Raw genomic sequence first — 43,505 nt, forward strand, 5'->3', positions numbered from 1 at the left:
CCCAAGGATAACCGCGAAATTCCGCCGCTTGATTACCCGCTTGTGCTGGCGATGAAAGCCGCATTTCCGCAGATGCATATATCGATCAATGGTGGTGTGACATCGCTTGCGCAGGCAGCGGGATTGCTGGACCAGGGACTGGATGGGGTGATGATCGGGCGGGCTGCCTATCAGCGTCCCGCCGATATTCTGCAAGACGCTGATCGCATTGTGTTCGGCGACATGTCAGGGGGGCGTGACCCGTTCGAGGCAGTTCAGGCCATGCGCCCCTATATCCTGCGCGAACTTTCCGAAGGTGTGCGGCTGGCCAGCATAACGCGCCACATGCTGGGGCTGTTCGCGGGCAAGCCGGGTGCGCGTGTCTGGCGCAGAATCCTGTCGGAAAATGCGCATCGTGCAGGGGCCGGCACCGAGGTTCTGGACATGGCGCTTGATGCGGTGAACGCAGCCGCTGTTCCCGAACCGCAGCAACAAAGCTGACGGGCAGGAAGCCGCGCTGTGGCCTCTGTTCGGGCTGGTCTGTATCTGCCCTTATGAAACGCATATGTCGTGCATTGAAAACGCGGTCCTGGAGCGCGTCGCGTTCATTCGTATTCACGCGACACGCTCTAACTTATTGGCTTTGCATATTCGAGAAGCTCAAAACCGGTTCCCACTTTTGAGCAACATGCTGTAAGCCGTGCCATGCGGGATTCGGTCATCAGGGCTGCCATAACCAGAACATGATCTGCCGCGCGCCAGCTTGCCTCGTGCCTGCGCCGGGCCTGATCCATCAGCGCCTCGATCAAGGTCAGGCGTTGCAAGGCGTCGTCAAGCGCGGGCAGGGCTGCCGCCGATGGCAGGCCAAGCAGTTTGGGAAGCATGGTGCCGCGATCATAATCGCCCATGGCATACCGCGCCGCCACAACCAAAAGGCGAGGTCGGATTGTCGTTTCCAGACTGCTGCGCAATGATTTCATTTTAAAACTCCCTTGGCTTCAATGCTGCCATATTGGCACGAAAACCAAGGGTGTTGCGCCAGTGTATTTGGCAGCGTTCGATGCGTTCAGCGGGATTTATTGTTTCAGCGGCATGATCAGGGGCACCCCGATTGTTTAGGAATCGGTAACCAATGCAATCTTAGGTGGTAAGGTGAAAAGGAGCCTGATCCTGATGAGAGCAACGCCTTGCCAGCCTGCACCAGATACTGCGCCAGACCCTGATATGCTGCCCGACTGGGTTCCCGAGGGGGCCAGAGTATACCTGTCGCACACTGCGGGGGGCATGTCCTTGCGTGCCCTTGCACGCAGACGGGGGTGTCATGCGTCCACAATCATGCGGCAGGTGCGCAGGTTTGAAAACCGCCGCGATGATCCGCTTGTCGATGAAGCCCTTAGCCGTCTGGATGCTGTCATGCGCCGCCAGATGCCCAGTATATATCGAAGGGACCCTGTTATGAAGCCTGCCCAACCCCGCCTGAATGCTGTCACCGTGTCCGATTGCGGGGACAATTCTGAAGCGATCGCAGTGCTGCATCATCTGAAAACACCGGGTGCTGTGCTGGTGGTTGCGCCGGATATGCCCAAGGCCGTGGTCATGCTGGAAACTGCCGGTGTTGGCACGACCCGTATTGCCGTGCTTGACAGGGACGTGGCCGAAGTCATGGCGCTGCGCGACTGGATCAGTTGCTCGCGCGCGGGGCGGGTGTCGTGCTACAGCATCACCCCCACCGGCGAGGCGGCCTTGCGCGCGCTGGGGGCAAATGAACCCTATGCCCCCACCAGTGACGACAGCAATGCCGGACGGCGCGTACGCTACGGGCAGGCCGAAAGCCCCATCAGCATTCTTGCACGCCGCCGTGAAAAAAACGGGCAGCTGTTCCTGTCGCCAGAGCTGGTTTGCGCCGCAGAACGGCTGCGAGAGGATTTTGTCATGGCGCAGCTGGATCTGATGCCATTGGAACCGGCAGACAAATTTGTCCTATCGCTTGAGGGGCGCAGGCTGCGCAGCGCGAATATTGCCAAACCCGGAACCCGCGCCGCGCGTCTGCGTGTTCTGGACGTGTTGCGGGATCTGGGGCCGGGATTGGGGGATATCGCCTTGCGGTGCTGCTGCTATCTTGAAGGGGTGGAATCTGCGGAAAACGCGCTGGGATGGTCGGCGCGTTCCGGCAAGATTGTTCTGCGCATCGCGTTGCAGCGGATGCAGCGCCGCTATGACGAAATAGGCAAAGACAATATGATGATTGGCTAAACCGAATGCGGGGCACCGGCATTTTCGGGGCGCGCGGCCCCACACCCGTCATGCGTTCTGTGCCCCGTCCAGCGCTTCCTGTGCTGCCACCCACATGGTTTCAGCGCGGTCCAGCGCGTCCATCACTTCGGCATATTTGCGTTGCCATACACCCAGATCGCCTTCGCGGCCCTGTTCATACAATTCCGTGTCAGCCAGTTTCGTGGCCAGCTTGCTGCGCATGTCTTCCAGCTTCTCGATACGGGCCTCGGCCTTGCGCAATTCGCTGCGCAGGTTTGAAATATCCTCGCGGCTGGCGCGTTTGGGCTTGGGCGCGCTGGGCTTTTCGCGTGCGGGTTTGTCGTCATTGGACAACAGGAAACCGCGATATGTTTCCAGATCCCCCTCATAGGGGGTGACCTTGCCGCCCGATACCAGCCACAGCCGGTCGGCCACCAAGGACAGCAGATGCATGTCATGGCTGACCAGAACAACCGCGCCGGTATAGTGGGTCAGCGCCTCGACCAGGGCCTCGCGCGATTCGATATCAAGGTGGTTCGTGGGTTCGTCCAGAATCAGCATATGCGGCGCATCCAGCGTGGCCAGCAGCAGCGACAGCCGCGCCTTCTGCCCGCCGGACAGCCGCGCAACCACTGTTTCAGCCTGTTCCGCCATCAGCCCGAAACCTGCCAGCCGCGCGCGCAGGCGCGGCGGCGCCTCCGCAGGGCGCATGCGTTGCAGGTGTTGCAGCGGCGTTTCATTCAATTCCAACTCGTCAACCTGATGCTGGGCAAAATAGCCCACGCGCAGCTTGTTGGCGCGTGTCACCTGCCCATTTCCATCCAGCTTGCCCGCCAGCAGTTTCGACAGGGTTGATTTGCCTTCGCCATTGCGCCCCAGCAGGGCAATGCGATCATCCTGATCAATGCGCAGTTCCAGCCCCCGCAGCACAGGCGGGCCACCATAACCCACCGCGACCCCGTCCAGCCGCAAAATGGGCGGCGACAATTCTTCGGGTGCGGGAAAGGTAAAGACATGGCGCGCGGCCTCGGAAGGCGGGGTAATCGGCGTCAGCTTTTCCAGCATTTTCAGCCGCGACTGCGCTTGTTTCGCTTTTGACGCCTTCGCGCGGAAGCGGTCCACGAATTTCTGCATATGCTCGCGCTTGAGCGAGACTTTCTGCGCCTCGGCGGCCAGAACAGCGCGCTGTTCGGCGCGGGTGCGCGCGAATGTGTCGTAACTGCCTGCATAAAGCGTCAGCTTGCGGTCTTCGAGGTGCAGAATATGGCTGACCGCACGGTTCAGCAAACCCCGATCATGGCTGATGATGATGACGGTGTGCGGATATTTCGCCAGATAGCTTTCCAGCCAAAGCGCGCCTTCAAGATCCAGATAGTTGGTCGGTTCATCCAGCAGCAACAGATCGGGTTGCGCAAACAGCACGCCTGCCAGCGCAACGCGCATGCGCCAGCCGCCGGAAAAATCCGAACAGGGGCGCGCTTGGGCTTCTGTGTCGAACCCCAGGCCCTTCAGGATGGAACTTGCACGCCCTTCGGCGGACCATGCGTCAATATCGGCAAGGCGGGTTTGCACGGCGGCAATGCGGGCGGGGTCGGTGGTGGTTTCGGCCTCGGCCATCAGGGCCGCGCGTTCGGTGTCGGCTTGCAGCACTGTTTCCAGCAGCGATGTCGAGGATGACGGCACTTCCTGTGCGACACCCCCGATACGCGCGCGCGATGGCAGCGTGATCGCGCCCCCTTCCAGCGGCAGATCACCACGGATCATGCGAAACAGCGTGGTCTTGCCCGTGCCGTTGCGCCCGACCAGCCCCACCTTGTGGCCTGTGGGAATATTGGCCGAAGCCCCTTCAAACAGGGGCCGACCGTCGATGGAGAATGAAATGTCGTCTATGTGCAGCATGGGCGCGAAGTGCCTGCAAAACAGCGGGGCGTCAAGGTGGACCGTGGTCCTGCCGCGCATGTGGCACGAAAAACCCCCGGCACCATACTGGTCCGGGGGCCTGTTCAGCACAATATCGGCACGGCCCTAGTCGCGCAGATTGTCCGCAACCAGCGCAAGTGTGTCCGCAGGAACAAACCCGCGCAAAAACTCGGTCTCCATAATGAAGCTGGGCGTGCCGCTGATTTGCAGCCGCTGTGCCAGCGCGCGGTTCTCGCTCAGGATCGTAGTGATGGCGTCATCATTCAGCATGGCAAGAACGTCATCCCCGTCAAGGCCCAGATCTTCGGCCAGATCGGTCAGCATTTCGGGGGTATAGCGCCCTTCATACTGGATCAGCGCGGAATGCGCCGCGCCGTAAGCGTCGTCACCCGCCATTTGCTTGACTGCGATGGCAAAACGCGATGCCAGTTCGGAGTCCGGCCCCAGGATCGGGAATTCCTTGACGATCAGGCGCACATTGCCGTCCTGTTCCAGAAAACTGGTCACTTCGGGATAGGCGCGTTTGCAGAACCCGCATTGGTAATCGATGAATTCCACAAGGGTCAGGTCGCCATCGGGGTTGCCGCCGACCCATGAATGACCGTCATTGAAGATTTCGTCATAATTGGCATCAATCAGCGCAAGGTCCATATCGGCCTGCGATGCGGTATTGCGCATCTCGTACTCGGCGACGGCTTCAAAAATGACTTCGGGATTTTGCAGCAGGTAGCTGCGGACCATTTCACCGAATTCCGCATCGACTGCGACTGTATCGGGCACGGGTTGCGCGCCCAGTTGCGACAGTGCCGCATCTGCGGTGTCGGGTTGTGCGGCAACGCTTGTTTGCTGGTCTTCGGGTGTCTGTGAAGGGGCGGACCCGCCGGCACTGGACAATACCAGAACCCCAAGGGCCGCTGCCGCCATGCAGGTTCCAATCAGGGCGGTGTCGGTCACGGGAAGGGTCATGCGCTACTCCTTGTAAATCTGGTCCTGCCGCCTTGCGGGCACGGACCCCAATAATTGAACTTGGCTATCTTAAACCTTGTGAAACCGCCAGAATCAACCCAAAGGGCATGGACAAATCGCCGCTTTCGCAGAATTGATCACGGCAGGGCCGATTGTGCGGTGCCCTTGCAGGGCAGGGCATTTGCGAAAGGCAGCGTTCGGTATAGGGTTATGGTGAAGTCAGGCAACAATACGGGCGCGGCAGTGTATACAGGCAACAGCAGAATTTCGCGATGCCGGCTTGCAGCTTTAGCGGTGTGCCTGCTTGCGGGGCTTATGTTGGCCGCCGCGCCGGTGCAGGCGCAAAACAGGTTGCTTGCCCAAGCGCGTATCCTGCCCGAAGGGTCCGCGCTTCAGGCCAGTATGAACACGATCACGCTGGAACTGGCGCTTACGCAGGCCGTGCCGTATCAGGTGCGCATGCTGATGATGCCGCCGCGTCTGGTTCTGGATCTGGGCACGGTGGACTGGGCGCAGGCTGGTCCGTTGTTTGATCACACTGGCGATGCGCTGCGTGACATTCGCACGGGACCGTTGGAAAACGGCTGGGCGCGTCTGGTGATGGACCTGACAGGCCCGTATCTGCCGCAGCAGGTGGAACAGCGCATTGACCCCGACACCGGACAGGCGCGCATCCATCTGGAATTGTCGCGCGTCCCGCTGGAGGCGTTCGAGCAGCGCGCCACGGATGAACAGGTCTTTGTCGCGCGCAACCCCGCCGGATTGCTGCACGCGCAGGCCCCCAATGACGCAAACGCGGTTCCGGATACGCGCCGCAAACCGGTTGTCATGCTGGACCCCGGCCATGGCGGTATCGATCCGGGCGCACAGCGCGATGGCATTCGCGAGGCAGACCTTGTGCTGACCTTCGCGCGTATCCTGCGCGAGGAATTGCTGCGCCGTGGTCAGGTGGATGTCGCGATGACACGCGATGACGATATATTCGTGTCGCTGGACGGGCGGATCAGGGCGGCACGGGCGGCGGGGGCAGACCTGTTTATTTCCCTGCATGCCGATGCGCTTCCGGAAGGTCTGGCCACGGGTACAGTCGTCTATCTGCTGGGCGAGGATGAGGGGGATGCCGCCGCGTCCTATCTTGCCGAACGCCATGACCGTGCCGATTTGCTGGCCGGTGTGGACCTTGCGCGCAATACCGATGAAATCGCGCGTGTGCTGATGTCGGTTGCATGGCAGGACACAGCGCCGCGTTCGCGGACATTGGCGGATGCTCTGGTCAGCCGGATTTCGGATGCGGGCTTGCGGCTGCACCGCCGCCCCGTTCAGGCCGGTGCGTTCAGCGTATTGCGCGCGCCGGATATGCCGTCGGTTCTGATGGAACTGGGGTTCATGTCCAGCCCGCGCGATCTGGCCAACCTGCGCGACCCTGAATGGACGTCGCGCATGGCCGGTGCCATCGCGGATGCCATCGAGATGTGGTTGCTTGAGGATCAGGCGCAAGGCGTTTTGCGCCGCCAGTAGCGGTGCAGGACACGCCCTGTCCGCACCGTCGCGGAAACCCGAAAACGTGAAGCGCCGGTTTTTGACCTGCCGCAGGAATGCGCGTATAAGCCCAACATCTGTTGCAAGGGGTTACGCGTGCTGCGAGCGATTCTTTCATTTTTCGGCGGTTTGTTCAGCTTTATCATTACCGCTGTCTTCTTTGTTGCGCTTGCCATCGGCGGTGTGTTCTGGATGTATGGGCAGGACCTGCCCAGTCATGAACAGCTGGCAAATTACAGCCCGCCGACGATCAGCCGCATCTATTCCGGTGAGGGGCGCCTGATTGACGAATTCGCGATTGAACGGCGGCTTTTTACCCCTGTGGCGGATATTCCCGAACTGGTGAAAAATGCCTTCATCAGCGCAGAGGACCGGAACTTTTATGTGCATGCGGGTTTTGATCCGCGCGCGATCGCGGTCGCTGGCTATGAGGCCGTCGCCTCTCGGGGGCAGAATGTGCGCGGGGCGTCCACGATCACGCAGCAGGTGATGAAGAATTTCCTGTTGTCGGGCGACCGCACGGGCGAACGCAAGATCAAGGAACTGATCCTTGCATCGCGTGTGGAAGGCACGCTGACCAAGGACCAGATTCTGGAGCTTTACCTGAATGAAATTTTTCTGGGCCAGAATTCCTATGGTGTGACAGCCGCCGCGCAGACCTATTTCAACAAGACGCTGGACGAATTGGAACTGCACGAAGCGGCATTTCTGGCGGCCCTGCCGCAAGCCCCGTCGAATTACCACCCCGTGCGCAACCGTGACCGCGTGACCGCGCGCCGGAATTATGTGTTGGGGGAAATGTTGCGCAATGGCTATATTTCGCGCGAACAGCATGACCAAGCGCGCGATTTGCCACTGTTGACCGTGCAATCAGGTGATTTTTCCAGCCCGCGCGAAAGCATCCCGCCGCGCGACTATTTCACCGACGAAGTGCGCCGCCAGCTTTCGGGTACCTTTGGCGAGGAAGAATTTTTTACCGGTGGCTTGAGCATTCGCGCCACGATTGACCCCGAAATGCAGACCCATGCCGCCCATGCGCTGCAACGGGCGCTGGAAAACTACGACCGCAACCGCGGCCAGCTGCGCCCCAGCGGTGAACGGCTGGAGGCTGAAGATCTGGCGAATGAGGAAACATGGCGCGCAGCACTGGCGCGGGTCGAGATTGCGCGCGACATTACCCTTGGCGGGCGTTGGTATCCTGCTGTCGTGCTCGAAGCCTCGCCCGATCAGGTGCGGCTTGGTATCGAGGATGTGCCCGCCGATCAGGATGCGCCGCATGTCGTGGATCGTCCTGACATAAATTGGGCGCGCGGGTCCCTGTCGGACAACCTGTCGGTCGGCGATGTGGTGCATGTGCGCCGCGTGCGCGACAATTCGGGCGCGTTCCAGCGCTGGTCCCTGCGGCAAGTGCCGGAAGTGCAGGGCGGGTTGATGGCGATGGACGTCAACACAGGCCGCGTCATTGCCATGCAGGGCGGCTTCTCCTACGAGGATTCAGTGTTCAACCGTGCCACGCAGGCGCAGCGCCAGCCCGGTTCGGCGTTCAAGCCGTTCGTCTATGCCGCAGCGCTGGACAGCGGGTTCACGCCCGCCACAATCGTCATCGATGCACCGATCGAGGTGGAGACCGTGCAAGGCATCTGGCGGCCCACCAATGCCAGCAACCAGTTCTATGGCCCGACACCTGTGCGCACAGGCATTGAAATGTCGCGCAACCTGATGACGGTGCGTCTGGCGCAGGAAATCGGTATGGATGTGGTGGGCGGGTATTCCGAACGCTTCGGGGTTTATGACCGGTCGCAGCAATATCTGGCGGCGGCCTTGGGCAGTCAGGAAACCACCTTGTTCCGGATGGTGGCTGCCTATGCGATGTTTGCCAATGGTGGCGAACGGGTGGAACCCACCCTTGTGGACCGTGTGCAGGACCGTTGGGGGCAGACCATCTACCGCCATGACCAGCGCACCTGTGTTGATTGCAGCGAAGCGAACCTGCCCGAAGGGCGCGGTCCGTGGATCACATCGCAGCGTCAACGTGTGATGGACGCGGTAACCGCATATCAGCTGACCTCGATGATGGAAGGGGTCGTGCAGCGCGGCACCGCAGCGCGCACCGTGAACCTGCCGGTGCCCACCGCCGGCAAAACCGGCACCACCAACGAGGCGCGCGACGTCTGGTTCGTGGGCTACACGTCCAATATCGTTGCAGGGTGCTATATCGGTTATGACCAGCCGCGCCCGCTGGGTCGTGGGGCAGGGGGCGGCACCATGTGTGGCCCTGTGTTCAACGAATTCATGCAAGAAGCCGTCAAGAAATATGGTGGCAGCCGGTTCCGTGTGCCATCGGGCGGGTATTTCATCAATATCGACCGCCATTCCGGCGCACGACTGCCCGAAGGGGCCAGCGGCGCAAATGTGATTGCAGAATTTTTCCGCGAAGGCGTGGAGCCGATTTTCGGGCTTGCTGCCATGATCGATGGTGGTTTCGCGCTGGGTGGCGACTTGCCCATGTTTGAACCCGGCGAATCCTATCAGGAACTCCAGAGAGAGGATTCAGGTCGCGGCCAGTTGCCCGATGATCGCACAAGCGACGGCGGCGGGGGCAGCAGCGCGCCCGCAGCAAGTTTCGGCACAGTCTCGACAGGGGGGCTGTATTAAAGGCTGGTTTTGCGGGGAGCCTGAAGGGCCGGAACTGGGCTGACGCTACCCTTCAATTCAGCACCAAGCCCGCCGATGGTGCGGCGGCCTTCGGCCTTTGTTCCGCACCTTGGGCTACTGCGTCAGGCCAGAAACCACCGCAACCGCTGGCGTTGCACGAACGCACATCCCGCTTGTGAACATGATGACAGGTCGGGTGGCTTGCCCCTGATGCGTCGTCGCGCTATGGACAGGCCCAGCCTTCAGCTTCAGGAATGGACGATACCCATGCGCGCAGAGACGCTTAGCACCATTGACGCGATCCGCAAATCACTGGCCTTGCTTGGTCAACGGATGGATATCGAAACCGCACCGCACCGGCTGGAAGAATTCGATGCGATGACCGAGAATCCCGACCTGTGGAACGATCCGGCCCGCGCGCAGGCCCTGATGCGCGACCGCCGCCTGCTGGCCGATGCGCTGGGCACATATCGCAGCATTGCACAGGAGCTGGAGGACCAGATCGGCCTGATCGAGCTGGGCGAGGCCGAAGGCGATACCGAAGTCGTGGCCGAAGCCGAAGAAGAACTGCGCAAACTTGCCAAATCCGCCGCCGCCAAGGAACTGGAAGCGCTGCTGAACGGCGAGGCCGACAGCAACGACACATTCCTTGAAATCAACGCCGGCGCAGGCGGCACCGAAAGCTGTGACTGGGCGTCCATGCTGGCGCGCATGTATGTGCGCTGGGCCGAGAAGAAGGGCTATACCGTTGAACTGATGTCCGAAAGCGCGGGCGAGGAAGCGGGCATCCGGTCTGTCGCCTACAAGATTTCGGGCCATAATGCCTATGGCTGGCTGAAATCGGAATCCGGTGTGCACCGGCTGGTGCGCATCTCGCCCTTTGACGGCTCGGCGCGGCGGCATACGTCCTTCAGTTCGGTCTGGGTTTATCCGGTGGTGGACGAGAATATCGAGATCGACATCAACCCGTCTGACATCCGGATTGACACCTACCGGTCATCTGGTGCGGGTGGCCAGCACGTCAACACCACCGACTCGGCGGTGCGGATCACCCATATCCCGACGGGCATTGTCACCACATCCAGCCAGAAATCGCAGCACCAGAACCGCGAGATTGCCATGAACGCGCTGAAATCGCGGCTGTATGAAATGGAGTTGCGCAAGCGCACCGAAGCGATTGAGGCGGCGCATGATGCCAAAGGGGATGCGGGCTGGGGCAACCAGATCCGGTCCTATGTGCTGCACCCCTACCAGATGGTGAAGGATTTGCGCACATCGCATGAAACATCCGACACACAGGGTGTTCTGGATGGCGCGCTTGACGGGTTTATGGCGGCCACACTTGCGCTGGATGTGTCGGGCAAATCGCGCGCCGAGGCGAATGCAACGGATTGATTTCTGCGGCTTGCGTGCCAGACTGGCGGTCGGGCGAAAACGCCAGTGCGGCAAGTTGAATTTGCTTGCATGACATAATGTCGCAGTCTTATCCTTTCCCGCAGGGAACGGAGGATATTATGATCGACAATTCCAGCCAAAGCACGCATTTGCCACCATCCAGCATACCCGCACCGGGGACTATTAGCACCGCTGATCTGGGCGCGTCCTTGCGGGCGGGCTGGTCGGATTTCACGCAGGCCCCCCTTTTCGGGCTGGCCTTTTCGCTGGTCTATGTGCTGGGGGGGCTGGTGCTCTATGCGGTCTTTCTGGCGTCTGGTCAAAGCTGGTGGTTCATTCCCATTGCCGTTGGGTTCCCGCTGATTGCGCCTTTTGCGGCAACGGGTCTGTATGAGGTCAGCCGCCGGATCGAGCAGGGCAAGGATTTGAACTGGGGCGCCGTGGCAGGATGCGTATTCGCGCAGCGCGACCGTCAGGTGCCGTCCATGGCCATGGTCATCATGCTGGCCTTCATGTTCTGGGTTTTTGTCGCGCATACGATTTTCGCGCTGTTCTTCGGCCTGCGCCCGATTACCAGTTCCACATTCGACATGCTGATGTCGGGACCGGGGCTTATGATGCTGCTGGTGGGCGGGGCCATCGGGGGCAGCATGGCGGCCGTGTTGTTCGCCTTGTCGGTCATCAGCCTGCCATTGCTGCTGGACAAGGAAGTTGATTTCATCACCGCAATGATAACGTCCTTTCAGGCGGTCATGCAAAACCTGTGGGTAATGGCGGTATGGGCGGCAATTATTGCCGCGTTGTTGTTTGCGGCAATGCTGCCAATGTTCTTGGGGCTATTCGTTGTATTGCCGGTGTTGGGCCATGCATCATGGCATCTGTATCGGCGCATTATTGTCTGAACACGTGATCGGCGGCGTCGCAAACACGCCGCCTGTTGCTGTCGTGCTATGGTGTGACATCAGGCTGAACAAGGCTGATTCCACCTTTGGACAGCCGGAAGCCGGTATAAGTGGTTTCGGCAGAACCCGAATATGCGCGGTGCAGCGTTTTGCATTTCGCAACAATCGCCATTTTTGCGATCTTTTGTCGACGCAATAGGTCTTATCCTATTGATTTTAGATTTGTATCACCAATTATTGCCGCTATATTGCCATAATATGGGTGTAGGGCTGAAACTTAACGGGTAGTATGCACGTTAGCCTTTTGTCGTTGCGTTAATATTTGTTTCATCCAACTTTGGCATGAAACAGCGTTCGGACAATGATGGCAATGTGCGGTATGAGGGTGAGAAACAATGTCGGTGACAATCAATGACCTGATCAGGCTGGGTGGGTCCGGCGTCGACGCGGACAGCCTTGGCACGGTATTCAATTTTGATCCCGATCTGGCGCAATCGGACCTGCAAGAAGTTCTTGACGGCGTCGAATTCGAACGGCCTGAAGGCACGGTTGACCAGTCTATCCCTGTCGGCTCGACAACGGTGATTGATGGTGTCGAGTATCAGATCGGCGATATCTATAATTTCTGGGGGGGCTTCACGAAAATAGACCCCGACACCGGCGAGTCGTTCACCCAATTCGGCCAGACAATCGGTTTTACCCTGACCGCAGAAGATGGTTCACAACTGTTCTTCGTGTCGCCAAGTGACCGGTTCAACGCAGATGAAGAATGGTTGCCCGGTGACATCCAGTCCATCGAGGTTGCATCCGTACCGACGGTTGAAACGGCGATTACCGAAGGCACCGACGGCGAAAACAAACTGGGCGATGATGACGATGTCACAATCCCCTGTTTCGTTGCAGGCACACTGATTGACACCGCCGAGGGGCGCAAGCCGGTAGAACAGATCAAGGCGGGCGATCTGGTGATGACGCGTGACAACGGGTATATGCCTGTCGTCTGGTCAGGCACGCGCGCCCTAAGCGAAGATGAACTGGCGGAAAACCCCGATTATAATGCGGTGATCATTCGCGCCGGTGCACTTGGCAATGGTATGCCGCAGCGTGATCTGCGTGTGTCGCCATGGCACCGCGTGTTGATTACCGGACATCATGCGGAATTGCTGTTTGGCGAGCATGAAGTCCTTGTTCCTGCAATCCATCTGGTCGGTCAGCGGGGGATCGAGCGGGACACGATTGCCGTGACCTATGTGCATGTCATGTTCAACAGCCATCAGATTATTCGTGGCGAAGGCGCGTGGAGTGAAAGTTTCCAGCCCGGCCAGAAAACACTGGGTGGTATGGATGACATGCAGCGCGCCGAATTGCTGGCCCTGTTTCCCGAATTGTCCAGCATCTCGGGGCAGGATGCCTATGTCGCTGCGCGTATGACATTGAAGGAAAACGAGGTGCGGGCCCTTCTGGCGGCCTGAACACCGACGGAATATGTGTGAAATTATGCCCTGCTGACATTCTCGCAGGGCATTTTTCTTGGCATACTCGCGACAGGCTGTCGCCGGTGCGAAGGGCGAAGCCGCAAGGCCGGTTCACATTTCCGGATCGCTGCCTTTTCCTGTAGGGTCTGCCTTTCTGGCAGGTGACAGCAGGTCTGCTGCCTGCGATATTTATATAGGCGGGGGCCTGTGCCCTTCGCCCTTGGGGGTGGACACCGACTGCGTCCCAAGGCAATCTGCACCAAATAGTTGCAGGAGTGTATTATGGCGGAAAAACGGGCGCGGGGTGTTTTGGTAACGGTGTTCGGTGTCGTCGGGACGGCCTGTTTTGCATTGCTGGCATTGGAATATGTGGTCGCGCGCTATGACGGGCTGGGTGCATTGGTTGTATTGCCTGCATCAATGGGTCTGGGGGAGTTTCTGACAGCATTGCCGGACTGGTCGTCCTTCGCTGTGACCTTGGGGATCTGGCTGGGATTGCTGGGCGCGGTGTTGCTGCTGTTGGGGGACCGTGCGTCGGTATTGGTGCTGGCCCTGTCCTTTCTGGCTAGTCTGGTCGCATTTGCATGGGCCGTTCTGGCACTTGTGCAAGGTGACCTGCAAGCAATGACCATCAGCCCGCTTGAATATATCGCATCACTTTTGCTTGGTAGTTTCGGCCTATGGCTTTACGCCCGAACCGCAAAGCGTTACGGGCGGATTTGACAGCGTCGCGCTGTAGTTTGGCCAAGGGCCGGATACTGCGCCGCGCATTGGCGTCCACCGCCCTGAATTCTGGAGAACCTTGATGAAGCGCCACGCAAACCTCGCAGAGGCTATTGGAAACACGCCGTTGATCCGGCTGAATAAAGCCAGTGATGCGACAGGATGTGAAATCCTTGGAAAGGCGGAATTTCTGAACCCCGGCCAGTCGGTCAAGGATCGCGCAGCGCTGTATATCATCCGTGATGCAGTTGCACGCGGGGCGCTGAAACCGGGCGGCACGATTGTCGAAGGCACGGCAGGAAACACCGGCATCGGGCTGGCGCTTGTGGGGGCGTCGATGGGGTTCCGCACGGTGATTGTCATTCCTGAAACGCAAAGTCAGGAAAAGAAGGACATGCTGCGTCTGGCGGGTGCCGAACTGGTCGAGGTTCCGGCAGCCCCCTATCGCAACCCCAATAATTATGTGCGCTATTCCGGTCGTCTGGCCGAAGCGCTTGCCAAAACCGAACCGAATGGCGCGATCTGGGCCAACCAGTTCGACAATATAGCCAATCGTCAGGCCCATGTCGAAACCACCGCGCCGGAAATCTGGGCGCAGACCGACGGGCGCGTGGACGGGTTTATTTGCGCCGTAGGGTCTGGTGGAACACTGGCCGGTGTTGCGCAGGCGTTGCAGCCCAAAGGCGTGAAAATCGGCCTTGCGGACCCTATGGGGGCGGCGTTGTACAGTTTCTACACCAGCGGCGAATTCAAATCCGAAGGCGGGTCCATTACCGAAGGGATCGGGCAGGGGCGCATCACCGCGAATCTGGACGGTTTCACCCCCGATTTCTGCGCGCAGATCCCTGATGAGGAAGCGCTGCCTTATGTCTTTGACCTGCTGGCAGAAGAAGGGCTGTGTCTGGGGGGATCGTCGGGTGTGAATGTGGCCGGTGCGGTGCGCATGGCCCGCGATATGGGGCCGGGGCATGTGATTGTGACGATCCTGTGTGATTATGGCACACGCTACCAGTCCAAACTGTTCAACCCCGATTTCCTGCGCAGCAAGGCGCTTCCGGTTCCTGACTGGCTGGACCGTGCGCCGCGCGCACTTCCTTCTGTGTTTGATGCCTGATCGCGATCCGATATGCAGCTGATCAGGCTTTGTATTCTGGCGCTGTTTTGCGCCATGGCCAGTGTCGCAGCCCCGAATGCGGCACTGGCACAATCCACCGAGCAATCCACAGCCACAGCGCCCGATTATGATGCATGGCGCAGTTTCGCCAGCCAGGCGGAGCGTGTCATTGACGCAGGCGTGGCATCGGATGAGACGCTGAATGATTTACGTCAGGAGCTTGTCGCCTTCCGGTCGCGTTTTCTGGCCGCACAGGATGCGAACCAGTCCCGTATCGCGAATCTGAGAGAGCAGATTTCCGCGCTTGGCCCTGTCCCCGAGGAGGGCGCGAGTGAAGCGCCGGAAATCGCCTCTCGCCGTGCGGAGTTGAGCGAGCAGTTGACCGCGCTGCAAGCCCCCGGAATCGCCGCACAAGAGGCGTTTCGCCGTGCCGACGGGTTGATACGCCAGATTGATGTCATCTTGCGTGAACGTCAGGCCGAGGCGCTGCTGGAACTGTGGCCATCCCCCTTGAACCCTGTGAACTGGATCGCGGCCGCAGACGCCATATGGGGGCGCAGTTTCACCTTCTACACGCAGGTCGTCGGTGCGCTGGAAGACCCCGCTGCCCAACGGGAATTCCGGTCCAACCTGCCGATTGTACTGCTGCTGTTCGGTTTCGCAGGGTTTGTGTTGTTGCGGGGGCGGCGCTGGATTGAACGTGCGGTGGCCAGACTGCTGCACGAAGGCAGCGCGCGCAAAAGCAAGCGGGTCTTTGCAGAAGTCGCATCGCTGGCGCAGATTATTGTGCCTGTGACTGCGGTTCTGGCGGTCGCTGTTGCATTGGACCTGACGGGGTTGATTGGCGATATTGGCAGTGATCTGACGACTGCGCTGATTGGTTTCGGGATCATCTATTTTTCGGCACGTTGGGCCGGAGGAGAGATGTTTCCGGCTGTCGACACGCCGCAGATGCCCCTGAAACTGCCCGAGGCCCGCCGCCGCGAAGGCCGTTTCCTGTCGCATCTGATCGGGCTTGTGCTTGGTCTGTCCTTGGTTGTGCTTGCGTATATCAACCCTGATGTGCAGACCGACGCGGCCAATTCCGTGATCCTGTTTCCCATTCTTGTTCTGGCTGGAATCATCTTAACCCGCTTCGGGTCCTTGATGACACTGCACGCGAAACTCTGTGCCGAACAGGGCGAGGATCGGCGCTTTTATGACAGGATGATCAATATCCTTGGGCGCGGTGCCATTGTCATTGGCGCCGGTGCGCCCGTATTCGCCGCGATCGGGTATGTTCAGGCCGCCGAAGCCGTGTTGTTTCCGGCAGTCATTTCGCTGTGGATGGTGGCCTTTCTGATCTTCATCTCGCAAACGGTGTCAGATGTTCATGATATGGTGACAGGGCGCAAACCGGATGATCCGGATGCGCTTGTTCCCGCGCTTGTCAGTTTTGCGCTGGTTCTGTTGTCGCTGCCGGTCTTTGCGTTGGTCTGGGGGGTGCGGCTGACCGAATTGCTGGAATTGTGGCAGGTGCTGCGCGAAGGGTTCCGAATTGGTGAAACGCGGATTTCGCCGACCAATATCCTGAGTTTCGTGATCGTCTTTTCAATCGGTTATATGCTGACGCGCATGGTGCAAGGTGCGCTAGGCTCGACCGTGCTGCCCAAAACCAAGATCGACAAGGGTGGCCAGAAGGCGGTGATCTCGGGGACGGGCTATGTCGGGATTTTCATTGCCGCGCTGGTCGCCATTTCGACCGCCGGCATTGACCTGTCGGGGCTTGCGATTGTTGCGGGTGCCTTGTCCGTGGGTATCGGGTTCGGTCTGCAAAACATTGTATCGAACTTTATTTCGGGCCTGATCTTGCTGATTGAACGCCCTGTGGCCGAAGGGGACTGGATTGAAGTTGGCACCACAATGGGCACAGTGCGTTCGATTTCGGTGCGTTCAACTGTGATCGAGACGTTTGACCGGACGGATGTGATTGTACCCAATGCCGACCTGATTTCGGGGACAGTCACGAACTGGACGCGCTTCAGCCAGATCGGGCGTGTCATTGTGCCGGTTGGTGTGGCCTATGGGTCCGATACCCGCAAGGTGGAACGTGTCCTGAAAGAGATTGGTGATGCGCAGCCACTGGCCCTTCTGGACCCCGCACCGGCCGTGCATTTCACCAATTTTGGCGCGGATGCGCTGGAATTCGAGTTGCGGATCGTCATCAGTGATGTGGGCTTGGGAATGGCTGTGCGCACCGAAGTGCGCCACCAGATCGCCGAGCGTTTCAAACAGGAAGGGCTGGAAATCCCCTTTGCGCAGCGCGATATCTGGCTGCGCAACCCCGAAGCGTTGCGCGGCGATGTGCCACCACCACAAGCGCCCGACACCCCGCCGGAACCTGCACAGCCCAAAACGATGCAGCATGATGAGATATCGGAAACAGATGCCGGTGATGGCGGCGACCCGGACGGTCCGGACGGGCGCTAAGTGCCATCCTGCCTGCAACAATGTCCCGTCGCCCAATGGGCAATGCGCACCGATAGACAGCTAGAATGATCTAGAGCGTGTTGCGCAAAAGTGGGAACCGGTTTTGAGCTTCTCGAACATGCAAAACCAATAAGTTAGCGCCTGTCGCGTGAATGCGAATGAACGCGACAGGCGCTAGCGCCCACACCATGAAAAAGCCCCGCATGCAGAACTTGCAGCGGGGCTTTTGCGTATGTTTATAGACAGAAACTCAGGTCATTGACGCGATGGTTTGCGCCAGATCATCGGCTGTCTTGTTCAGCGCGTCGCGGTCATTGCCTTCGGCAGATGCCGCCTTGGCGCGCATCTCGTCCAGCAGGGCTTGCAGGGCTTCACGCCCCTCAGCGCCCATGGGATAGGCCCGTTCCGCCAGAACCGATGTCGCCTTGGGGGTAATCTCGGCAAAGCCGCCGGTCACGGCAAAGCGGGTTTCCCCTTCGGCACTGTCGACCACCAGCACACCAGGGCGCAGCGTGGTGATCAATGGCGCATGGTCGGGCATTGCCGTCAGGTCCCCTTCGGCTGCAGGAATCTGCACCGCGCGGGCCTGAACAGAAGCAAGCTTCCGTTCAGGAGAGACCAGGTCGAATTGCATCATATCAGCCATAAGGCCCCCCTTAGGCCGCAGCGGCCAGCTTCTCGGCTTTTGCGATCACGTCGTCAATGTCGCCCACCATATAGAAGGCAGCTTCCGGCAGGTGGTCGTATTCACCTGCAACAACTGCCTTGAATGATGCGATGGTTTTTTCCAGCGGAACCTGAATCCCGTCCGACCCGGTGAACACTTTTGCCACGTCGAAGGGCTGCGACAGGAAGCGCTGGATCTTGCGTGCGCGTGCCACAGTCATTTTATCTTCTTCCGACAATTCGTCCATGCCAAGGATGGCGATGATGTCCTGCAGCGACTTGTAGCGCTGCAAGATACCCTGCACATCGCGGGCCACCTGATAATGTTCATCCCCGATATAGGTCGGGTCCATCAGGCGCGAGTTGGAGTCCAGCGGGTCCACAGCCGGGTAGATGCCCAGTTCGGAGATCGCACGCGACAAAACGGTCGTCGCGTCAAGGTGGGCGAAGGACGTGGCCGGCGCAGGGTCGGTCAAGTCATCGGCAGGCACATAAATCGCCTGCACCGAGGTGATCGAGCCTGCCTTGGTCGAGGTGATGCGTTCTTGCAGCGCGCCCATGTCGGTGGCCAGCGTTGGCTGGTAGCCCACAGCAGACGGAATACGCCCCAGAAGTGCCGACACTTCCGAACCGGCCTGTGTGAAGCGGAAAATGTTGTCGACGAAAAACAGAACGTCCGTGCCCGACTGGTCGCGGAACTGTTCGGCCAGTGTCAGACCGGTCAGCGCCACACGCGCACGCGCACCGGGGGGTTCGTTCATCTGGCCGTAAACCAGCGCCACTTTGGACTCGGACAGGTTATCGATGTTGATAACGCCGGATTCCATCATCTCGTGATACAGGTCGTTGCCTTCACGGGTCCGTTCGCCCACACCGGCAAACACCGAATAGCCCGAATGCACCTTGGCGATGTTGTTGATCAGTTCCATGATCAGAACGGTCTTGCCCACACCGGCACCACCGAACAGACCAATCTTGCCGCCCTTGGAATAGGGGGCCAGCAGGTCGATCACCTTGATGCCGGTCACCAGAATTTCCGACTCGGTCGATTGGGCGTCAAAACCGGGTGCAGGCTGGTGGATTGCGCGCTTTTCAGCGGCCTCGATTGGTGCGCCTTCGTCAACGGGTTCGCCGACCACGTTCAGAATGCGGCCCAGTGTTGCGTCGCCCACGGGAACCATGATCGGCTCGCCGGTGTCGCTTACGCTTTGGCCGCGGACCAACCCTTCGGTTGCGTCCATTGCGATGGTGCGCACCGTGCTTTCGCCAAGGTGCTGCGCCACTTCCAGCACCAGACGCTTGCCGTTATTGTCGGTTTCCAGCGCGTTCAGGATGGGGGGCAGGTCGCCGTCGAACTGCACGTCCACGACGGCGCCGATCACCTGTGTGATTTTGCCATTTGAAGCCATTATATGTCTCTCCGGGTTCGTCAGAGCGCTTCCGCGCCCGAAATGATCTCGATAAGCTCTTTGGTGATCGCGGCCTGACGCGAGCGGTTATACTGGATGGTCAGACGGTCGATCATATCGCCCGCATTGCGCGTGGCGTTGTCCATCGCCGACATCCGTGCACCTTGTTCAGACGCCGCATTTTCCAGAAGCGCGGTGAAGATCTGCGTGGTCACGGACCGTGGCAGCAGGTCTTCCAGAATGGCTTCTTCCGATGGCTCGTATTCATAAAGCATCTCGGAATTGGCCGCGCCCGCCTCGGGCACTTCGGCAGGAATAATCTGCTGCGGTGTCGGAACCTGACTGATCACCGATTCAAAGCGGTTGTAGAAGATCGTCGCGACGTCGAATTCGCCCGCGTCGAACATTTCAAACACACGTTTTGAAATATCGGCTGCGTTCTCATACCCGACGCGCTTGACCTCACTCAGGTCAACGTGACCGACCAGATGCGCAGACAGGTCGCGCCGCAATTGCTCGCGCCCCTTCTTGCCGACTGTCAGGATTTTGACCGTCTTGCCTTCGTCCAGCAATCTGGCTGCGCGCACACGCGCCGCCTTCACGATAGAGGAGTTGAACCCCCCGCAAAGGCCGCGTTCCGCTGTCATCACGACCAGAAGGTGGGTCTGGTCCGACCCGGTTCCGGCCAGCAGTTTCGGGGCTGTTTCAGACCCTGCGACAGATGCCGCAAGGCCATTGACCACATCCGCCATACGCTGGGCATAAGGACGCGCCGCTTCGGCTGCATCCTGGGCGCGGCGCAATTTTGCGGCCGCGACCATTTGCATGGCCTTGGTGATCTTCCGCGTCGATTTGACGCTTGAGATCCGGTTTTTAAGGTCCTTCAGGTTTGCCATTCGCTGCTCCTATCACCGCGCCCTCAGGCGAAGTCTTTCGCGAACTCATCCAGTGCGGCGCGGATTTTTTCTTCCAGATCACCTTTGACCTTGCGGTCATTGACGGTGATGTCATCCAGAAGCGCCTTGTGGCTGCCCCGCAGATGGGCCAGCAAGCCAGCTTCAAAACGGCCGACATCCTTGACCGCAACCTTGTCCAGATAGCCTTGGGTGCCTGCAAAGATGACGCAGACAATCTCGGCGTTGGTCATGGGCGAATACTGGCCTTGCTTCATGAGCTCGGTCAGGCGCGCACCACGGTTCAGCAGACGCTGGGTGGAGGCGTCAAGGTCGGACCCGAACTGTGCAAACGCCGCCATTTCGCGGTATTGCGCCAGTTCCAGCTTGACCGGACCGGCAACCGATTTCATGGCATCGGTCTGCGCGGAGGACCCCACGCGCGACACGGACAGACCCGTGTTCACAGCAGGGCGGATACCTTGATAGAACAGTTCGGTTTCAAGGAAGATCTGGCCGTCGGTGATCGAAATCACGTTGGTCGGAATAAAGGCCGACACGTCACCGCCCTGGGTTTCGATGATGGGCAGCGCCGTCAGCGAGCCTGCGCCATGATCTTCGTTCAGCTTTGCCGAACGCTCCAGCAGGCGGGAGTGCAGGTAGAACACGTCACCAGGATAGGCTTCGCGGCCCGGCGGGCGGCGCAGCAGCAGCGACATCTGGCGGTAGGCAACAGCCTGTTTGGACAAATCATCATAGATGATCAGCGCATGGCGGCCATTGTCGCGGAAATGTTCTGCCATGGCCGTCGCGGCATAGGGGGCCAGGAACTGCATGGGGGCAGGGTCGGATGCGGTTGCGGCCACAACGATCGAATATTCGATCGCGCCGGTTTCTTCCAGCTTCTTCACCAACTGCGCAACGGTCGAACGCTTCTGACCGATGGCGACATAGACGCAATACAGTTTCTTGGACTCGTCGTCGCCAGCCGCTTCATTATAGCTTTTCTGGTTCAGAATGGTGTCGAGTGCCACAGCGGTCTTGCCGGTCTGGCGGTCGCCGATGATCAGTTCGCGCTGGCCGCGGCCAATCGGGATCATCGCGTCAACCGATTTCAGGCCGGTTGCCATGGGTTCATGCACCGATTTCCGCGGAATGATGCCCGGTGCCTTCACGTCCGCAACGGCGCGCTGCGAGGTTGCGATCGGGCCTTTGCCGTCAATCGGGTTGCCAAGGCCGTCAACAACACGGCCCAGCAGCGCGTCACCCACGGGCACGTCCACGATGGATTTCGTGCGCTTGACGGTGTCGCCTTCCTTGATGCCACGGTCGTCGCCGAAAATCACGATACCGACATTGTCGGCCTCTAGGTTCAGCGCCATACCGCGCACACCGCCCGGAAACTCGACCATTTCGCCGGCCTGAACATTGTCCAGCCCGTGGACACGCGCAATACCGTCCCCGACGGACAGCACACGGCCAATTTCTGCGACTTCGACATCCTGACCGAAGTTCTTGATCTGCTCTTTCAGGATCGCAGAGATCTCAGCTGCTTGGATACCCATTTATCCGACCTCTTTCATACTGTTCTTGAGGGCCGCGAGCTGCGCGCGGATCGACGTGTCGATCATTTGCGAGCCCACCTTGATGACAAGACCGCCGATAAGGGACTCATCGACGGCCAGTTTAAGTTTGATATCCTTGCCAATACGCGCTTTCAGCGTTTTGACAAGATCTGTTTCCTGTGCTTTCGACAGGGGCTGCGCGGCGGTCACTTCGGCTGTGACCTCGCCTTTCTCGTCGGCGATGCGGGTGCGCAATGCAGACAGCACCTGCGGCAGGGCGAACAGGCGGCGCTTCTGGGCCATCAGCCCAAGCGCGCCAGCGACAGCCTGCGACAGTTTCATTTTCTTGGCGATTGCGGTGATTGCGGTGGCAACCTGATCGCGCGTGTAGACGGGCGAAGTGATAAGGTTGCGCAGATCAGCGCTTTCGGTCAGCGCGCCATCCAGCGCGTCGACATCGGCTTCAAGGGTTTTGAGTGATTTTGACTCTTTCGCCAACTCAAAAATTGCAGTGGCATAGCGCGCAGCAATGCCGGAGGAGATCGAAGCTGGTTCGGACACGTCCACCCTTCCATCTTGGTTTTCATCAAGCCTCGCGCTGGCCCGATGTCATGAATGCTACAGTTACGCGGCATGTGAGGTCGGCGCGGGTTTAGCAGAGGTCCATTTCTGCCGCAACCGCGAAGGTAACCACTTCTTGATGATCAGGGTCATAAAATTACCCTGCTTTCCGCTTTCGACGCGGTTTCAAACGGCCCGCAGGCTTGTTTGCGCAATCAGAGGCTGAAGTTCAGGCGGGCAGGCAGCTGGTGGTCGCGCTGATTCCCCGCGCGATGGATATGGCCGGTATCTTGTCGGTTTGCGCCTACCACGCCGGACGCGCGCCAGGTTGCGTCACCCCGTCCAGAACGCGCAGGGGTTTGCGCGACTTGACCACAAGCCCGGTTGTTCCGGGCGTGTCACTGACGCGTCTGGCCTGCACGATCAGCACGCCGCCCGCATGATAGCGCGACAGCTTTTGTCCGACACGTTCCATGGTCATGGCCCATCGCAGCCAGCGCGCCGTGTCGCGCGGTGGGAAGAACATTGCGGCAAAATGGTTTTCCAGCGCTAAACCGTGATCTTTTAGTTCCGCCTCGATCTGGCCCAGCGAATAGGGCCGCCCCAGTGCAAAGGGTGTGCCATCATGTCGCGCCCACAGGCCCGAGCGGTTGGGCAGGATGAACACGGCCTTCGCCCCTGTTTTCAGGACCCGTGCCGCGTCCTCCAGCAGGGCGGCGGGGCGGTCCGATGTTTCCAGCCCGTGCAGGAAAACCAGCCTGTCGATTGTTCCGGTGGCAAGCGGCCAGTTGGTTTCCTCGACCAGAACGGAATGATTGGCCGATTCCGCAGGCCAGTGCATGACCCCCTGCTGGGCGGGCATCAGGGCTGTGACGCGCGCGGCCTCGGGCAGGAAGGGGCGCAGCAGCGGTGCGGCGAAGCCGAACCCTGCAATGGACAGGCCGGTCGTGTCGTCCCAGCAGGCCCGCAACTTGTCGCGCATGGCCTTCTGGGCCGCGCGCCCCAGCGATGTGGTGTAGTAGAAGTCGCGCAGTGCACGGACATCGTGATGCATAGTCTGCCCTTCACCCCTTGATGATGCCTTGGTTGCACATGCCGCCCGTTTGGCGCAGTCTTGACGGGACTGTAACGGATGAAAGCGAAAAGACCATGCCCTTTGTGCTGCACGCTGTGCCCTGTCTGGCTGATAACTATGCCTATCTGATCCATGATCCTTCATCGGGTGCGACCGCAGTTATCGATGTGCCCGAAGCCGCGCCTGTGCAGCAGGCCCTGACCGCGCAAGGCTGGACGCTGACGGATATTCTGATCACGCATCACCATGACGACCATATCGGCGGGGTGCAGGATTTGCGGGCGGCAACCGGCGCGCGTGTCTGGGGGGCAGGGGGCGACGCACATCGCCTGCCGCCGCTGGACCATGCGCTTGCCGAAGGCGACAGCGTCACAATCGGGCACGAAACCGGCCATGTGCTTGATGCGTCCGGACATACTGTCGGGCATATCGCATTCCATTTTCCCGAAGCCAAACTGGCCTTCACAGCCGACAGCCTGATGGCACTTGGCTGCGGGCGTCTGTTCGAGGGGAGCGCGCAGCAAATGTGGGACAGTCTGACGAAATTCATGGATTTGCCGGATGACACTGTCATTTGCTCTGGTCACGACTATATTAAAGGAAATGCAGCGTTCGCACTTAGCGTTGATGCGGACAACCCTGATCTGGTGGCGCGTATTGCCCGGTCCGATGCGGACCGCAAGGACGGGAAGCCCATGGCGATTGCACCGCTGTCGCTGGAACTGGCGACCAACCCCTTCCTGCGGGCCACTGACCCCCGCATGAAGGCATCGCTTGGAATGCCGCGCGCCAGTGATGTGGACACATTCGCACATCTTCGGGCGCTGAAAGACAAGTTTTGACCCGCGCGACCTGCTTAATACTTGCGTGTTTTGTGCATTGGGGACAAAGTTGATGAAAAAACACTTGAACGGCGGAAAATAAAACCGAAGTTTAAGATTAAGAGGCGAGACTGATCCTGCGGTATGGGCCTAGGGATCAAAAATACAGGAGCGTCTGACGTGCCATCATTTTCTGCCACACTGGAACAATCCATTCACGGGGCTTTGGCACTGGCCAATGCCCGGCGGCACGAATTCGCAACGCTGGAACATCTGCTGTCGTCGTTGATTGACGAACCCGATGCCAGCCGCGTGATGCAAGCCTGCAATGTCGATCTGGACGAATTACGCAAGACCCTGAATGACTTTATTGACGAGGAGCTGACCTCGCTTGTCACTGATGTCGAAGGGTCTGAAGCGGTGCCAACAGCGGCCTTCCAGCGCGTTATCCAGCGCGCTGCCATCCATGTGCAAAGTTCGGGCCGCAACGAGGTGACGGGCGCGAATGTGCTGGTTGCGATTTTTGCCGAACGCGAATCAAACGCTGCATATTTCCTGCAGGAACAGGATATGACGCGCTATGACGCTGTGAATTTCATCGCGCATGGCGTGGCCAAGAATTCCAGCTTCTCGGAAGCGCGTCCCGTCAGCGGTGCAGATGAAGAAACCGCCAATGCCGAGACTGCTGAGGAAAAGCCCAAGGAAACTGCATTGGGCAAATTCTGCGTCGATTTGAACGCCAAGGCGCGCAAAGGCGATGTTGACCCCCTGATTGGCCGCAGCTCCGAGGTGGAGCGCTGCATTCAGGTGCTGTGCCGCCGCCGCAAGAACAACCCGCTTCTGGTGGGCGATCCCGGTGTCGGCAAGACAGCCATTGCCGAAGGGTTGGCCAAGAAAATCGTCGAAGGGCAAACCCCGGAAATTCTGGCGAACTCCACGATATACTCGCTGGATATGGGCGCGCTGCTGGCGGGAACGCGTTACCGCGGCGATTTTGAGGAACGCCTGAAATCCGTGATGCAGGAGTTGGAGGACCACCCCGACGCCGTGCTGTTCATCGATGAAATCCACACAGTCATCGGCGCGGGCGCAACATCGGGCGGGGCAATGGATGCGTCCAACCTGCTGAAACCCGCGCTTCAGGGCGGCAAATTGCGGTGCATGGGGTCCACAACCTACAAGGAATTCCGCCAGCATTTCGAGAAGGACCGCGCGCTGTCGCGCAGGTTCCAGAAAATCGATGTCGTCGAACCCACGGTCGAGGATTCGATCAAGATTCTGATGGGGTTGAAGCCGTATTTCGAGGAACACCACGACATTCGCTACACTAATGACGCCATCAAGACCGCTGTGGAACTGGCCGCGCGCTATATCAATGACCGCAAACTGCCCGACAAGGCGATTGATGTGATTGACGAAGCAGGGGCCGCACAGCACCTGCTGGCCGAGTCCAAACGGCGCAAGACCATCAGCCCCAAAGAGATCGAGGCGGTGGTGGCCAAGATTGCACGCATCCCGCCGAAGAATGTGTCGAAAGACGACGCAGAGGTGCTGCGTGATCTTGAACGCACGCTGAAGCGCGTGGTGTTCGGGCAATCTGCGGCGATTGATGCCTTGTCATCGGCGATCAAGCTGTCCCGCGCAGGGCTGCGCGAACCTGAAAAGCCTATCGGGAACTATCTGTTCGCGGGTCCGACCGGCGTTGGTAAAACCGAAGTGGCCAAACAGCTTGCAGATAGTCTGGGCGTTGAACTGCTGCGTTTCGACATGTCCGAATACATGGAAAAGCACGCGGTGTCGCGTCTGATCGGCGCGCCTCCGGGTTATGTCGGGTTTGATCAGGGCGGTTTGCTGACGGATGGTGTCGACCAGCATCCGCATTGCGTGTTGCTGCTGGATGAGATCGAAAAGGCCCATCCGGATGTGTACAACATCTTGTTGCAGGTCATGGATCATGGCCAGCTGACCGACCACAACGGCCGGACAGTGAATTTCCGCAATGTCATTCTGATCATGACATCGAATGCGGGTGCGGCAGAACAGGCGAAAGCCGCCATCGGCTTTGGTCGTGACCGGCGCGAGGGCGAGGATACGGCCGCGATTGAACGCACATTCACCCCGGAATTCCGCAACCGTCTGGACGCGGTCATCAGCTTCGCACCCTTGCCGAAATCGGTTATCGTTCAGGTTGTCGAGAAGTTTGTTCTGCAACTTGAAGCGCAGCTTATGGACCGCAATGTCACAATCGAGTTGTCCGAGGATGCGGCCGCATGGCTGGCAGACAAGGGCTATGATGACAAGATGGGCGCGCGCCCGCTGGCGCGTGTGATTCAGGAAAACATCAAGAAACCGCTGGCCGAAGAATTGTTGTTCGGCAAATTGACAAAAGGCGGTGTGGTCCGCGTTCATGTGCAAGATGACAAGATTGCCCTGACCGTGGAAGGGCCGGAAGCCAAGCGCCTGTCCGGCAAGAACCCGCCATTGCTGACCGCGGATTAAAGATGCCTGCCTTGTGCCCGGGTCGGGCACATGTTTAACCCTATTATGGCGCCCGGACATGACGTTCGGGCGCCGTTTACTTCCGGACCTGCCGAATGCTGATTCCGATACGCGATCATAACCCGTCTGTGCGCAGGCCCTTTGTCACCTATGCGCTGATCGCAACGAATATTCTGGTTTTTATTGGCTATTCGGACCTGTTCGCGCAAGAGCGTGAATTGATGAACTTCTTCCAAAGCTGGGGCATGTTGCCCGCGCGCCTTGGTATGGGCGAAGGCTTTGCCACGCTGCTGACACATCAATTCTTGCATGGCAATCTGGTGCATCTGGGGTCCAATTTGTTGTTTTTATGGATATTCGGAAACAACATGGAAGATGTCTGGGGGCATTTCCGTTTTCTGGGGTTCTATTTGCTGTGCGGGATTGCCGCGGCGGGCCTGCAATTCGCATCAGATCCGAATTCGGTCATTCCCATGGTGGGCGCGTCGGGGGCGATCGCGGGTGTGCTGGGGGGGTATTTGTTATTCTATCCCCGCGCACGGGTCGACCTGTTCCTGTTTCTGATCGTCATTTTCCGCGTCATACCTGCACCGGCATGGGTTGTGCTGGGGGGCTGGTTCGCGCTGCAACTTCTGGGCGGGGTTTCAACACCGGCAGGTGTCGGTGGCGTGGCCTATTGGGCGCATGCGGGCGGGTTCATCGCGGGCGTTGTGCTGTCATACCCGCTGTGGCAGCGTCTGGGCGGTCGGGCGTTCTGGTCACGCTGTCTGGGCCAGCCGCCACACCCCGAAGCGCGCTACCGCTTTGTCGCGTCCAACGTGCCCAGATCCGGCAAACCTGCACGGTTCCGGCCCAATCCGTGGCACAGAAAGTAGCAGGCACGAATACAGGCCGCCGGACCCGCGTGTCTTATGCCGCCCGCATCACGCGACAGCGGCACCAAGCAGCTGCTGGACACGGGCAGGGTAGTCGGTGATGATGCCGTCCACACCCATTGCAATCATGCTGCGGATATCGTCATCATTATTGACAGTCCACGCGTTGACAGCCAGATCAAGCGCATGCGCTTCCGCCAGCCGCGCCGGTGTCAGATCACGGAAATAGGGGCACCACGCTTTTGCGCCCTGCGCGGCGATCAATGCGGGCAGGCTGCCGCCGAAATCCGCGCGGTCCAGCCCGTCCATCAGCGCGCCACCATCAACGATATTCGTCTCTTGCCCCTGTTGTTCAAAGCTGAGATAGGCGCGCGCAATGTCAGGGGCCAGACGGCGCAGCGCAGACAGCACACGCCAGTCAAACGAGGATATGACAACCCGTGCGGACAGCCCGAATTGCTGCACCAGTTGCGCAACATCTTCGGCCAGAAACTCGGGCGGGTCGCCCAGATCGGGCTGGTGGGCATGTGACTTGATCTCGATATTGATCAGCAGACCCGCATCTGCCTGCGCCCAGTCCAGAAATTCTGCAAGCGTCGGAATGCGCGCCCCGTCAAGGGGGCGTTGCTGCGGGTAGCGGCTGGCATAGTCCGTCGCGCCATTCAGTCGGCCTATGTCATAATGGCGCAGCGCGTCCACACTCAGGTCAATGACTTTCGGTCCCGGCGCGGGCAGCCAGTTTCCCTGCGCGTCGCGCGTATGCGCCATGGGCAAAAGCGGGTCATGCAGAATAACAGGAACCCGCCCCTTGGCGTTCTGCACGTCCAGTTCCACGGCTGTCACGCCGATTTCATGTAGATAATCGAATCCCGCCATCGTGTTTTCCGGCAGAACGCCACGCGCGCCGCGATGTCCGTAGATTTGCGGTTGCCCTGCCTGACGGCGCAGGATATTGGTCATAATTGCCTGCCCTGTTTATGCAACGCGCTTGCCGGTTGCCGCGTCGAACGGATGCAGGCTTTCGCGCCGCACAGTGAAGGACAGGGACTGCCCTTCTTCAACCGAAGGGACATGCGGCAGCCGCACGATCATATTTTCCTTCACCCCGTCGAAACGCAAATGCAGATGGCTTTCTGCGCCGGCAGGTTCCAGCAACAACAATGTTCCCGTCAGAATCAGGTCGCCATCGGCTGGCGCGTCCAGTGCGAAATCTTCGGGACGGATGCCGATAAGATCGGCGGATTGCGGGATATGCGCCAGTGTTTCGGCCGGTTGCGTGCTGCGCAGGTAGTCGGCGGGCAGCATGTTCATTGCGGGTGATCCGATGAAGCCTGCCACAAAGGTGGTTTCGGGGTGCGAGTAGACCTGCATTGGCGTGCCGATCTGTTCAATCCGCCCGCCATTCAGCACCACCAGACGGTCCGCCATGGTCAGCGCTTCCAACTGGTCATGGGTCACATACAAGGATGTGGTTGCAAGGCGCTTTTGCAACTGCCGGATTTCGACACGCATCTGGACACGCAGTTTTGCGTCAAGGTTCGACAACGGCTCGTCAAACAGGAACGCGGCCGGTTCGCGCACAAGTGCGCGGCCCATCGCTACGCGCTGGCGTTGGCCACCCGATAGCTGGCGCGGCTTGCGGTCAAGAAACTTGCCAATCTCCAGCATTTCGGCGGCTTGCTTCACCCGCTGTTCAATCTCGGCTTTTTTGAAACCGCGGTTCTTCAGCCCGTAAGCCAGATTGTTGAACACCGTCATATGCGGATAAAGCGCATAATTCTGGAACACCATTGCAATGTCACGTTCCGCCGGTTCCAGCTGATTTACGACACGGTCCCCGATCTTCAGCGTCCCTTCGGTGATCGTTTCCAGCCCTGCGACCATACGCAGAAGCGTGGATTTGCCGCAGCCGGAAGGGCCGACAAGGACGATCATCTCGCCGTCCTTGATGTCGATATTGACATCGGTGACGGCGCGCACATCGCCCGTATACACCTTGCCCAGATTAGCCATGGTAATTGAAGCCATGTGTTATTTCTCCGTCTCGGTCAGGCCCTTAACAAACAGGCGCTGCATGAACAGGATTACAAGAACGGGCGGCAGCGCGGCCAGCACAACAGTTGCCATGACCAGATGCCACAGCGGTTCGCTGTCGCCACCTGTGACCATGCGCTGAATGCCCATGACGATTGTGTAGTATTCAGGGTCTGTCGTGATCAGAAGCGGCCAGAGATACTGGTTCCACCCATAGATGAACATGATCACGAACAGCGCAGCGATATTGGTAATCGACAAGGGCATCAGAATGTCCTTGAAGAATTTCATCGGCCCCGCCCCGTCAACGCGGGCGGCTTCCATCAGCTCCTCGGGGACAGTCATGAAAAACTGCCGGAACAGGAATGTGGCCGTTGCGCTGGCGATCAGGGGGATCGACAGGCCCGCGAAGGAATTCAGCATCCCGAAATCGGCAACCACCTGAAAGGTGGGCACAATCCGCACTTCGACCGGCAGCATCAGTGTCATGAAGATGATCCAGAAGAAAAAGATGCGTCCGGGGAAACGGAAATACACGATCGCAAAGGCCGAGATGATCGAGATGGACAGTTTGCCGATGGTGATGGCCATCGCCATGATGAAGCTGTTCCACATCATCCCGCCAATGGGGGGCGTGCCCGCCCGCGACCGTCCTTCGGTGATGACCGTGCGGTAATTTTCCCATGCGTTGGGCCCCGGCAGCAGCGGCATGACGCCGCGCACGAAGGTTCCCGGCGGATGGGTCGAGGCGATGATCGCCACATAGACCGGAAAGACGACGATGGCGACGCCGACGATCAGAATGACATGGGCGAAGAAGTTGCCCCAGCGATTGTTATCGACCATGGTTCAGCCCCTTCAGTAGTTCACGCGCCGCTCGATATAGCGGAACTGGATCACGGTCAGAATGATGACAATCCCCATCAGGATGACCGATTGCGCCGCAGACGAGCCGAAATTCAAATTGACGAAACCGTCGCGATAGACCTTGTAGACAAGGATTGTCGTTGCCTGACTTGGCCCGCCTTCGGTGGTGGCGTGGATCACGCCGAATGTGTCGAACATGGCATAGACAATATTCACCACCATCAGGAAGAAGGTGATCGGCGACAGCAGCGGGAACACAATCGTCCAGAATCGTTTCATGCGGCTGGCCCCGTCGATTGCCGCGGCCTCGATCAGGGATTGCGGGATGGATTGCAGACCGGCAAGGAAAAACAGGAAGTTATAGCTGATCTGCCGCCATGCCGATGCGATAATAACCATGATCATGGCATCATTGCCGTTGCGCCGGTGGTTCCAGTCATAGCCGACCATGTCCAGAATGTAGGGCATGATCCCCAGCGTGGGGTTGAAAATGAACCACCACAGAACGCCCGCAATCGCCGGTGCAATCGCATAGGGCCAGACAAGGAATGTTGTATAGCTGTCGCGCGAACGTATCATGCGGTTGACCATGACCGCGAACAGAAGCGCCACGCCCATCGACAGGATGGTTGTCCCCACCGAGAAGATGAATGTGGTCTTGAGTGAGTTCAGATACAGATCATCGTTGAACAATGCCTGAAAGTTCTGGAACCACACAAAGGTTGGCGGCCGGATTCCGAACGCATCCCCCTGACGGTAGACCGACTGGATCAGCGCCTGATAGGATGGCCAGATGAAGAAGATCAGCGTGATGATCACCTGTGGCGCCAGCAGCGCATAGGGCAACCACTTGCTGGAGAAGGTCATGCGTTTGGTTTGCATCGTATCCGGTCCGACAAAAAAGAATGCGGCCCGCCCCCGGAACAGGGACGGGCCGACATATCAGTTTCAGTTCATCGAGGCTTCGAATTCGCGCAGCAGGGCGTTGCCACGACGCACCGCGTCATCTGCCGCTTGCTGGCCGGATTTGCTGCCCGACATCACCGCTTCCATCTCCTCCGAGATGACATCGCGGATCTGGACGAAATTGCCGAAACGTAGACCGCTGGAATTTTCGGTCGGCGGATTCAGCGTCATTTGCCGGATCGATGTGTCTGCACCGGGGTTCGCTTCGTAATAGCCCTGCTCGGTTGTCAGGTCGAACGATGCCTGTGTGATCGGCAGATAGCCGGTGTCCTGATGCCATTGGGCCTGAACTTCGGGCTGGGACAGGAATTCGAAGAAGCGCGCTGTGCCCTCGTATTCCTCGTCGGTGTGGCCGGTCAGAACCCACAGGGTTGCGCCACCGATGATGGTGTTTTGCGGCGCGCCTTCGATATCATCATAGTAGGGCTGGAAGCCGAAGCCTACGTTGAAATCGGAATTGGCAAGCACACCTGCGCGGCTGGCGGACGACCCGAATACGAACCCGCATTCGCCCGCATAGAATGCCGGGAAGGCATCGGGGCCAGGGCCAGGGCCACCCCAGCGGAAGACATTGCCATCCTGCCATGCGGCAAGGTTATCCCAGTGGCGTGCCACATGGTCGTTGTTGAAAACGAATTCCGTGTCAAACCCTTCGAACCCGTTGGCCTGTGTGCCCAGCGGGATGTTGTGCCATGCGCTGAAGTTTTCCAGCATCACCCAGCTTGGCCATGACGTGGTGAACCCGCAAGGTGCAGCGCCCGATTCGACGATGGCGCGTGCGGCTGCCTCGGCCTCGGCCCATGTTGCGGGCGGTGTTTCAGGGTCAAGGCCCGCAGCTTCAAACACGTCCTTGTTGTAATACATGATGGGCGTGGACGAATTGAACGGGAAGGACAGCAAATTGCCGTTTGGATCGGTATAATAGCTGACCACTGTGTCCAGATAGGCGCTGGGGTCGAATGGGACGTCAAAATCATCCATCAACTGATAGATCGGATAGATTGCGCCTTCTGCCGCCATCATCGTGCCGGTGCCAACCTCGAAGACCTGCAGGATATGCGGTTGCTGGTTTGCGCGGAATGCGGCGATCGCGCCGGTCATTGCCTCGGTATAGGTGCCGCGGTAGCTGGGCACGACGCGAAACTCGTCCTGAGTCTCGTTGAAGCTTTCGGCAACGCCCTCAAGCAGTTCGCCCAGCTCGCCGCCCATGGCGTGCCACCAGTTGATGGTGGTTTGCGCATTGGCCCAGACAGGGGTTAGTGCGGTGGTCGCGGCGATACAGGCGCCAAACACTTGTTTCTTCATGATTTCCTCCCTTTCGAAGGTAGCGATGGAACTGTTCGGTTGTCACGGGGGCAAGGTTTTGTCCCCGCTCGCTACGGTGCCTAGCGTGGCATTGTAACAATCATAAGACAAGACAATTTTTTTATTTTCTAACATAACATTTTATTATATCATATGCTGCGCAAGCAGGGGGAAGCCAGCATGTCAGGACAAATCAGCCCGCGCCAGTTGGAAGCGTTTCATGCCGTGGTCGAACATGGCACGATGACGCGCGCCTCCCAGCAATTGAATGTGTCGCAGCCCGCCGTCAGCAGGCTTTTGTCCGATCTGGCAAATGATCTGGGCTTCAATCTGTTCGACCGGCGTGACGGGCGCCTTGTGCCCACACAGGAAGCACGGTTCTTGCTGCCCGATATCCGGCGCTTGCTGGAACTTCTGAACCGAATCTCGGAAACCAGCCGCGACATTACCCAGCGCAAGGCAGGTGATTTGCGAATCGCCTCATTGCCGGGATTCGCCATCAGCCATCTGCCGCGTGTCGTGGCCCAGTTTTTGAAGGACCGCCCCGGCGTCACCGTGACGCTGGAACCGGACCGCCCCGAACGTATTCTGGAATGGATGGTCGGCGAACAGTTTGATTTCGGCATCACCGACGGGTTCGAGGGGCACCCCGCGGTCGAGCACGAGGAAGTGCGCGTCCGAACTGTGTGTATTTTCCCCGAAGGCAGCCCGCTTGCGCGGCTGGACACCATCAGACCGCGTGATCTGGTGGCGCATAAGCTGATCCATACACGCCGCGACAGCCCGTTCTTCCGCTTGCTGACCGAGGCGTTCGCCGCTGATGGCCAAAGCATCACAACCTTTGTCGAAGCGCGCCAGTTTACCACGGCCTGCGAATTCGTCGCGCAAGGCGTTGGCGTGTCCGTCATCAGTGAACTGGATGCCGTGAAATATCGGGGGCAGGGGGTGGATTACCGGCCCTTCCGGCCGGTCATTCCACACCGCCTGTCCCTTGTGCGCCCGATCCATAAGCAGCCGTCCATGATCACGCTTGAATTCATGGAATGCTTTATCGAAAGTCTGCGCCCCTTCCTGCTGGATGATGCCTGAGCGCGTGGGGCAACAGGGCGCGATCCCGTCGTGATGATCGCGCCCCTTTTCCCGTCACATGCAATCGTCGAACAAGGCGCGCGTATTCGCTTGTGTCAACTCGATCGGGTTGCCCCCGCAGGACGGGTCAAGCAATGCCATCTGTGTCAACTCGTCCAGTCGCGCGCGTTCCACACCCAGCGCCGACAGGTTTTCGGGAATGGACAGCGCCGCGCGCAAGTCCATGATGCGTGCACGGAACCCGTCAAACCCGCCATCAATACCGATATAGGCACTGGCGCGGGCAATCCGGTCCTCGATCGCGGGGCGGTTGAAATCCAGCACCATAGGCATGACCACAGCGTTGGTGGTGCCATGATGGGTGTTGTACACCGCCCCGATCGGATGGCTTAGCGCATGGATCGCCCCCAACCCCTTCTGGAAGGCCACAGCCCCCATGGCGGCGGCAGACATCATGTTCGCGCGCCCCTCCAGATCATCAGGGGTGGCATAAACGCGGGGCAGGTTTTCTAAGACCAGCCGCATCCCCTCCAGTGCGATACCCTGTGACATGGGGTGATAATGCGGGCTGCAATACGCCTCCAGACAATGGGCCAGGGCGTCCATGCCGGTGCCCGCCGTGATAAAGGCAGGCATGCCCACAGTCAGCGCAGGGTCACAAATGGTGACAACCGGCATCAGTTTGGGGTGAAAGATGATCTTCTTGCGGTGTGTCGCACTGTCGGTCAGCACACCTGCGCGCCCGACCTCGGACCCAGTGCCGGCGGTGGTGGGCACTGCAATGATGGGCGCAATCGTGTCCGCATTCGCCCGCGTCCACCAATCGCCGATATCTTCCAGATCCCACACGCCCACAGGCTGGTCCACCATCAGCGCGATCATCTTGCCCAGATCCAGCGCCGAGCCGCCGCCGAAGGCCACAACCCCGTCATGCCCGCCTGCGCGGTAAACATCCAGACCAGCGGTCATATTGGCTTCGGTGGGGTTGGGGTCCACGTCCGAAAACACGGCGCGGCCCAGCCCTGCGGCATCCAGCACATCCAGTGCCTGCGCGGTGATGGGCAATGCCGCCAGCGCCTTGTCCGTGACCAGCAGCGGGCGCATCATGCCCGCAGCCTGACAATGCTGCGCCAGTTCCGAAATCCGGCCCACGCCGAATTTGATGGCGGTCGGATAGCTCCAGTTTGCCGAAAATGACATGTTTCAGACCTTCTTCAGATGGTAGGATTTGGACCGCGTCAGCGCCAGATAACCCAGTTTCGACAAGGCCGCACCGCGCCCAGTGTCCTTGCAGCCCGACCAGCACAGCGCCGGGTCCAGATAATCGCAGCGGTTCATCAGAATGGTGCCGCATTCCAGCTGTGCCCCAATGGCGCGCGCGGCATCCGCATCCCCTGTCCAGATTGAGGCTGTCAACCCATAGGGGGAATCGTTCATCAGTTCCACCGCCTGCGCATCCCCCTGCACCGGCATGATGCCCACAACGGGGCCAAAGCTCTCCTCGCGCATGACGCGCATGGAATGGTCCACATCAACCAGAATTTGCGGCGCCAGATAGGCCCCGCCATCATCGGCAGGGAACAGGGCAGGGTCGATCAGGGCGCGTGCGCCCGCGCCCAATGCATCGTCAATCTGGCTGCGCACTGTGGCGGCAAAACGCGCATGCGCCATCGGGCCCATGGTGGTGTCCTGTTCCAGCGGGTTGCCCAGTTTCTGCTCGTTCACCCACGCCACGGCCTTCTCGACAAATGCCCCATACAGGCTTTCATGGACATAAATCCGCTCGATCCCGCAGCAGCACTGGCCGGAATTGAACATCGCCCCGTCCATCAGCCCAGCCACAGCGGCATCCAGATCGGCATCTTCGCGCACATAGCCCGGATCCTTGCCGCCCAGTTCCAGCCCGACACCTGTGAACGTGCCCGCCGCCGCGCGTTCAATCGCCTGACCGCCACCCACGGACCCCGTGAAATTCACAAACCCGAAAGCCCGCTCGCCGATCAGCGCCTCGGTCGTGGCATGGTCCAGAACAAGGTTCTGGAACACATCTTCCGGCACACCGCCCGCATGCATCGCCTGCGCCAGCCGCTCGCCCGCCAGAAGGGTCTGGCTGGCATGTTTCAACACAACCGCGTTCCCCGCGATCAAGGCAGGGACAACAGTGTTCACGGCGGTCAGAAAGGGGTAATTCCACGGTGCAATCACAAACACCACGCCCTGCGGCTCGCGCGCCAGAACGCGGCTCAGGGTGGCACTCTCCTCGATGACCTCATCCGCCAGCGCCTCAGCGGCAATTTGCGCCATATAGGATGCACGTTCGCGCACCCCGCCCATTTCGCCCCCATATCGCACCGGGCGCCCCATCTGCCAGGCCAGCTCCTGCACAATCTCGGCATTCATGCCGTCCAGCGCCTCGATACCCGCCATGACCAGATCGACACGCTCTTGCAGCGGGCGCGCGGCCCAGTCCTTTTGCGCCTTCCGTGCACGCATGACACAGGCCCGCGCCTCGGTCAGCGGCAGGGCCGTGCGTTCGGCATGAACCGACCCATCCACGGGCGAGATCAGCTTGATCGTAGACATTCTTGCTCCTGTTTTCTGCCCCGCGCCCCGTGGGGCCTTCGGGCTTCATCTTGCCAAAAATACTCAATGCAAAGGGCGCGCGCGCACCGCCCGTGCGCTCAGCCCCGTTCCAGCAACCGCCTGCGTTCCCAATCGGTCACCACGCGGTCATGTTCTGCAATCTCCCAGCGCGCGGCATGGGTGTAATGCGCCACCACCTCATCCCCGAAGGCCGCGCGCAACATCTCCGATCCCTCCAGCAGGTCGGCTGCCTCGCGCAGGGTCTTGGGGATCTCGCGCGCCTCGCGGGCGCCATACATATCACCGCGCAATTCCGGCTCCAGCGCCATACCCTGCTCGATCCCCGCAAGCCCCGCCGCCAACAGCGCCGCACAGGCCAGATAGGGGTTCAGATCCGCGCCCCCGATACGGCATTCCACGCGCACCGCCTTGCTGCCATCGCCGCACACACGGAAACCGGCTGTGCGGTTGTCCAGCGACCACACCGCCTTGGTGGGGGCAAACATACCCGTGCAGAACCGCTTGTAGCTGTTCACATTCGGCGCCAGAAAGGCCGTGATCTCGCGGGCATGGGCCAGTTGCCCCGCCATATACTGGCGCATCAGCGCCGACATGCCATATTCGGCATCGCGGTCCATGAAGGCGGCAGCCCCCTCCGGCGTCCATAGGGATTGGTGCACATGGCTGGACGATCCCGCGCGCCGGTGGTCATATTTGGCCATAAAGGTCACGGACTTGCCCAGGCCATGCGCGATTTCCTTCGTCGCCTGCTTGGTAATCACATGATAATCGGCGGTGGTCAGCATATCGGCATAGCGGATATTGATTTCTGCCTGACCTGCCTCCGCCTCGCCCTTGGAATTCTCCACCGGAATGCCCGCCCCATACAGACCATTGCGCAGCGCCCGCATCAGCGGCTCTTCCTTGGTGGTCTGGAACAGGTGGTAATCCTCGTTATAGGCCGAGATCGGCGTCAGCCGCTCTGTGCCCGCATCGCGCAATGCCTCATAGCTCTGCTCGAAAATATAGAATTCCAGCTCCGTTGCGGCCATCGCCACATAGCCCAGCGCCTGCGCCCGCGCGATCTGGCGTTTCAGAATGGCGCGCGGCGAAATGCTGATTTCCTCATGGGTGTGGTGGTCCACCAGATCACACAGCACCAGCGCCGTCCCCTCCAGCCAGGGCAGGGGGCGCAGTGTCGCCAGATCGGGTTTCATGGTGTAATCGCCATACCCCTTGGCCCAGCTTGTCGACTCATACCCTTCGACGGTCAGCATCTCCATATCGGTGGCCAGCAGGTAATTGCAACAATGCGTCTCCTCATAGCCCGATGCCAGAAAATGCGCGGCATGAAACCGCTTGCCCATCAGCCGGCCCTGCATGTCGGGGGCTGCGACCAACACTGTATCAATCTCGCCTGCATCAAACGCTTTTTGCAGATCCTGCAATGTCATTTCAGCGCCCATAAGCCTGTCCTCCTACCACATCCAGCACGCGCGGGTTTACCCGTTTTCATTCTGGTGAAAATATCCTCGGGGGGTGCGGGGGGCAGACAGCCCCCCGCCCTTTGCCGGTCAAACCAGCCCTAGCTGTAGCGATAGGGGCGGCCTGCTTTGTCCATTGCCGCATTATAGGCGCGGAACACCTCGACCACGCGGCGCTTGGTGTCGGATTCCGCTGCGATCTCTTCCCAGAAATCGCGCGCGGCCCCTTCAACGCCGGCCCATTCCGCATCGGGAATCGATGTCAGTTCCAGTTTCGTGCCTTCGGTGCGCAGCCGCGCCTCGCCTGCCCAATACCAGTGCTGGCGGTAGTAATGCGACTGCTCGAAACAGGTTGCCATCAGGTTGCGCAAATGTTCGGGCAATTCGTTCCAGCGGTCCATATTGGCAAAGAAATGCCCGATCCAAGCGCCAGAGATATTGTTGGTCAGGAAGTGGCTGCAAATATCAGCCCAGCCCACCTCATAGGCTTCCGTGATCCCGCACCAGGCCACGCCGTCAATCTCGCGGGTTTGCAACGCGATTTCCACGTCTTCCCATGGCACGCTGACGGGCACCACGCCGAATTGCGACAGGAACCGTCCCGCTGTGGGGAAGGTAAAGACCCGCTTGCCCTCAAGATCACCCAGCGAGGTGATGGGCGAGGAGGTGATGAAATGGCACGGGTCCCATGATCCGGCGGAAATATGCTTGATGCCCACCTTCTCGTATTCCTCGGCCCAGATTTCATTCAGGCCCCAGTCATTGAACAATGCGGGCACGTCCAGAGAGTAGCGGCTGGCAAAGGGGAAATAGCCGCCGAACACGGTGACTTCGGTGGGGCTTGCCATGCTGTCATCATCCGATTGAACCGCATCGATTGTGCCGCGCTGCATGGCCTGGAACAGTTCTTCCGTGGGCACAAGCTGGTCGGCATAGAACAGGTCAATCTGCATTTCATCGCCCGCGATGGCGTTGAACATGTCGATGGCAGGCTTTGCCACCTGTGCGCCAAGCGCCGCACCCGCATAGGTTTGCAACCGCCAGCGGATGGTGGATTGCGCGCGCACTGCGGGGGCGGCCAGTGTTGCCGCGCCGCCAAGGGCGCTGGTGGTCAGAAATTTCCGTCTTGTCGTTGTCATGGGGTCTTCCTTCCTGTCTTGGGTTTCAGTTGGTCGGGCGCGTTATCCGCGCCTTCTGTCGGGGTTCAGGGAAATACCACACCGGGCAGCCACAGCGCGATCTGTGGAAAGATCATCACCAGCGCAAGGCCTATGACCATCACCCCCACAAAGGGCACAATGGAGCGGTAGATATCAATCAGCGACACTTCCTTCGGGGCCATGGCCCGCATCAGGAACAGGTTATACCCGAAAGGCGGCGTCATATAGGCGATCTGGCATGTGATGGTATAGAGTACCCCATACCAGATCAGGTCGAATTCCAGCATGCGGACAATCGGCACATAGAGTGGCGCGACAATGACCAGCATGGCCGTGTCATCCAGAAACATGCCCATCAGAATAAAGGAAATCTGCATCAGGATCAGGATTTCCCAACGCCCGAGGCCAAGGTTTTCCATAAACAGCGCGCGCACGAAATCCACGGCACGCAGCCCGTCGAACACGGCCCCGAAGGCCAGTGCGGCAAGGATGATCCACAAGAACATGCATGAAATGGCCAGTGTCTTGCGGGTGCAGCGTTCCAGCACGTCCCAGTTCATGCGGCCCTTGGCCACTGACACTGCCAGCGCGGCCACGGCCCCCACGACCGAACTTTCGACCAGCCGCGTGTAGCCCAGCACGAACGGCACCATCATCACCGCGAAAATGCCCAGCGGCATCAGACCGGCCAGCAGAAGGCGGTATTTTTCCGAACGGGTCACGCGGGCCAGTTCGTCAGGGTCGATGGTCGGGCCAAGGGCGGGGTTAATCTTGCAACGTATCCAGATATAGATGATGAACAGCGTGGCCAGCATCAGCCCCGGCAGCAGGCCCGCCATCCACAACTGCCCCACCGGCTGGCGTGCGATCATGGCATACAGCACCAGCACCACCGATGGCGGCACCAGAATCCCAAGGCTCGATCCCGCCTGAATAACGCCTGTGACCATGCGCTTGTCGTAATTGCGTTTCAGCAATTCCGGCAGCGCGATTGTGGCCCCGATTGCCATGCCCGCCACGCTTAGCCCGTTCATGGCTGAAATCAGCACCATCAATACAATCGTGCCAATCGCCAGCCCCCCCGGCACAGGGCCGAACCAGACATGGAACATGCGGTACAGGTCATCGGCCAGTTTGCTTTCCGACAGCACATAGCCCATGAAAATGAACATCGGCAATGTCATCAACGGAAACCAGTTCATCAGCTTGATGGTCTGCGCGAAGGCCAGATCATGCCCGCCCCGGTCGCCCCATAGCCAGACCGCCGCCACCACCGCAACGAAGCCAATGACGCCGAACATGCGCTGGCCGGTCAGCATTACCACCAGCATCGACCCGAACATCAGGGCTGCAATCATTTCATATGACATCAGATGTCCTTGCCCCTGAGTTTGGCGATATCACGGATCAGAAACGCCGTGCATTGCAGGATCATCAGCACAATGCCCACGCACATGACAATCTTGATCGGCGCCATATAGGGCCGCCACAATCCGCGGCGGCGTTCGCCATATTCCAGCGCATATTGCGTGCTTTCAATTCCGCCCCACAGCAACACGCCCAGATAGACCAGCAGCGTGAAGATGGTGATCGCATCGACCATGGCCTTGGTGCGGTCCGACCAGCGCGAATATAACAGGTCCATTCGCACCGCAGACCCCATTTGCAACGAATAGGCGCCCCCCAGCATGAAATACCCAAGCAGAAGGAATTGCGCCATCTCGTCCGTCCAGATTTGCGGGGTGAAGCCCGCGCGCGCAATGGCCCCCCACATCAGCACCGCCATCAATGCAAACAACCCCCACATGGCCAGACGGCCCACACGGTAGTTCAGCGCCTCGACCCAGCGGACATAGGTGATCAGGATTACGGGCATGGGCGTTCCATTACACTGGCGATTGCACCGGCAATAACGGGGGCCAGACGGGCGGCAATCTCGGCCTGCTGTTCGGGGGTGGCAATCAGGTCATTGCGCAATTCAAGCATGGCATTGGGCAGGAAATAGGGCAGGGCGTGCAGGCGCAGCGTATGGGTGACGTGGTCTGCGGCGCTGTATGGTTCGTTCAGGCGCGTCACCAGCCCTGTCGGCGCGGCCGCTGCGGCAATGGCCAGTGCCAGTTCGGGGGCATCATCATGGATGATTCCGAATTCCACATCGCGGGGCTGGCCATGCCATGTGGGCGTGAAGGAATGTATCGTCACAATGCAGGGGCGTGTGCCCAGCAGCAGGGCGCGCGCGATGCGCGCGCGGACATGGTTGTGAAACGGCAGATACAGCGCTTGCATGCGCGCCATGCGCTGGCCGGTATCCAGCCCCTGATTCTGCGTGATCTGGAAGGCTTCGGACTGTGCGGGCATGGCGTCCATGCGGTCGGGGCTGCGGTTCAGGTCGTAAACCAGCCGCGACAGGGGCGCGTGCACCAGTTCTGCCGCGCCGGTCATCTGCCCCAGCAATGGCCCCAATGCGCGTGCCAGCCCCAGCGCGCCGGGGTCACTGGCCACATGTGCGGCCATTTGTGCAGGGTCATTGTCGAAATCTGCCCATGGCGGGGCAACTGCATTCGAGGCATGTTCGCAAATCAACAAAACCTGCGGCGCCTGATCATCGGACAAGGGCGCATCAAGGCTGGTCCATACCTCGGACGTGCCGGACCAGTCCGGGCCCGCAGCCTGTGGCATCGCATAGGTGCGTGTTGCGAAATCCAGTTCTGGCATCACCCTGTCCATGAAGCAAAGAATACCCGAAGCCTGCCGCATCATGGCTTATTTCGTCAAGACTTTTTCTTGCATTGTTTTTTTGTAACAAGCATTACAAACTTGTTTGCGGTTCTTTCAAACCAAGGGGGGGCAGGAATGAAACCCGTCGACACATTGGAGGCGCGGTTGCGCGCGGCAATGCCGGATATGACGCGTGCCGAACGCCAGCTTGCGGCCTATATGCTTGGGAATTTTCCGGTTTCGGTGCTGGGCAGCGTATCGGACGTTGCCCGCGCGGCCGAAGTGTCGGGGCCGACAGTGGTGCGACTGGTGCGCAAGCTGGGGTTTTCGGGGTACCCCGAATTCCGCGCACAACTGCATGAGGATCTGGGCGAAAGACTGGCCTCGCCCATATCAAAGCACGAAAAATGGGCAGGGGCGGGCGCGCAGGATCATATTCTGAACCGATTTGGCCAAAGCGTGATCGACAATGTGAATACAACGCTGCGCCAGCAGGATCTGGTCAGCTTCGATGATGTGGCGCGAATCCTGTCGGACCGGACGCGGCCTGTGCATATGGTCGGCGGGCGTTTGACGCGGTCGATTGCGGAATATTTCGCCACCGCGCTGAAAGTGATGCGGGCAGATGTGTCGTTGCTGTCCAGCCTGCCCAATACATGGCCGCCCGCGCTGCTGGACATGACGGAACGTGACGTGCTGGTGGTGTTCGACATACGCCGGTATGAACCGTCGGTGATGCAGCTTGCCGAACTGGCCAGCGAACAGGGGGTCGAGGTTGTCCTGCTGACCGACAGATGGGTGTCGCCAGCGGCCAGTGTCGCGCGCCACATCCTTGCCAGTCACATCGAGGTGCCATCCGCATGGGATACGGTGGTGCCACTTGTCGCCATTGTCGAGGCGATGCTGGCGCGGATTCAGGAACGCAACTGGTCCGATACCAGCGAGCGGCTGGAACGTATGGAATCGCTTTATGAGCAGATGCGCCTGTTCAAGCGGTTGCGCTAGAGCGTATTGCGCTAAAGTGAAAACCGGTTTTGCGCATAAAAACATGCGGAAATAACAAACTAGCGCCTGTCGCGATCAGGCGGGCTTGTGCGGTTTGCGGGTGGGAAAGGCTGAAATGGGACGTTGAGGAAAAGCCCAAGGCGCGGGACAAGGCCGTAGGCCGCCGCGCCATTGGCGGGCCGTCCCGCGGCCTGCCGATTCCCCTGATGGCATTTCAAGCCTTTAACGCCGGAGTATGCCGCCTGCATAAAGCGCATTCAAAAAATGTCGGACCGGCAGACCCCGGCCCGCCGATAGCGCGGCCCTATCCAGGCACCAATGACCGCAACAGGCCAATCATTCCAGCCCGTCAGGCGCCGTCAGGGTCAGATCACTCCGGCCGCTTGCGCAGCAGACGGGCGAAATTGTCGAAAACGCCGGAATTGGCTGCAATAACCTCTCCGCGTTCCAGAATATCGCTGCCTTCGCGGATTGGCGCGATGAACCCGCCTGCCTCGAGCACCAGCAACAAGCCCGCTGCAATATCCCAAGGCTGCAATT

37 protein-coding genes (1 of these 37 running past the window's edge) are annotated in these 43,505 nt (G+C 59.5%); 15 read left to right on the plus strand and 22 right to left on the minus strand.

Annotated features, from left to right (window positions below; genetic code table 11):
- Nucleotides 1-480, plus strand: partial view of a tRNA dihydrouridine(20/20a) synthase DusA gene (dusA, locus tag ACTIE1_RS06970; RefSeq protein WP_439563315.1) — the end only. Its footprint begins 531 nt before the window's first position; 480 of the gene's 1,011 nt are visible here — the last part of the coding sequence; the start codon falls outside the window, past its left edge; it ends in the stop codon at nt 478-480.
- Between the two features lie 128 nt (nt 481-608).
- Here dusA and ACTIE1_RS06975 read toward each other — a convergent pair whose 3' ends face one another.
- A complete protein-coding gene (locus ACTIE1_RS06975) occupies nt 609-959 on the minus strand; it encodes a DUF6477 family protein (protein WP_439560972.1) in 351 nt (116 codons plus the stop codon).
- A gap of 193 nt (nt 960-1,152) precedes the next feature.
- Between ACTIE1_RS06975 and ACTIE1_RS06980 the strand changes: the two genes are divergently transcribed.
- Entirely contained in the window at nt 1,153-2,232 is a 1,080-nt protein-coding gene (locus ACTIE1_RS06980; protein ID WP_439560971.1) for a DUF6456 domain-containing protein, read from the plus strand.
- Nucleotides 2,233-2,280: 48 nt separating this feature from the next.
- On the opposite strand, the gene ACTIE1_RS06985 is transcribed toward ACTIE1_RS06980, so the two are convergent.
- Both ACTIE1_RS06985 and ACTIE1_RS06990 read right to left on the minus strand, forming a co-directional pair.
- The gene (locus ACTIE1_RS06985; RefSeq protein ID WP_439560970.1) at nt 2,281-4,131 is read right to left on the minus strand and encodes an ABC-F family ATP-binding cassette domain-containing protein; all 1,851 of its coding nucleotides are present in this window, start codon (nt 4,129-4,131) and stop codon (nt 2,281-2,283) included.
- Between the two features lie 126 nt (nt 4,132-4,257).
- On the minus strand, nt 4,258-5,118 hold the full coding sequence (locus ACTIE1_RS06990; protein WP_439560969.1) for a DsbA family protein: 861 nt from the start codon (nt 5,116-5,118) through the stop codon (nt 4,258-4,260).
- A 315-nt stretch (nt 5,119-5,433) separates the two neighbouring features.
- Here ACTIE1_RS06990 and ACTIE1_RS06995 point away from each other — a divergent pair, with 315 nt between their 5' ends.
- The 8 genes from ACTIE1_RS06995 (at nt 5,434) to ACTIE1_RS07030 (ending at nt 17,390) form a co-directional block, all read left to right on the plus strand.
- Nucleotides 5,434-6,636: an N-acetylmuramoyl-L-alanine amidase gene (locus tag ACTIE1_RS06995; RefSeq protein ID WP_439560968.1), complete on the plus strand. Its 1,203-nt coding sequence runs from the start codon at nt 5,434-5,436 to the stop codon at nt 6,634-6,636.
- 117 nt (nt 6,637-6,753) lie between these two features.
- Complete coding sequence (locus tag ACTIE1_RS07000) at nt 6,754-9,312, plus strand: penicillin-binding protein 1A (protein WP_439560967.1); 2,559 nt, start codon at nt 6,754-6,756, stop codon at nt 9,310-9,312.
- Between the two features lie 267 nt (nt 9,313-9,579).
- Entirely contained in the window at nt 9,580-10,707 is a 1,128-nt protein-coding gene (prfB, locus tag ACTIE1_RS07005; RefSeq protein WP_439560966.1) for a peptide chain release factor 2, read from the plus strand.
- Between the two features lie 119 nt (nt 10,708-10,826).
- The gene (locus tag ACTIE1_RS07010; RefSeq protein WP_439560965.1) at nt 10,827-11,609 is read left to right on the plus strand and encodes a DUF2189 domain-containing protein; all 783 of its coding nucleotides are present in this window, start codon (nt 10,827-10,829) and stop codon (nt 11,607-11,609) included.
- Between the two features lie 395 nt (nt 11,610-12,004).
- Nucleotides 12,005-13,081: a Hint domain-containing protein gene (locus tag ACTIE1_RS07015; protein WP_439560964.1), complete on the plus strand. Its 1,077-nt coding sequence runs from the start codon at nt 12,005-12,007 to the stop codon at nt 13,079-13,081.
- A gap of 285 nt (nt 13,082-13,366) precedes the next feature.
- On the plus strand, nt 13,367-13,807 hold the full coding sequence (locus ACTIE1_RS07020) for a hypothetical protein (RefSeq protein ID WP_439563316.1): 441 nt from the start codon (nt 13,367-13,369) through the stop codon (nt 13,805-13,807).
- An 82-nt stretch (nt 13,808-13,889) separates the two neighbouring features.
- Nucleotides 13,890-14,921 (plus strand): cysteine synthase A, encoded by a 1,032-nt coding sequence (locus tag ACTIE1_RS07025; protein ID WP_439560962.1) that lies wholly within the window; start codon nt 13,890-13,892, stop codon nt 14,919-14,921.
- Between the two features lie 12 nt (nt 14,922-14,933).
- On the plus strand, nt 14,934-17,390 hold the full coding sequence (locus tag ACTIE1_RS07030) for a DUF3772 domain-containing protein (RefSeq protein ID WP_439560961.1): 2,457 nt from the start codon (nt 14,934-14,936) through the stop codon (nt 17,388-17,390).
- 250 nt (nt 17,391-17,640) lie between these two features.
- On the opposite strand, the gene ACTIE1_RS07035 is transcribed toward ACTIE1_RS07030, so the two are convergent.
- The 6 genes from ACTIE1_RS07035 to ACTIE1_RS07060 all read right to left on the minus strand — a co-directional run bounded on the left by ACTIE1_RS07035 (nt 17,641) and on the right by ACTIE1_RS07060 (nt 23,538).
- Complete coding sequence (locus ACTIE1_RS07035) at nt 17,641-18,036, minus strand: F0F1 ATP synthase subunit epsilon (protein ID WP_439560960.1); 396 nt, start codon at nt 18,034-18,036, stop codon at nt 17,641-17,643.
- Between the two features lie 10 nt (nt 18,037-18,046).
- Entirely contained in the window at nt 18,047-19,465 is a 1,419-nt protein-coding gene (gene atpD / locus ACTIE1_RS07040) for a F0F1 ATP synthase subunit beta (RefSeq protein WP_439560959.1), read from the minus strand.
- Nucleotides 19,466-19,485: 20 nt separating this feature from the next.
- A complete protein-coding gene (locus ACTIE1_RS07045; RefSeq protein ID WP_439560958.1) occupies nt 19,486-20,361 on the minus strand; it encodes a F0F1 ATP synthase subunit gamma in 876 nt (291 codons plus the stop codon).
- 23 nt (nt 20,362-20,384) lie between these two features.
- Nucleotides 20,385-21,923 carry a F0F1 ATP synthase subunit alpha gene (gene atpA / locus ACTIE1_RS07050; RefSeq protein WP_439560957.1) on the minus strand — a complete coding sequence of 513 codons (1,539 nt, stop codon included), beginning with the start codon at nt 21,921-21,923 and terminating at the stop codon, nt 20,385-20,387.
- A complete protein-coding gene (locus ACTIE1_RS07055) occupies nt 21,924-22,484 on the minus strand; it encodes a F0F1 ATP synthase subunit delta (RefSeq protein ID WP_439560956.1) in 561 nt (186 codons plus the stop codon).
- Nucleotides 22,485-22,788: 304 nt separating this feature from the next.
- On the minus strand, nt 22,789-23,538 hold the full coding sequence (locus ACTIE1_RS07060) for a hypothetical protein (protein ID WP_439560955.1): 750 nt from the start codon (nt 23,536-23,538) through the stop codon (nt 22,789-22,791).
- 95 nt (nt 23,539-23,633) lie between these two features.
- On the opposite strand from ACTIE1_RS07060, the gene gloB reads away from it, so the two are divergent.
- The 3 genes from gloB (at nt 23,634) to ACTIE1_RS07075 (ending at nt 27,754) form a co-directional block, all read left to right on the plus strand.
- Nucleotides 23,634-24,401 (plus strand): hydroxyacylglutathione hydrolase, encoded by a 768-nt coding sequence (gene gloB / locus ACTIE1_RS07065; RefSeq protein ID WP_439561185.1) that lies wholly within the window; start codon nt 23,634-23,636, stop codon nt 24,399-24,401.
- Nucleotides 24,402-24,560: 159 nt separating this feature from the next.
- The gene (gene clpA / locus ACTIE1_RS07070; RefSeq protein ID WP_439560954.1) at nt 24,561-26,879 is read left to right on the plus strand and encodes an ATP-dependent Clp protease ATP-binding subunit ClpA; all 2,319 of its coding nucleotides are present in this window, start codon (nt 24,561-24,563) and stop codon (nt 26,877-26,879) included.
- A 95-nt stretch (nt 26,880-26,974) separates the two neighbouring features.
- Nucleotides 26,975-27,754 carry a rhomboid family intramembrane serine protease gene (locus tag ACTIE1_RS07075; RefSeq protein WP_439560953.1) on the plus strand — a complete coding sequence of 260 codons (780 nt, stop codon included), beginning with the start codon at nt 26,975-26,977 and terminating at the stop codon, nt 27,752-27,754.
- Nucleotides 27,755-27,802: 48 nt separating this feature from the next.
- Here ACTIE1_RS07075 and ACTIE1_RS07080 read toward each other — a convergent pair whose 3' ends face one another.
- The 5 genes from ACTIE1_RS07080 to ugpB all read right to left on the minus strand — a co-directional run bounded on the left by ACTIE1_RS07080 (nt 27,803) and on the right by ugpB (nt 32,926).
- Nucleotides 27,803-28,714 carry a glycerophosphodiester phosphodiesterase family protein gene (locus ACTIE1_RS07080; RefSeq protein ID WP_439560952.1) on the minus strand — a complete coding sequence of 304 codons (912 nt, stop codon included), beginning with the start codon at nt 28,712-28,714 and terminating at the stop codon, nt 27,803-27,805.
- A gap of 15 nt (nt 28,715-28,729) precedes the next feature.
- Nucleotides 28,730-29,782: a sn-glycerol-3-phosphate ABC transporter ATP-binding protein UgpC gene (ugpC, locus tag ACTIE1_RS07085; RefSeq protein WP_439560951.1), complete on the minus strand. Its 1,053-nt coding sequence runs from the start codon at nt 29,780-29,782 to the stop codon at nt 28,730-28,732.
- A gap of 3 nt (nt 29,783-29,785) precedes the next feature.
- Nucleotides 29,786-30,634, minus strand: coding sequence for a sn-glycerol-3-phosphate ABC transporter permease UgpE (gene ugpE / locus ACTIE1_RS07090; RefSeq protein ID WP_439560950.1), 849 nt, complete (start codon nt 30,632-30,634; stop codon nt 29,786-29,788).
- A 12-nt stretch (nt 30,635-30,646) separates the two neighbouring features.
- Nucleotides 30,647-31,537, minus strand: coding sequence for a sn-glycerol-3-phosphate ABC transporter permease UgpA (gene ugpA, locus ACTIE1_RS07095; RefSeq protein WP_439560949.1), 891 nt, complete (start codon nt 31,535-31,537; stop codon nt 30,647-30,649).
- A 66-nt stretch (nt 31,538-31,603) separates the two neighbouring features.
- Nucleotides 31,604-32,926, minus strand: a complete 1,323-nt coding sequence (gene ugpB, locus ACTIE1_RS07100; RefSeq protein WP_439560948.1) for a sn-glycerol-3-phosphate ABC transporter substrate-binding protein UgpB — start codon at nt 32,924-32,926, stop codon at nt 31,604-31,606.
- A gap of 180 nt (nt 32,927-33,106) precedes the next feature.
- Here ugpB and ACTIE1_RS07105 point away from each other — a divergent pair, with 180 nt between their 5' ends.
- On the plus strand, nt 33,107-34,015 hold the full coding sequence (locus ACTIE1_RS07105; protein WP_439560947.1) for a LysR substrate-binding domain-containing protein: 909 nt from the start codon (nt 33,107-33,109) through the stop codon (nt 34,013-34,015).
- Between the two features lie 54 nt (nt 34,016-34,069).
- Here the strand turns inward: ACTIE1_RS07105 and ACTIE1_RS07110 are convergent, their stop codons facing one another.
- The 7 genes from ACTIE1_RS07110 to ACTIE1_RS07140 form a co-directional block, all read right to left on the minus strand.
- Nucleotides 34,070-35,215, minus strand: a complete 1,146-nt coding sequence (locus tag ACTIE1_RS07110; protein WP_439560946.1) for an iron-containing alcohol dehydrogenase — start codon at nt 35,213-35,215, stop codon at nt 34,070-34,072.
- Between the two features lie 3 nt (nt 35,216-35,218).
- The gene (locus tag ACTIE1_RS07115) at nt 35,219-36,598 is read right to left on the minus strand and encodes an aldehyde dehydrogenase family protein (protein WP_439560945.1); all 1,380 of its coding nucleotides are present in this window, start codon (nt 36,596-36,598) and stop codon (nt 35,219-35,221) included.
- A 98-nt stretch (nt 36,599-36,696) separates the two neighbouring features.
- Nucleotides 36,697-38,064, minus strand: a complete 1,368-nt coding sequence (locus tag ACTIE1_RS07120) for a glutamine synthetase family protein (RefSeq protein ID WP_439560944.1) — start codon at nt 38,062-38,064, stop codon at nt 36,697-36,699.
- 119 nt (nt 38,065-38,183) lie between these two features.
- A complete protein-coding gene (locus ACTIE1_RS07125; RefSeq protein WP_439560943.1) occupies nt 38,184-39,221 on the minus strand; it encodes a TRAP transporter substrate-binding protein in 1,038 nt (345 codons plus the stop codon).
- 65 nt (nt 39,222-39,286) lie between these two features.
- Nucleotides 39,287-40,612 carry a TRAP transporter large permease gene (locus tag ACTIE1_RS07130; RefSeq protein ID WP_439560942.1) on the minus strand — a complete coding sequence of 442 codons (1,326 nt, stop codon included), beginning with the start codon at nt 40,610-40,612 and terminating at the stop codon, nt 39,287-39,289.
- Nucleotides 40,612-41,118 carry a TRAP transporter small permease subunit gene (locus tag ACTIE1_RS07135; protein WP_439560941.1) on the minus strand — a complete coding sequence of 169 codons (507 nt, stop codon included), beginning with the start codon at nt 41,116-41,118 and terminating at the stop codon, nt 40,612-40,614. Before ACTIE1_RS07135 ends, ACTIE1_RS07130 begins: the two co-directional genes overlap by 1 nt.
- On the minus strand, nt 41,109-41,957 hold the full coding sequence (locus tag ACTIE1_RS07140; RefSeq protein ID WP_439560940.1) for an N-formylglutamate amidohydrolase: 849 nt from the start codon (nt 41,955-41,957) through the stop codon (nt 41,109-41,111). Before ACTIE1_RS07140 ends, ACTIE1_RS07135 begins: the two co-directional genes overlap by 10 nt.
- Nucleotides 41,958-42,095: 138 nt before the next feature.
- On the opposite strand from ACTIE1_RS07140, the gene ACTIE1_RS07145 reads away from it, so the two are divergent.
- The gene (locus ACTIE1_RS07145) at nt 42,096-42,965 is read left to right on the plus strand and encodes a MurR/RpiR family transcriptional regulator (protein ID WP_439560939.1); all 870 of its coding nucleotides are present in this window, start codon (nt 42,096-42,098) and stop codon (nt 42,963-42,965) included.
- Between the two features lie 370 nt (nt 42,966-43,335).
- On the opposite strand, the gene ACTIE1_RS07150 is transcribed toward ACTIE1_RS07145, so the two are convergent.
- Nucleotides 43,336-43,503: an inositol monophosphatase family protein gene (locus ACTIE1_RS07150; protein ID WP_439563317.1), complete on the minus strand. Its 168-nt coding sequence runs from the start codon at nt 43,501-43,503 to the stop codon at nt 43,336-43,338.
- Nucleotides 43,504-43,505 lie beyond the last annotated feature (2 nt).

The sequence above is a fragment of the Roseinatronobacter sp. genome (assembly GCF_051859525.1).
Lineage (GTDB): Bacteria > Pseudomonadota > Alphaproteobacteria > Rhodobacterales > Rhodobacteraceae > Roseinatronobacter.

What these genes read in the sequence shown, in the direction of transcription:
- ACTIE1_RS07145 (WP_439560939.1), top strand. Translation starts at nt 42,096, where the DNA reads ATGAAACCCGTCGACACATTGGAGGCGCGGTTGCGCGCGGCAATGCCG.
- atpA (WP_439560957.1), bottom strand. Translation starts at nt 21,923, where the DNA reads ATGGGTATCCAAGCAGCTGAGATCTCTGCGATCCTGAAAGAGCAGATC.
- ACTIE1_RS07140 (WP_439560940.1), bottom strand. Translation starts at nt 41,957, where the DNA reads ATGCCAGAACTGGATTTCGCAACACGCACCTATGCGATGCCACAGGCT.
- ACTIE1_RS07060 (WP_439560955.1), bottom strand. Translation starts at nt 23,538, where the DNA reads ATGCATCACGATGTCCGTGCACTGCGCGACTTCTACTACACCACATCG.
- ACTIE1_RS06990 (WP_439560969.1), bottom strand. Translation starts at nt 5,118, where the DNA reads ATGACCCTTCCCGTGACCGACACCGCCCTGATTGGAACCTGCATGGCG.
- ACTIE1_RS07120 (WP_439560944.1), bottom strand. Translation starts at nt 38,064, where the DNA reads ATGGGCGCTGAAATGACATTGCAGGATCTGCAAAAAGCGTTTGATGCA.
- ACTIE1_RS07135 (WP_439560941.1), bottom strand. Translation starts at nt 41,118, where the DNA reads ATGCCCGTAATCCTGATCACCTATGTCCGCTGGGTCGAGGCGCTGAAC.
- ACTIE1_RS07075 (WP_439560953.1), top strand. Translation starts at nt 26,975, where the DNA reads ATGCTGATTCCGATACGCGATCATAACCCGTCTGTGCGCAGGCCCTTT.
- ACTIE1_RS07030 (WP_439560961.1), top strand. Translation starts at nt 14,934, where the DNA reads ATGCAGCTGATCAGGCTTTGTATTCTGGCGCTGTTTTGCGCCATGGCC.
- ugpA (WP_439560949.1), bottom strand. Translation starts at nt 31,537, where the DNA reads ATGCAAACCAAACGCATGACCTTCTCCAGCAAGTGGTTGCCCTATGCG.
- ACTIE1_RS07015 (WP_439560964.1), top strand. Translation starts at nt 12,005, where the DNA reads ATGTCGGTGACAATCAATGACCTGATCAGGCTGGGTGGGTCCGGCGTC.
- ACTIE1_RS07080 (WP_439560952.1), bottom strand. Translation starts at nt 28,714, where the DNA reads ATGACCAATATCCTGCGCCGTCAGGCAGGGCAACCGCAAATCTACGGA.
- atpD (WP_439560959.1), bottom strand. Translation starts at nt 19,465, where the DNA reads ATGGCTTCAAATGGCAAAATCACACAGGTGATCGGCGCCGTCGTGGAC.
- ACTIE1_RS07110 (WP_439560946.1), bottom strand. Translation starts at nt 35,215, where the DNA reads ATGTCATTTTCGGCAAACTGGAGCTATCCGACCGCCATCAAATTCGGC.
- prfB (WP_439560966.1), top strand. Translation starts at nt 9,580, where the DNA reads ATGCGCGCAGAGACGCTTAGCACCATTGACGCGATCCGCAAATCACTG.
- ACTIE1_RS07020 (WP_439563316.1), top strand. Translation starts at nt 13,367, where the DNA reads ATGGCGGAAAAACGGGCGCGGGGTGTTTTGGTAACGGTGTTCGGTGTC.
- ACTIE1_RS06975 (WP_439560972.1), bottom strand. Translation starts at nt 959, where the DNA reads ATGAAATCATTGCGCAGCAGTCTGGAAACGACAATCCGACCTCGCCTT.
- ACTIE1_RS06985 (WP_439560970.1), bottom strand. Translation starts at nt 4,131, where the DNA reads ATGCTGCACATAGACGACATTTCATTCTCCATCGACGGTCGGCCCCTG.
- ACTIE1_RS07045 (WP_439560958.1), bottom strand. Translation starts at nt 20,361, where the DNA reads ATGGCAAACCTGAAGGACCTTAAAAACCGGATCTCAAGCGTCAAATCG.
- ACTIE1_RS07010 (WP_439560965.1), top strand. Translation starts at nt 10,827, where the DNA reads ATGATCGACAATTCCAGCCAAAGCACGCATTTGCCACCATCCAGCATA.
- gloB (WP_439561185.1), top strand. Translation starts at nt 23,634, where the DNA reads ATGCCCTTTGTGCTGCACGCTGTGCCCTGTCTGGCTGATAACTATGCC.
- ACTIE1_RS07130 (WP_439560942.1), bottom strand. Translation starts at nt 40,612, where the DNA reads ATGTCATATGAAATGATTGCAGCCCTGATGTTCGGGTCGATGCTGGTG.
- ACTIE1_RS07035 (WP_439560960.1), bottom strand. Translation starts at nt 18,036, where the DNA reads ATGGCTGATATGATGCAATTCGACCTGGTCTCTCCTGAACGGAAGCTT.
- ugpE (WP_439560950.1), bottom strand. Translation starts at nt 30,634, where the DNA reads ATGGTCGATAACAATCGCTGGGGCAACTTCTTCGCCCATGTCATTCTG.
- ugpB (WP_439560948.1), bottom strand. Translation starts at nt 32,926, where the DNA reads ATGAAGAAACAAGTGTTTGGCGCCTGTATCGCCGCGACCACCGCACTA.
- ACTIE1_RS06995 (WP_439560968.1), top strand. Translation starts at nt 5,434, where the DNA reads ATGTTGGCCGCCGCGCCGGTGCAGGCGCAAAACAGGTTGCTTGCCCAA.
- ACTIE1_RS07025 (WP_439560962.1), top strand. Translation starts at nt 13,890, where the DNA reads ATGAAGCGCCACGCAAACCTCGCAGAGGCTATTGGAAACACGCCGTTG.
- ACTIE1_RS07115 (WP_439560945.1), bottom strand. Translation starts at nt 36,598, where the DNA reads ATGTCTACGATCAAGCTGATCTCGCCCGTGGATGGGTCGGTTCATGCC.
- ugpC (WP_439560951.1), bottom strand. Translation starts at nt 29,782, where the DNA reads ATGGCTTCAATTACCATGGCTAATCTGGGCAAGGTGTATACGGGCGAT.
- ACTIE1_RS07125 (WP_439560943.1), bottom strand. Translation starts at nt 39,221, where the DNA reads ATGACAACGACAAGACGGAAATTTCTGACCACCAGCGCCCTTGGCGGC.
- ACTIE1_RS06980 (WP_439560971.1), top strand. Translation starts at nt 1,153, where the DNA reads ATGAGAGCAACGCCTTGCCAGCCTGCACCAGATACTGCGCCAGACCCT.
- ACTIE1_RS07105 (WP_439560947.1), top strand. Translation starts at nt 33,107, where the DNA reads ATGTCAGGACAAATCAGCCCGCGCCAGTTGGAAGCGTTTCATGCCGTG.